This window comes from Runella sp. R5_40, assembly GCF_057652295.1.
The window spans coordinates 230,687-288,357 of sequence record NZ_JBYFCH010000001.1 but is presented as its reverse complement, the minus strand read 5'-3'; the positions used below and the strand labels follow the sequence as shown (position 1 = coordinate 288,357).

51 protein-coding genes (2 of these 51 running past the window's edge) are annotated in these 57,671 nt (G+C 45.9%); 21 read left to right on the top strand and 30 right to left on the bottom strand.

Annotated elements, in window-relative coordinates:
• Positions 1-252, top strand: the 3' portion of a protein-coding gene (locus AC23N5_RS01275) for an AAA family ATPase (protein ID WP_028524066.1). The gene continues 705 nt to the left of window position 1, outside the view; the window shows 252 of its 957 coding nt (coding positions 706-957); its start codon lies beyond the left edge, outside the window; it ends in the stop codon at positions 250-252.
• On the opposite strand, the gene AC23N5_RS01270 is transcribed toward AC23N5_RS01275, so the two are convergent.
• Both AC23N5_RS01270 and AC23N5_RS01265 read right to left on the bottom strand, forming a co-directional pair.
• Positions 221-1,120 (bottom strand): lysophospholipid acyltransferase family protein, encoded by a 900-nt coding sequence (locus AC23N5_RS01270; RefSeq protein WP_487754203.1) that lies wholly within the window; start codon positions 1,118-1,120, stop codon positions 221-223. The two genes, AC23N5_RS01275 and AC23N5_RS01270, sit on opposite strands and share 32 nt — an antisense overlap.
• Positions 1,121-1,186: 66 nt before the next feature.
• Complete coding sequence (locus AC23N5_RS01265; RefSeq protein WP_487754202.1) at positions 1,187-4,051, bottom strand: alpha/beta hydrolase family protein; 2,865 nt, start codon at positions 4,049-4,051, stop codon at positions 1,187-1,189.
• Between the two features lie 103 nt (positions 4,052-4,154).
• Here AC23N5_RS01265 and proC point away from each other — a divergent pair, with 103 nt between their 5' ends.
• Together proC and AC23N5_RS01255 are read left to right on the top strand one after the other, a co-directional pair.
• On the top strand, positions 4,155-4,958 hold the full coding sequence (proC, locus tag AC23N5_RS01260; RefSeq protein WP_028524069.1) for a pyrroline-5-carboxylate reductase: 804 nt from the start codon (positions 4,155-4,157) through the stop codon (positions 4,956-4,958).
• A 122-nt stretch (positions 4,959-5,080) separates the two neighbouring features.
• Positions 5,081-8,752: a DUF7948 domain-containing protein gene (locus AC23N5_RS01255; RefSeq protein ID WP_487754201.1), complete on the top strand. Its 3,672-nt coding sequence runs from the start codon at positions 5,081-5,083 to the stop codon at positions 8,750-8,752.
• 183 nt (positions 8,753-8,935) lie between these two features.
• Here the strand turns inward: AC23N5_RS01255 and AC23N5_RS01250 are convergent, their stop codons facing one another.
• The 7 genes from AC23N5_RS01250 to AC23N5_RS01220 all read right to left on the bottom strand — a co-directional run bounded on the left by AC23N5_RS01250 (position 8,936) and on the right by AC23N5_RS01220 (position 14,534).
• A complete protein-coding gene (locus AC23N5_RS01250; RefSeq protein ID WP_122932372.1) occupies positions 8,936-9,646 on the bottom strand; it encodes a zinc metallopeptidase in 711 nt (236 codons plus the stop codon).
• A 21-nt stretch (positions 9,647-9,667) separates the two neighbouring features.
• Positions 9,668-10,153 (bottom strand): D-glycero-beta-D-manno-heptose 1-phosphate adenylyltransferase, encoded by a 486-nt coding sequence (gene rfaE2 / locus AC23N5_RS01245; protein ID WP_028524072.1) that lies wholly within the window; start codon positions 10,151-10,153, stop codon positions 9,668-9,670.
• 108 nt (positions 10,154-10,261) lie between these two features.
• On the bottom strand, positions 10,262-11,269 hold the full coding sequence (locus AC23N5_RS01240; protein ID WP_487754200.1) for a lysylphosphatidylglycerol synthase transmembrane domain-containing protein: 1,008 nt from the start codon (positions 11,267-11,269) through the stop codon (positions 10,262-10,264).
• Between the two features lie 95 nt (positions 11,270-11,364).
• On the bottom strand, positions 11,365-11,712 hold the full coding sequence (gene panD, locus AC23N5_RS01235) for an aspartate 1-decarboxylase (RefSeq protein WP_122932370.1): 348 nt from the start codon (positions 11,710-11,712) through the stop codon (positions 11,365-11,367).
• 34 nt (positions 11,713-11,746) lie between these two features.
• Positions 11,747-12,589 carry a pantoate--beta-alanine ligase gene (gene panC / locus AC23N5_RS01230; RefSeq protein WP_487754199.1) on the bottom strand — a complete coding sequence of 281 codons (843 nt, stop codon included), beginning with the start codon at positions 12,587-12,589 and terminating at the stop codon, positions 11,747-11,749.
• A gap of 9 nt (positions 12,590-12,598) precedes the next feature.
• Positions 12,599-12,958 (bottom strand): DoxX family protein, encoded by a 360-nt coding sequence (locus AC23N5_RS01225; protein ID WP_487754198.1) that lies wholly within the window; start codon positions 12,956-12,958, stop codon positions 12,599-12,601.
• Positions 12,959-13,262: 304 nt separating this feature from the next.
• On the bottom strand, positions 13,263-14,534 hold the full coding sequence (locus AC23N5_RS01220) for a M14 family zinc carboxypeptidase (protein WP_487754197.1): 1,272 nt from the start codon (positions 14,532-14,534) through the stop codon (positions 13,263-13,265).
• A 96-nt stretch (positions 14,535-14,630) separates the two neighbouring features.
• Here AC23N5_RS01220 and AC23N5_RS01215 point away from each other — a divergent pair, with 96 nt between their 5' ends.
• Positions 14,631-16,019, top strand: a complete 1,389-nt coding sequence (locus tag AC23N5_RS01215) for a hypothetical protein (protein ID WP_487754196.1) — start codon at positions 14,631-14,633, stop codon at positions 16,017-16,019.
• A gap of 11 nt (positions 16,020-16,030) precedes the next feature.
• On the opposite strand, the gene AC23N5_RS01210 is transcribed toward AC23N5_RS01215, so the two are convergent.
• The 8 genes from AC23N5_RS01210 to AC23N5_RS01175 all read right to left on the bottom strand — a co-directional run bounded on the left by AC23N5_RS01210 (position 16,031) and on the right by AC23N5_RS01175 (position 23,973).
• Positions 16,031-17,323 carry a beta-barrel domain-containing protein gene (locus AC23N5_RS01210; RefSeq protein ID WP_487754195.1) on the bottom strand — a complete coding sequence of 431 codons (1,293 nt, stop codon included), beginning with the start codon at positions 17,321-17,323 and terminating at the stop codon, positions 16,031-16,033.
• Between the two features lie 4 nt (positions 17,324-17,327).
• Positions 17,328-19,559, bottom strand: a complete 2,232-nt coding sequence (locus AC23N5_RS01205; RefSeq protein WP_487754194.1) for a peptidase domain-containing ABC transporter — start codon at positions 19,557-19,559, stop codon at positions 17,328-17,330.
• A 31-nt stretch (positions 19,560-19,590) separates the two neighbouring features.
• On the bottom strand, positions 19,591-19,839 hold the full coding sequence (locus tag AC23N5_RS01200) for a hypothetical protein (protein ID WP_487754193.1): 249 nt from the start codon (positions 19,837-19,839) through the stop codon (positions 19,591-19,593).
• 71 nt (positions 19,840-19,910) lie between these two features.
• Complete coding sequence (locus tag AC23N5_RS01195) at positions 19,911-20,150, bottom strand: hypothetical protein (RefSeq protein WP_487754192.1); 240 nt, start codon at positions 20,148-20,150, stop codon at positions 19,911-19,913.
• The gene (locus tag AC23N5_RS01190; protein ID WP_487754191.1) at positions 20,134-20,331 is read right to left on the bottom strand and encodes a hypothetical protein; all 198 of its coding nucleotides are present in this window, start codon (positions 20,329-20,331) and stop codon (positions 20,134-20,136) included. The genes AC23N5_RS01195 and AC23N5_RS01190 overlap by 17 nt, the downstream gene beginning before the upstream one ends.
• 97 nt (positions 20,332-20,428) lie before the next feature.
• Positions 20,429-20,701, bottom strand: a complete 273-nt coding sequence (locus tag AC23N5_RS01185) for a hypothetical protein (RefSeq protein WP_487754190.1) — start codon at positions 20,699-20,701, stop codon at positions 20,429-20,431.
• A 585-nt stretch (positions 20,702-21,286) separates the two neighbouring features.
• Positions 21,287-23,149, bottom strand: a complete 1,863-nt coding sequence (locus tag AC23N5_RS01180) for a tetratricopeptide repeat-containing sensor histidine kinase (protein WP_487754189.1) — start codon at positions 23,147-23,149, stop codon at positions 21,287-21,289.
• A gap of 44 nt (positions 23,150-23,193) precedes the next feature.
• The gene (locus tag AC23N5_RS01175) at positions 23,194-23,973 is read right to left on the bottom strand and encodes a response regulator (protein WP_487754188.1); all 780 of its coding nucleotides are present in this window, start codon (positions 23,971-23,973) and stop codon (positions 23,194-23,196) included.
• Between the two features lie 464 nt (positions 23,974-24,437).
• On the opposite strand from AC23N5_RS01175, the gene AC23N5_RS01170 reads away from it, so the two are divergent.
• Positions 24,438-24,716, top strand: coding sequence for a hypothetical protein (locus AC23N5_RS01170; protein ID WP_487754187.1), 279 nt, complete (start codon positions 24,438-24,440; stop codon positions 24,714-24,716).
• Positions 24,717-24,784: 68 nt separating this feature from the next.
• Here the strand turns inward: AC23N5_RS01170 and AC23N5_RS01165 are convergent, their stop codons facing one another.
• Complete coding sequence (locus AC23N5_RS01165; protein ID WP_487754186.1) at positions 24,785-26,038, bottom strand: glutamate-5-semialdehyde dehydrogenase; 1,254 nt, start codon at positions 26,036-26,038, stop codon at positions 24,785-24,787.
• A gap of 40 nt (positions 26,039-26,078) precedes the next feature.
• Positions 26,079-28,514, bottom strand: coding sequence for a DUF5686 family protein (locus tag AC23N5_RS01160; protein WP_487754185.1), 2,436 nt, complete (start codon positions 28,512-28,514; stop codon positions 26,079-26,081).
• Positions 28,515-28,652: 138 nt separating this feature from the next.
• On the opposite strand from AC23N5_RS01160, the gene AC23N5_RS01155 reads away from it, so the two are divergent.
• From AC23N5_RS01155 to AC23N5_RS01110, 10 genes are all read left to right on the top strand, one after another.
• Positions 28,653-29,021, top strand: a complete 369-nt coding sequence (locus AC23N5_RS01155) for a BlaI/MecI/CopY family transcriptional regulator (RefSeq protein ID WP_028524084.1) — start codon at positions 28,653-28,655, stop codon at positions 29,019-29,021.
• Positions 29,018-31,108 carry a M56 family metallopeptidase gene (locus tag AC23N5_RS01150; protein WP_487754184.1) on the top strand — a complete coding sequence of 697 codons (2,091 nt, stop codon included), beginning with the start codon at positions 29,018-29,020 and terminating at the stop codon, positions 31,106-31,108. Before AC23N5_RS01155 ends, AC23N5_RS01150 begins: the two co-directional genes overlap by 4 nt.
• A 140-nt stretch (positions 31,109-31,248) precedes the next feature.
• Positions 31,249-31,764: a GtrA family protein gene (locus tag AC23N5_RS01145; RefSeq protein ID WP_310586977.1), complete on the top strand. Its 516-nt coding sequence runs from the start codon at positions 31,249-31,251 to the stop codon at positions 31,762-31,764.
• Positions 31,765-31,895: 131 nt separating this feature from the next.
• Positions 31,896-32,801: an ATP-binding cassette domain-containing protein gene (locus AC23N5_RS01140; protein WP_487754183.1), complete on the top strand. Its 906-nt coding sequence runs from the start codon at positions 31,896-31,898 to the stop codon at positions 32,799-32,801.
• Between the two features lie 13 nt (positions 32,802-32,814).
• Positions 32,815-33,594: an ABC transporter permease gene (locus AC23N5_RS01135; protein ID WP_487754182.1), complete on the top strand. Its 780-nt coding sequence runs from the start codon at positions 32,815-32,817 to the stop codon at positions 33,592-33,594.
• 31 nt (positions 33,595-33,625) lie between these two features.
• Positions 33,626-34,687 (top strand): sensor histidine kinase, encoded by a 1,062-nt coding sequence (locus AC23N5_RS01130; protein ID WP_487754181.1) that lies wholly within the window; start codon positions 33,626-33,628, stop codon positions 34,685-34,687.
• Entirely contained in the window at positions 34,677-35,366 is a 690-nt protein-coding gene (locus tag AC23N5_RS01125; RefSeq protein WP_487754180.1) for a LytR/AlgR family response regulator transcription factor, read from the top strand. The genes AC23N5_RS01130 and AC23N5_RS01125 overlap by 11 nt, the downstream gene beginning before the upstream one ends.
• Positions 35,367-35,613: 247 nt before the next feature.
• Complete coding sequence (locus AC23N5_RS01120) at positions 35,614-36,315, top strand: LytR/AlgR family response regulator transcription factor (RefSeq protein WP_487754179.1); 702 nt, start codon at positions 35,614-35,616, stop codon at positions 36,313-36,315.
• Between the two features lie 60 nt (positions 36,316-36,375).
• Positions 36,376-37,668 carry an MFS transporter gene (locus AC23N5_RS01115; protein ID WP_487754178.1) on the top strand — a complete coding sequence of 431 codons (1,293 nt, stop codon included), beginning with the start codon at positions 36,376-36,378 and terminating at the stop codon, positions 37,666-37,668.
• A gap of 4 nt (positions 37,669-37,672) precedes the next feature.
• A complete protein-coding gene (locus AC23N5_RS01110) occupies positions 37,673-38,887 on the top strand; it encodes an MFS transporter (RefSeq protein WP_487754177.1) in 1,215 nt (404 codons plus the stop codon).
• Positions 38,888-38,967: 80 nt separating this feature from the next.
• On the opposite strand, the gene AC23N5_RS01105 is transcribed toward AC23N5_RS01110, so the two are convergent.
• Genes AC23N5_RS01105 through AC23N5_RS01095 form a run of 3 tightly spaced genes read right to left on the bottom strand, consistent with a single transcriptional unit; the run spans position 38,968 to position 41,238 of the window.
• Positions 38,968-40,047 carry a hypothetical protein gene (locus AC23N5_RS01105; RefSeq protein WP_487754176.1) on the bottom strand — a complete coding sequence of 360 codons (1,080 nt, stop codon included), beginning with the start codon at positions 40,045-40,047 and terminating at the stop codon, positions 38,968-38,970.
• On the bottom strand, positions 40,025-40,621 hold the full coding sequence (locus AC23N5_RS01100; protein ID WP_487754175.1) for a hypothetical protein: 597 nt from the start codon (positions 40,619-40,621) through the stop codon (positions 40,025-40,027). The genes AC23N5_RS01105 and AC23N5_RS01100 overlap by 23 nt, the downstream gene beginning before the upstream one ends.
• A gap of 59 nt (positions 40,622-40,680) precedes the next feature.
• The gene (locus AC23N5_RS01095) at positions 40,681-41,238 is read right to left on the bottom strand and encodes an RNA polymerase sigma factor (RefSeq protein ID WP_183972142.1); all 558 of its coding nucleotides are present in this window, start codon (positions 41,236-41,238) and stop codon (positions 40,681-40,683) included.
• A 169-nt stretch (positions 41,239-41,407) separates the two neighbouring features.
• Between AC23N5_RS01095 and corA the strand changes: the two genes are divergently transcribed.
• The 4 genes from corA to AC23N5_RS01075 all read left to right on the top strand — a co-directional run bounded on the left by corA (position 41,408) and on the right by AC23N5_RS01075 (position 46,960).
• Positions 41,408-42,352, top strand: coding sequence for a magnesium/cobalt transporter CorA (gene corA / locus AC23N5_RS01090; RefSeq protein ID WP_122932346.1), 945 nt, complete (start codon positions 41,408-41,410; stop codon positions 42,350-42,352).
• A 153-nt stretch (positions 42,353-42,505) separates the two neighbouring features.
• The gene (locus AC23N5_RS01085) at positions 42,506-43,792 is read left to right on the top strand and encodes a sialidase family protein (protein WP_487754174.1); all 1,287 of its coding nucleotides are present in this window, start codon (positions 42,506-42,508) and stop codon (positions 43,790-43,792) included.
• Positions 43,789-44,289, top strand: coding sequence for a heme-binding domain-containing protein (locus AC23N5_RS01080; RefSeq protein ID WP_487754173.1), 501 nt, complete (start codon positions 43,789-43,791; stop codon positions 44,287-44,289). The genes AC23N5_RS01085 and AC23N5_RS01080 overlap by 4 nt, the downstream gene beginning before the upstream one ends.
• Before the next feature lie 211 nt (positions 44,290-44,500).
• Positions 44,501-46,960: a TonB-dependent receptor gene (locus tag AC23N5_RS01075; protein WP_487754172.1), complete on the top strand. Its 2,460-nt coding sequence runs from the start codon at positions 44,501-44,503 to the stop codon at positions 46,958-46,960.
• Positions 46,961-46,975: 15 nt separating this feature from the next.
• Here AC23N5_RS01075 and AC23N5_RS01070 read toward each other — a convergent pair whose 3' ends face one another.
• The 4 genes from AC23N5_RS01070 to tnpA form a co-directional block, all read right to left on the bottom strand.
• Entirely contained in the window at positions 46,976-48,577 is a 1,602-nt protein-coding gene (locus AC23N5_RS01070; RefSeq protein WP_487754171.1) for a sensor histidine kinase, read from the bottom strand.
• A 36-nt stretch (positions 48,578-48,613) separates the two neighbouring features.
• Positions 48,614-49,930 (bottom strand): S41 family peptidase, encoded by a 1,317-nt coding sequence (locus AC23N5_RS01065; protein ID WP_487754170.1) that lies wholly within the window; start codon positions 49,928-49,930, stop codon positions 48,614-48,616.
• 136 nt (positions 49,931-50,066) lie between these two features.
• Positions 50,067-50,888, bottom strand: a complete 822-nt coding sequence (locus AC23N5_RS01060; protein ID WP_183972136.1) for a helix-turn-helix domain-containing protein — start codon at positions 50,886-50,888, stop codon at positions 50,067-50,069.
• Between the two features lie 125 nt (positions 50,889-51,013).
• A complete protein-coding gene (tnpA, locus tag AC23N5_RS01055) occupies positions 51,014-51,412 on the bottom strand; it encodes an IS200/IS605 family transposase (protein WP_183980687.1) in 399 nt (132 codons plus the stop codon).
• A 57-nt stretch (positions 51,413-51,469) separates the two neighbouring features.
• On the opposite strand from tnpA, the gene AC23N5_RS01050 reads away from it, so the two are divergent.
• Positions 51,470-52,567, top strand: coding sequence for an RNA-guided endonuclease InsQ/TnpB family protein (locus AC23N5_RS01050; protein WP_487754169.1), 1,098 nt, complete (start codon positions 51,470-51,472; stop codon positions 52,565-52,567).
• 20 nt (positions 52,568-52,587) lie between these two features.
• Here the strand turns inward: AC23N5_RS01050 and AC23N5_RS01045 are convergent, their stop codons facing one another.
• Together AC23N5_RS01045 and AC23N5_RS01040 are read right to left on the bottom strand one after the other, a co-directional pair.
• Positions 52,588-53,868, bottom strand: a complete 1,281-nt coding sequence (locus tag AC23N5_RS01045) for a metallophosphoesterase (protein ID WP_487754168.1) — start codon at positions 53,866-53,868, stop codon at positions 52,588-52,590.
• 38 nt (positions 53,869-53,906) lie between these two features.
• Entirely contained in the window at positions 53,907-54,902 is a 996-nt protein-coding gene (locus tag AC23N5_RS01040; RefSeq protein ID WP_487754167.1) for an SDR family NAD(P)-dependent oxidoreductase, read from the bottom strand.
• A gap of 142 nt (positions 54,903-55,044) precedes the next feature.
• On the opposite strand from AC23N5_RS01040, the gene AC23N5_RS01035 reads away from it, so the two are divergent.
• Positions 55,045-55,473 (top strand): hypothetical protein, encoded by a 429-nt coding sequence (locus AC23N5_RS01035; protein ID WP_487754166.1) that lies wholly within the window; start codon positions 55,045-55,047, stop codon positions 55,471-55,473.
• A gap of 1 nt (position 55,474) precedes the next feature.
• Here AC23N5_RS01035 and AC23N5_RS01030 read toward each other — a convergent pair whose 3' ends face one another.
• Complete coding sequence (locus tag AC23N5_RS01030; protein ID WP_487754165.1) at positions 55,475-56,398, bottom strand: sugar phosphate isomerase/epimerase family protein; 924 nt, start codon at positions 56,396-56,398, stop codon at positions 55,475-55,477.
• 93 nt (positions 56,399-56,491) lie between these two features.
• Positions 56,492-57,671: the 3' portion of an amidophosphoribosyltransferase gene (locus tag AC23N5_RS01025; protein WP_183972131.1), read on the bottom strand. It continues 728 nt past the right edge of the window; only the last 1,180 of its 1,908 coding nucleotides appear in the window; the start codon falls outside the window, past its right edge — the gene reads right to left on this strand; its stop codon occupies positions 56,492-56,494.

Here is a 57,671-nt window from a genome sequence, read left to right as displayed (position 1 = left end):
TATGCCCTTCGCGAAGAAGCACGCTATATTCAGTTTGGGGTGTCGCCGCGTGGAACTATCAAACTCAACCTTGCCGCCAAAGCCTTGGCGTACATGGATGGCCGAGACTATGTGCTGCCCGAAGACATCAAAGAAGTAGCTCCCGATGTGTTCAACCACCGCATCATGCTCAACTACGAAGCCGAAGCCGATGGCATAACAACCCGTTTTGTGATTGATTCTATCCTTCGGAAAGTGGCGATTGGACGGTAGTTCGTTTGTGCTTCCATCGTTTGTGGCTCCAGAGCCAAGTCGCAGGTTCTTGGCGGATGTCGGCTTCGAGCCACTTCATCATTTTCTCGGTGATTTCTCCGTAGGCCGTTTCGCGGGGAGCGTCGGTGAGTAATTCAAAATTGGCGTAGTAATAACCGCGCTTTTGGGCGTGAATGTGCCCAAAAACAACGGGAAGGTCGTATTCCTTGGCGTATTTTTCGGTGCCAAACAGAATGGGGGTGTCTTGGTTTAAAAACTGCATCCAGTAGGCGCTCTCTGGATTGGACGGCGATTGGTCCATGGCAAAGGCCGCCGCCACGGGTTGCTCGACGACTTGCTCCCCAAACTGCGATTTGATTTCGTAAATCGATGCTAAGTTTAAACCCAATTTGCTACGGCTCTGCTTGATTTTTTCGTCAAAAAAACGATTGTTCAAAGGACGGTACAAGGCCATTACTTTGTGTTTTACGAGTGGGTCGATGCCCGTCACGAGCCATTCATAGTTGTGGCAGTGCCCCGCGGCTATGATAATGCTTTTACCTTGTTTTGCATAATGGTCGAGCAGGTCTAAGCCCGTAAACGAAACGCGCTGCATAAATTCAGCACGGGTCATACTAAATGCCTTAACCGTCTCGATGATAAGCGTACACAAATGCGTGTAAAAGTCGCGGGCAATTTGCTGTATTTCAGCTTCTGATTTTTCGGGGAAAGAGTTGCGGATGTTTTCCACAACTACTTGTTTGCGGTAACCCACTACGTTGAAAAAAAGCCAACTCAGGCCATCGGCAATGGCATACAAGACGCCAAACGGAAGGCGAGAGATGGGAATAAGTAGGAAGTAGTAGAAGAAAGCAGATAAATAATACATTCGATTGGCATCGTTAACCAGACCTAGACCTATAAGGTTTCAAAAACCTTATAGGTCTAATAATGTCTATTTTTGCGAGCCACTACCAAGCTGCGAAGCCTTCTGAGAAGAAACGGGGCTAAGTCCTTGACGAATTCCCTTTTCGACCATTGGCAGGCCCTCCGACATCCACTCGGGAGCAGGCGCATCTTTGAGGTAGTGGTCAAAATATTGGTACAAACGTACGGCAAAATCTTTCATATTTTGTCGTTTTGTTAATCCATGTTTTTCTCCGTTGTAATTAAGCATCCAAACGGGCTTGTTGAGGCGCTTGAGTGCCATGTAAAATTCGATTCCTTGGTACCAAGGCACAGCGCCGTCGTCGTCGTTGTGCATCATCAACACAGGCGTTTCGATTTTGGGGGCGTGGAAAAGCGGCGAGTTTTCGAGGTATTGCATGGGCTTTTCCCAAAGTGTCCCACCAATACGGCTTTGGGTACGCTCGTACTGCGCTTGGCGCGACATTCCTGAATCCCAGCGAATTCCGCCGTAAGCACTCGTCATGTTTGAGACAGGAGCGCCTGCTTCGGCTGCACGGAATAGGTTGGTTTGGGTCACAAGGTAAGCCGTTTGGTAGCCGCCCCAGCTGTGGCCTGAGATACCAATTTTGTCTTTATCCACAAACCCTTTGTCAATCATACTCAACACGCCTGGCACGATGCAATTGTACGCACTTTGACCAGGATAGCCGTCTTTGTAAACAATATCAGGAACAAAAACCACGTACCCATTGCTGGTAAAATACGAGAAGTTTATATACGAACGAATGGGGCGAGGAGCGTAGTGGGTATGGATATTTTCGGAATTTTTCTCGTAGAAATACGTCATCATTGGGTACTTCTTCGTCGGGTCGAAGTTCTCAGGTTTGTAGAGTAACCCTTGCAATGGTGTACCATCACCCGCACGCCAGTTGACGATTTCGACGCTTCCCCACCAGTAGTTGGCTTGCTGGGCGTTGGCTTCGGTAACGCGTTTTACGTTTTTGAAACTCAAATCGGTCGCGTACCAATCGGGATATTCTTTGAACGTTTCTTTGGTGAAAAGAACACGGTCGGCGTCTTTGGCCTTCAACACGGCCATTCCTACTTTAAAATCGCCTTCGTACAAACGCTGGATAGCACTGCCCGTCAGCTGACTGAAACCTTCTTGGCGGGTAGTTTCGTTGACGGTACGCAACAAAAGAGACTTACCAAGATCGATGTTTCGCTCTTCGGCATCCAAACGTACGTAGCGGTACTGGTTTTTGGCGGCGCGGCCATCGGTTAATTTTACGAGCGATGTAGGCTTTTTTGGATCAATTTGCCAAATGTCAAAACGGTCATATACCAACAAATACTGGTCGTTTTTAGTCCAGCCCGCTATGCCGTACGGATTGGGGAAATCGGGATGGTCATCTTCTTCGTCGGCGTATTTAACGGTTTTATTATTGGTCAACTGAATGGTTTGATTGGCCGTAATATCGTGCGCAAACCAAGCCGTATCAGGGTTGGAAAACCAGTACAAATACTTGCCTTCTGGCGAGGTACGCGCACTGCCTTCTATCTTTTCTTTGGCCATTTTTTTAGAACCGTCGCGTAGGCTGATGATATAGGCATCCTCTACGGGATTCCAGTCCCAGTGCTGGTGCGAGTAGCGGCGGTCGGATTTGCCAACGGCAAAATCAGCATTGCCTTCATTGACAAGTGTGACATCAGGAACTTCTAATGTACCCAACTGCGTCAATTTTAGGTCATTGAGGTGAGCAACGGCCAAATACGACTGCTTTTTGTCGCGTTCGAGGCTTACTTTTTGCTGGGTTTGAAGGCGTTCGTCTTGCCAATGCCATACTTCTACGTTGACAATTTCTTCAGCAAGCAAGGTGGTATCTTGTACGATGGGCTTGGGGTTGGTACCAAAAAACAACTTAGAACCATCTTTGGCAAAACGAGGGGTGTATTCGGCACTCACAAGCCATCCTTGCGCCGCAGGTTGGTTAACCTCATCGGCTAGGCGAGCGGCAGTAGCTTGGCCCGCTTTCCAGTAGAATAATTTGGGCAAACGAATTTGCGCTTTGCTGTTGGTGTCCAAATCGGCAATGAAAGCCAATTGTTCGCCATTTTCGTCAAAAGACAGCTTTTTGAATTTGTGCTTTGAATGCCCTTCATAAACCTGCTGAAGTTGGTTTGACGTGGGTTCAAAGACATAAACCCCCGCTTTGGTAGAATCGCTACCTGAAGTTGCAAATGCCAAGCGCTTACCGTTTTTGCTTACTTCATAATCGGTCACAAACCCGAATGCGCGTTCGGTACTGGTTTTGAGCATACGCGTCACCAAGCGGTAGCCGTTTTCATCCGATTCGCGTTTGGCGCGTCTTGTGGGGGCTTTTTTGGTGGTGTCAGGCTTTACTTTGGGACTTTCGCCTAAGTACGCGACCCATTCGCTGCCTTTTTCGGGTAATTTGAATGACTGAATGGCAGGAAATTTGCTCAGTTTTTTGGTCGAAAGCGCGTAGATGCCCAGCGAGTCTTTGGGCATTTCGTCCTTTTTCTTTTTGGCCCGCTTGGCCGCTTTGGTAGCGCTCAATTGGGGCTTGATTTTGAAAACGGCAAATTCAGAATCGTTGGAAAAACGCAACTCACCGCCTCGTGCCACCGAGTCGGTTTGGTTCGTGACAAAATTTTGAAAAACGACTTTCCCGTCGCCTTCTTGTGGGTTAAGCGCATAACCAAACCATTGCCCGTTGTTGCTGACGACGCGCTCAGGAATGTCTTTCCAAAAGTCGTACACATCGTGGGTAAGGGCTTTTTTGGCAATCGGCGCGGGGGGCGGCGTTGTTTTTTTGGGTTTCTTTTGGGCGAAAGCAGTGTAGCAGCCCAAGAAACATAATGAAGTGTAAAGGAGAAGTTTTTTCATGAAAATGAACGTATTTGGTCTTCAAAAATACACTAATGGAGCGTTTTATTGGTAAATTATCCTCAATTTTGCGACATAATCTCAAACTTCTTAGTCGAAACTGATGAAAATTGCCATTGTAGGTTGCGGAAACATGGGAATGGCCTTTGCCAAGTCGTTTTTGCAATATGATTTAGTAAAAAAAGAGAACCTTCTTTTGATTGAAAAAAGCGCCAATCGCGCCGAAAACCTGCGAACTGAAAACACGGGGGTGGTGATCGAAACCATCAGCGCGCACGTGGGTGAGTACGACGTCGTGATTTTGTCGGTGAAGCCGCAAGATTTCGGGATGGTGCAGGACGCCTTGCGGGAGGTACTTCAACCGCAGCAAGTGGTGTTGTCAATCATGGCGGGGATTCCGATTTCTACCATTCAAGAAACACTAAATCACCGTTTGGTCATCAGGGCCATGCCTAATACCCCTGCCATGTTGGGAATGGGTATCACGGGCTTTTCGGCGGCGAAAGAGTTGAGTTTTGCCCAATTGCTAAAAGTTGATAATCTCATCAATGCCACGGGTCGTTCGGTGTTTTTGGAAGACGAGTCGATGCTTGATGCCGTAACGGCCTTGAGCGGTAGCGGCCCTGCGTACTTCTATTATTTGGTCAAAGCGATGGTGGAAGCAGGCAAGCAAATGGGCTTTGAGGAGTCGATGGCAACTTTGTTGGTAAAGCAAACCATGTTGGGGTCTTTCCATCTGATCAACAACGCCGATAAAAGCCTCGATGACCTGATTAAGGCCGTTGCTTCCAAAGGAGGAACGACCGAAGCCGCCCTTCGCGAGTTTGAAGGTGGTGGCTTAGCCCAGACCCTCCAAACGGGAATTTTGGCCGCCGAACGCCGTGCCAAAGAACTCTCAAAAGGGTAATAGGAGAGGCTAAACGCTGATTTTTAAAGAAAATAACGAGGCTTTCCAACGTTCCAGCGTTTTGGAAAGTCTTGCCTTTATAGGTTGCATAATTTCAACGAATTGTTTTCGTTTGTTTTAGTATGAAGCATTTTGTACGCATTTTAGTTGTATTGTTTTTGGTGTGGGGAGAGGGGCGTGCGCAAACCCCCTCGGCGGTTCGTTTTGTGCGTAACCAAGGTCAATGGGACGCCGACGTACGTTATCGCGCCGATATTCCAGGAGGCTATTTGTTCCTGAAAGAAAAATCGCTGATGTACGTTTTTTTTGAGGGAAATCCTCTTCGTAGTGCTCATGCTACGGGAGAGCGCTTGTCTAACGCCCGCATAAGTCCGCTGGTAAACGGGCACGCGGTGGAAGTGATGTTTGAGGGGGCGTCGTCGGCCATCAAAGTAAAAGAAGACCATTCAAACGCCGCGAAGTTTAACTATTTCTTGGGCAATGACCCCAAAAAATGGGCGCAAGATGTGCCTTCGTTTGGCGAGATTGTCTATGAAGATGTCTATCCTGGCATCGACTTTAAAATGTACGCCTTTCGCCAAACGCTCAAGTACGAATTTTTGGTAGATCCTCAGGCCGATGTCTCTAAAATTAAGCTTCGTTACGAGGGTAGTAAGTCGTTGAAGTTGGAGGATAATCAACTGGCGGTTGAAACTTCCATCAATACATTTCGGGAATTAAAACCTTATACCTACCAAGAAATCAACAATCGTACCCGCGAAGTAGCAGCTCATTATCAGTTAGATGGAAATCAGTTGTCGTTTAATTTTCCCAAAGGATACGACCGCAGCCAAGCGCTGACGATTGACCCTGAGCTGGTGTTTTCGACTTTCTCGGGTTCGTTTGCCAACAACTTTGGACACGCTGCTACATACGACGAACAAGGGAACTTGTATTCGATTGGTACATTGCACACACCAGGCGCTTTTCCAATTACTGCGGGAGCTTTTCAGCGGCAAACGAGTTCAAGTGTGGACATAGGACTACTAAAATTTAGTCCCGATGGCACTCGTCTTCTCTACGGAACCTACATAGGAGGCTCAGGTACCGACGTCCCGCACAGTATGATTGTGAATAACAAAGGAGAACTGGTGATTTTTGGAACAACATCGTCGCAAAATTTTCCGCTGTCAGCTGGTGCATACCAAACCCGATTTGGGGGAGGAACACTCACTGTACCTGTTGGGGGGTTTGAATACACTATTGGTAGCGACATTTTTGTGATGAAACTGAGTGCCGATGGGTCAACGTTAGCGGCAAGTACGCTGGTGGGAGGCAACGGCAATGATGGAATTTGCCGCACTTTTGATTTTAACTTGATCAACTACAGCGATGAGTTCAGGGGGGAAGTAGTGGTAGATGACAAAGACAATGTCTATGTGGCTACTTCGACCAATTCGACCAATTTCCCGACGGTCAATCCCACCACGGTGCAGTACGGAGGGGGGCGCCAAGACGCGGTGGTGTTTAAGCTAAGTTCAGACCTCAGAACAATGCTCATGAGTACGTACTTGGGAGGAACAGCTGCAGACGGAGCATACGGCGTAAAATGGGCACCGTCGGGGGCTTTGTACGTCGCAGGGTTGACCCGAAGCTCAAATTTACCCGCTAAAACAACCGCATTTAAGAGCACCAAAAGCGGGGAAGAAGATGGTTTTGTGGCCAAATTTGTCAACGATAAATTGGAACAATTGACCTACCTCGGGACGGATAGCTCAGACGTGGCGTATTTGTTGGATGTGGATGCGGAAGAAAATGTCCACGTTTTTGGACTCACGCGTGGCCGTTATCCCACCACTACAGGAGTTTATAGCAACACCAACGCAGGGCAGTTTATTCATGCTTTAGATAAAACACTTTCGCGAACGATATTTTCAACCACCATTGGTTCATCAAGAGCAAGGCCAGATATTGCACCGACCGCTTTTTTGGTCAACGAATGTGGGAATATTTATTTGTCGGGTTGGGGAGGAGTCGTTAATTCACGAAATGGCTATAACCCCACCAGTAGTACCATTGGCTTGCCAACAACGCCCGATGCGTTTCGGACGACGACCACAGGAAGCAATTTTTACATTGCCATTTTAGAAAAAGGGGCAAAATCGCTGCTCTACGGTACATTTATTGGAAGTACTTCACCACCAAGTACCGACGGTGATCACGTGGACGGTGGAACGAGCCGTTTTGCCAAAAATGGTGTGATTTATCAAGCCACGTGTGTATGTCGCCAAGCCAATTTCCCTTCTACGCCCAACGTGTGGGCGGTGAACCGTAACAGTGGGGATTGTAACAACGCGGCATTCAAGTTTGACATCGACCGCCTCAAGGCCGATTTTGATGTCTATCAAGGGACAACCAAAAATGTATTGTCGGGTTGTGCGCCTATGACGTTGGATTTCTTAAACACGAGTGAAGGAGGAAAGACTTATACCTGGGATGTGCAAGGAAACAACATCTCGCGTGATCCGCTGAAAGCAACTTACACATTTAATCAACCAGGTGAATACCGTGTGACGCTGCGGGCATCTAATCCCTTGGTTTGCCGTGGACAAGATGTTGTGACAAAAATTATCAAAGTAGGCGTAAGCAAAGCGGCTGCCAGTGGAGATACCACCGTTTGTAGCAACGTAGGTGTGCCACTCAAAGCGACTGGCGGATTGAAATATTCGTGGACGCCTGCGGCGGGTTTGAGCAATCCAACTATTGCTAATCCCATCGCGAAGGTAAATGCCACGACCAATTTTATTTGCACCATTACGGATTCGGCTTGCGTCGTGACGCGCACTGTAACGGTTAAAATCAACAACGATAAGCCTGACTTTGCAGCATTTAAAGATACCACGATTTGCGTAGGACAAAGTGCGGTTTTGAGCGCGCAAGGTAGTGCCACTCGTTATCGTTGGACACCTTCCTTGACGTTGAGTGATTCGGTCGGAACGCGGGTAACGGCCAAACCGTTGGTGACAACCGTCTATACCGTGACGGGGCAATATGCCGATGGTTGTTTGCCACAAAAAACCATTACTGTTCGAATTGATAACAATAAGCCTGATTTTAGAGTAACACCTGACACGACAGTTTGTGTGGGGCAAACGGCCATGTTGTTAGCGCAAGGTGCAGGGACAATTCGCTGGAAAGCGTCACCAACTTTGTCGGATACCACAATCAAAAACCCCGTTGCGAACCCTTTGCAAACTACTACCTACACCGTGACGGCTGTTTATCCTGATGGCTGTAAACCAAGTAAAACAGTAACGGTAAACGTGGAAAGTGGCCCACAAAACACCAGTTTTGATGTCGTACCCACCTACGCTTGCGGCAAACCGACGATGGTGCAATACGTGAATAAAACAACGGGAGCATCGCGTTATGAGTGGGATTTTGGGAATGGAACGAAGTCGGGCGTGGCGGCACCTGGGGCGTTGGATTATACCCAAAACGGAACGTATCAAGTAACACTCAAAGCGTATTCGCCGCGCGGTTGTGCAAGCACCGTGACGCAGTCGGTGTCGGTGTTGAATTTGGATAGAATTCCGAACGTCATCACCCCCAACGGCGATGGTAAAAACGATACCTTCGTGGTAGGCGCTCCAAGTACCCGCATTGAGATTTTTAACCGTTGGGGAAAACGCGTTTTCGCCAGCGACAACTACGCTGATGATTGGGGCAAAGATGTTATAAACGGCACGTATTATTACCAGCTCACGCTGCCAGGGAATTCAATCTGTAAAGGCTGGATTCAAGTAATTGAATAGAGGTGAATGACGAATTGAGGAGTGACGAATTGAGGAGTGACGAATTGAGGAGTGACGAATGACGAATTTTGAATAACGATAGTGCAACAAAAAAGCGGCCGAAAGCCGCTTTTTTGTTTGTATGTGCGTGTTTGAGGTTGCTGTTTGTGTGTTTGAGGTTGCTCACAACCTCAACACGCACTTTTAGTCATCGCTACGACGACCGAGCAATAAACTTGCGTAATATAGTAAGTTAGCTAACGCTCCCAACGCAGCTACTACGTAGGTGAGGGCAGCCCATTGGAGTGCATCTTTGGCCATTCCGTATTCGTTACGATTGACAACGCCACGTTGTTCAACCCACGCCAAGGCACGGCGGCTTGCATCAAATTCGACAGGAAGGGTAATCATGGCAAACAAGGTTACCCCTAAGTTGGCGGCTACCAAAACAGTTAGAATGGTGGTGCTAACCAGACCTTGATTGTAGAAAATAAACCCGCCAATGAACATCATCGCCATGTTGAAAAAGTTTAGGATGTTGCTACACACCTGCACCACAGGTACCAATGCTGAACGCATCTTCAGGGGGCCATAAGCTACTTTATGTTGTACGGCGTGTCCGCATTCGTGGGCAGCCACGGCCGCCGCCGAAACACTGCGTCCGTGATACACATCGGCGCTTAGGTTAACGGTTTTATCCGCGGGATTATAGTGGTCAGTAAGCATTCCTTCTACTTGCGTGATGCGCACATCGTAGATGCCATTATCGCGCAGCATTTGTGAAGCGATTTCTGCACCACTCATGCCGTTCATTAATCCTACCTGTGAATATTCGGTAAATTTGCTTTTTAAGCGCCATTGGACAATCATACCAATGACCATAAAGACAATTCCAATGAGAATTAAACCACCCATGTTTGTTTAAATTTTGCGCTGTCAATAACTATTTTTAATCTTCTCGATAAGCGAAGTCGTCGAATAACCTTTCACTAACGGAATGGTTTTCACGGCTCCTCCTCTATTAACGACAAAATCCGCACCAACGATGTTATCTACTGAATAATCGTCGCCTTTGACCAAAATATCAGGACAAATTGTCTGAATTAGCTCCAACGGCGTAGGTTCTCCGAACAAAATGACAGCATCCACAAACCCCAATGAGGCCATCAAGCGGGCGCGGGCGTATTCGTTGACCACAGGGCGAAGCGGGCCTTTGATGCTGCTTACCGAGGCGTCGGTGTTGAGGCCAAGCACCATTCTATCGCCTAAGTTACGGGCTTTTTCGAGGTAGTCGATGTGGCCCAAGTGAACGATGTCGAAACATCCGTTGGTAAATACAATTTTTTGACCTTCTGCTTGCCAAGCGCGGGCGGCTTGCGCACCTTCTTCCCACGATAAAATTTTAGCGGCGGAGTTAAACATGAGATTGTTACGTAAAAATTACACAAAAGTTGAAATTGTAACCGAAGAATAAGTTATCCGTTATCAATCACGATTAACAGTTAACGGATAACAGTTATACACATAACGTTATCCCACTGCGGTTTTTGGGCTTTTTACGAGGGTGATGATAAACGAAATTCCGCCTAGAATTAGCATCAGAATCATTTGGGTACCGTGGATGTATGTCGCGAGGGCAAGGCCGTCTTCTTTCGATAATCCGTAAAGTACCAATGCGCTACTTACCAAAATATGATAGGGGCCAATGCCTCCTTGCACGGGTGCCGACATTCCCAAACCACTCATGATAAGAATGGTTAGTCCTGCCAGAAGGGTGAGGTTTGATGACTCAGGCAGTACAAAAAAACAAACGTACGAACTGAGCAAGTACATAGTCCAGATGAGAATGGTATGGAACAAAAACAACCACGGATTCCGTAGTTTTCGGACGCTCAACAAACCATCAATTAGCCCCAATACAAATCCTTCGATTTTGGCAAAAAGCGAATTTTGACGCAAACGCTCGGCATTTTTTCGGTAAAACCACCACGCGGCTCCTAAAAAGCCTATTCCTAGTACCGCCAAACTTCCCAAAAGGGCTATTCGATTGCTACCACTTCCTTGGCCTATCCCTAACTTTTCACCAAACAACTCCATGAAGAAATTGCTCAAACGCCCAAATTCGAGCACAAACGCAAGTCCAATCAAAAACAAAAGCGTTACAACGTCAAAAACGCGTTCGGCTACTACGGTACCAAAGCCTACGTTGACGGGTACTTTTTCGAGGCGATTGAGCGTACCGCAGCGGGTCACTTCACCCGCGCGTGGAATGAGCTGGTTGGCAAAATATCCCGTAAAAACGGCCACCGTCGAGTCGAAGGCAGATGGACGGTACCCCAGTGGTTCGAGGAGCATATTCCAACGGTAGGCACGGCTCCAAGCGGCAACGATGGTAAAAATGGTGACCAAAATGAGCCAGCTATGGTTGGCGTGTTGGAATTTTGCCCACATGGAAGCCAAGTCCATGTCTTTAAAAACGTACCACATCAACCCACCCGCTACGGCAAGCGAAAGGCAGTATTTGATAATATTTTTCATCTGTATGTTTTTTGTAGTCCATAGTCCACGGTCGATAGTCCATAGTAGATTCGTTATTTTCTATGGACTGTGGACTATTAACTATCGACCATTAACTATAAAACTCTGTTATTTTCGTCGGGGAAAACGATTTTTGGTTTGAAGGTTTTGGCTTCTTCTTCGGTCATCATTCCGTACGAAATGATAATGACCACGTCGCCCACTTGGGCTTTGCGGGCGGCGGCACCATTGAGGCAAATAATGCCCGTATTGCGCTCTCCTTTGATGACATACGTGATGAGCCGTTCGCCGTTGTTGTTGTTGACTACGTGTACTTGTTCATTTTCCAAGATACCCGCCGCTTCCATGAGGGCTTCGTCGATGGTGATGCTTCCTACGTAGTTGAGCTCGGCTTGCGTTACTTTAACGCGGTGGATTTTTGACTTAAAAAGGGTAACAAACATTGTTGTTTGGATTGTTTTCGCGGCAAATTTCAGTCTAAAAAACTATATTATCAATCAGACGAACCTTTCCAAGGTGGGCTGCAATACAGAGTGCAGTTTGTCCTTCAGGTTGTAGCTCAGTAACATCTTGCAGACTGAAAGCATTCACAATTTCAAAATATTCTAAACGAAAAGCGGGTTGTTGGGCAAAGTGTGCATCCATCCACGCTTTGACATCGGCGGGAGTTTGCCCAGACAATAGCTGTGATTTGGCGGCACTCAAGCCCGCAAAAATGTGCGGAGCAATGGCGCGCTCGTCGGGGTTGAGGTTACGATTGCGGGATGACATCGCTAGCCCGTCGGCTTCGCGGAGGGTAGGGCGGGGGTGAAGCTCAATTTGGAAGCCTAAATCAATCATCATTCGACGGACAACGGCCACTTGTTGCAAGTCTTTTTGGCCAAAATACGTACGGTCGGGCTGAACGATGTTGAATAATTTCGAGACAACGACGCCCACACCGTTGAAATGGCCAGGGCGAAATTTGCCCTCCATCACACGTTCCAAATCGCCAAAATCGAAGGTTAAAAGGGACTTTTCAGGGTACATTTCTTGAACGGACGGCGCAAAAACGGCGTCGCAACCAACGGTTTGGAGCAATTCACAGTCGGTTTCCAGCGTACGAGGATACCGAGCGAGGTCGTCGGGGTTGTTAAACTGAATCGGGTTGACAAAAATACTGCAAACCGTCAGGTCATTTTGGGCGTTGGATGCCTCGATGAGCGACAAATGTCCTTCGTGAAGCGCCCCCATCGTGGGTACAAATCCGACAGATTTGCCTTGGGCACGTTGCGTACGTAAGTAGGCCCGCAAATCGGCTATGGTGGGAAAAATGTGCATTTTAGGTTTCTATTTCTTATAAATAAACCAAGCCCAAGCAATCAAAACAAATTGAATGGGTAAACGTACCAAGGCGACTTGGTGGCTACCAATGGCAGGGTTTTCTTTGAAAACATCAATAACGTGCAAAGGCAAAAATACCAGCATCATGACTAAGATGCCAAGTGCGGCAAGTGAACGAAAACGCGGAATAAACGTGCCGATTCCTACGGCAATTTCTAACAGTCCTGCCAAGTAATTAATCGCTGCTTGGGGGAGAAAATCAGGAATGAACGGAAAAAACATCGCTGGCTTTAAAAAGTGACTAACGCCTGCAAAAATCATTACAGCTCCGAAGAGAAATGTTAAAACCAGCTTTGCTCTTTTCATTGACTTTTAAGTTTATTGTTAACTAAATACGTTCAATTCTTTCGCCCGCAGAAGCCCGCTGACTAATAAAAACGCAGATTTTCGCTGAAAAAGGATTTAATGAGGCTATTCATCTGCGGTTCTCTCTGTGCTAATCTGTGGGTAAAAACGTTGGACAAGTCTAACTAACGCTGTATTGTTTTGCCTATTTATTGCTCCAGAGGAGCCAAATCTTCGTAGAACGAAATACCAGATTCTCCAAAAGCCCCATCGGGGTGACATATTTCACTTTTTCTACAAATAATCTGGGTAGGCACGTAGAAAGTTAATTTTTTAAAAATCCGTTATCAACTTTCCAGTTTTTCTTGTCCGAACGCAATTCAAAATTGACGCGGTCGCCTAGTTTTAATACCACAGGTTTGCCGCTCTTGGGGTCGAGCAGTTGCGCTCCTTGGGCGTCGATTTCTTCAATGCCATAAAACACCGACAAATCACCAAAATCTTCGACACTACTGCGGTAGCTAAAGCCCGTCGCGTCGGCATTATTGGACTCGTTGCGGTTAATGGCTACATCAACGGTATAGCTGACGCCGTTGAGTTCCGTGCGGGCGTTGCGGATGATAAGGTCAAAGTGGTTTTTCTCGTTTTGCGGAATTTTTTCGTAGTCGTTCCGATTCTGACGCGTATAGGTTCCGTCGGCAATGGCTTCAAGCGCGGTCAAAATAGCGATGAAATTCATCTTGCGTAAATACTGCTTCTCGGGGTCGTTTTTGTAGCCGCCCGACTCGATGAGTACCAAACTCGTTCCCCATTTGGCGATGTTATCGCCGAAAGCCCTGGGTTCAAACTCGTCCGAATACCGAGCGATTTGATTGGGGATATATTTCTGTAAATCGCGGTTCATGCCCACAATGAGCTGCATGGCTCGCTCGCGGACGGAGTTGATGGTACGTTCTTCGTTGTAAGCCGTTGCCAAAAACGAAATCGCGGCTACTTCTTTGGTATTCCCTACACTGTACCGAGGGCTTTGGTCGTGGAGGTTGAAGCCCACCAACGGCTTGAGGGTTTGCTGAAGGTTTTTAAGCAGTTTCGACTCTGGGCATTGAAGACGCACCGCATCGCGGTTCATGTCGATTTCTTGAGCCGTGCGGCGCTGCCAACGTTCGACGCCGTCAGGGTTAAGCATTGGCACAAAATACAATGTACTTTTCTCCAAAAGCTTTTTACGAAGGTCATCAAAACCATCGCCGCTGGCATTCAGGAAGTTGAAAATATCGAGGAGAGCCATCGTTGCGGTAGCTTCGTCGCCGTGCATTTGCGACCAAAGAAGCACAGGAGGCGCGCCTTTTCCGTATTTGATTTGATAAATGCCACGTCCTTCAAACGATTTTCCTGCTTCGCTTACCGCAAAATTAGGGCTCGTTTTGAGGCGTTCGATAAGCGGCACCAAGTGGCGGTGCTTAAATTCGCGACGTACGTTTACGCTTTTTTCTCGAAATAAATCGTGCGCGTCGAAAAGGCGCTGGGCGAGGTTACTTTGGGCAATAATGGTTTCAGACATACAAAAAAAAGAAACCACCAATAACAGGTGTTTCATGATCTTAAAGGAGATATTGTGAAAACTCCGCGAAAGTTCAGAACTTTCGCGCAGGTTCGCAAGTACGAACGCTAAATCAGCCATCAGCCCATGAAAATGAAATTGTTAATCATCGCTCTGCTGTTGATAGGGCTTGAACTCCGAAGTCAACGCCCCACCAGCTTTCTTAACCTTAAATTTGAAACGCCCAACCTCAAATACACCCCTCTAATAGATTGGGAAAACTACCAATTTACCGCCCGCGATGTACCCATCGATAGCAACCATTTTTTGCGCGTAGGCGTACCCATCGAGCGCTCGCAAGTGGTGTATGTTCATTACATGGATACCACCAACCGCACGTACATCCACCGTTTTTTCTTGCCCAAAGGCGATACCCTCAAAGGGCAGGAAGTCCACGGAAAGTTTGAATTTGAAGGCAAAAACAAAGCCGCAATCATCAACCGCTTTTTGTACCAGCAGGGGGTATTTGGGGGGGATTCGTTGATGAAGCGGCCGTTGATGCAAAAAGTCTCTACCGACATTTATACCAAATTAATGCAAGATTTGGCCGAAGAAAGCTGGGAACGCTACAAGGCGACACAAGACACCTCCGACACGGGCCAAAATGCGTTTGTAAGAGCGGCGTTAGAAGCGCAGTATTACGAGCGTACTAAGTTTTTTGTCGCTACTAAAAACTGGACGGAGGCTATGTTTGAGGAGTACCGCAAAGGGAATGAACCCTCGTTTTTTTCGTCGGAGGTATATCATCCGCCGTTGCGTATTTTGCCCTTTGACGATGCGGTGTTGTCATTGGACTACCAAGGGTGTTTGTTAGAACATATTCAAAAAGACATTACACCTCTGCCAGATTTGTACGAGGTAATGACAGAATTTTACAATGTACTAGACCGTCAATTGTCTCATTTGCCAGTTACGCGTGAAACGCTCTTGACGTCGTTGTTGCTGTGGAAAAGAGATTATCCCCGCAAATACGAGATTATCACCCGCTTTGAACGGGATTTTCCAAATTCGAAGCGCCTCAAAGAGTTGAAATACGAGTTTTGGAAAAATCAGAAGCCTGTTTCTGGAATCTCCATGCCTTCGTTGCCGCTTTTGACGGTGGACAGCAACCAAGTTTTTTTACCGACCCTTGCCAAAACCACCCATTCGCTGCTGTTGATTTGGAATACGTGGGAAGATGGCTGCGAACTTGCGTTGACTACTTGGGCAACTTTGGCAGAAAAATACACGTCTCCTAGCCTCAGCTTTGCTACCGTAGGGGTTCGGAATCATTTTGATACTTGGAAAGAAGCGTTGAAGAAAAATGGGGCTACTCCAAAAACAGGAACTCATTGGTATGCCCGTCATGCGGAGACCGAACTACTGGAAGCAATGTTTGGGGCAAAACGCCCGCTGGTGGTAGTGATGGACGCCCAAGCCAATTACGTGGAGCATTTTTCGCCGTTTGAAAAGGAGCGACTGGATAAGTGGCTGAAACGGTAGAAAATGCATTTTTATCGGATTTCGCCCACTTTTCTTAATTGGAACAAAAACCGTTGCAACAGTCGAAGGTCTTCTGTAACGATTTCGGCATTTGCTACCATACCCGTACGGTAACGTAGTTTTTGATGATAAGTAGTTACCAAACCATTAGGTAGTGTTACTTTGGCAGGAAAAACGCCGTCTTGAAGTGGTACTTCTGAAATTTCGGTAATGATTCCTTTGACGTATCCAAATTGCTCAAAAGGATAGCCTGCAAATTTAATCAATACCGATTGCCCCACTTTTACTTTTCCCAAATTCTGCTGCGGAACGGTCAGCAGGCCAATATAATCAGAACCTGTGGGTACAACTGAAAACAATTCAGTTCGGTTAGGGATAAACTGGTTTTCTTCCAACAAAGTCGGGAAAGAAACTCGCCCAGCGATGGAGGTTGTCAGTACGTAGCGGCTTTTCCACTCTTCTACGGCACTGCGAAGCGTATTTAATCGCTGTAAAAAATTGGCGCGGTATTCGCGTACTTGTTGGGCCAGTATCAATAAGTCACCTTGTTTATTTCGTTGAGCGGTTTGGTTTTGTAGAATTATCGTTTCCGTTTGACGATAGGGGAGGGTTCGAGCCAGTAACTTGCTTTCTTCTCGTTTCAAGTCTAGAGGAGCGATGAGACGTTCTTCGGCTAGTTTCTTTTGGACGGCGTATTCTTCTTGTGCCAGCCGACTGTCTTTTTGCTGAAGAAGCTGTTGCTGCCGTAGGTTGTCGGTCATGGCCTTTAAGTCTTCTATTTCTTTTAAAAGAAGTTCTTTTTTCTGGCTATAAAAATGTCCTGTTAAATAGGCTTGTAATCCAATTAGTGATTCTTCAAATACCTGAAATTGAGGCTGTAACTCGCCCAGATGGCGATAGTCAGTCAGTCGATGATTGGCCAATGTTTCCAGTCTGTCTGCATTTACCTCCTGCCACGCCCGATTCAATTCGTTGGATAATCGCAAAACTTCATCGTGGTGAGCCGTACTCTCTAGGTAGCCCATGACTTGATTTGCCTGTACATTTTGTCCATTTTGTACAAACAAACGAACCAACCGACCTTCACTGCGGGTGACAATGCTTTTGGGGGCATTGACCGAGGTAAGGCGGAAGGGGGCTGAAACAACGTCAGGGTAACGAATGAGCCATGTACCTATAAAAAAAGCAATGACCAACAGAAAGATAACCGTGGTACCCCACCGAACCAGCGAATGTGGAATACGGGTGATAAGTTCTTCGACTTCTTCAGAACGAACCGACGAGTAAGACGAATGATTTGGCATAGGTTTAAGAATCTAACTCCAATTGATTTTTAACTAATTCCCAATAAGCCCCGTGCTGAGCAATCAATTGATTATGAGAGCCTACTTCTACGATTCGACCCGCATCGAGCACCACAATTTGATCCGCATTTTTGACGGTACTCAGGCGGTGAGCCACCACCACAACGGTTCGGCCTTTAAAGAAATCATTGAGTGCGTGCATGACGGCAGCTTCGTTGTTGGCATCTAGGGCGTTGGTAGCCTCGTCGAAAAACAAAAATTGGGGGTTTTTGTAAATCGCTCGGGCAATGAGTAATCGTTGTTTTTGGCCTTGACTGAGACCGTTTCCTTCTGCTCCGATTTTGGTATTGTAACCCAAAGGCAGCGCATCGACGAAGTCGATGATGTTGGCTGCTCGCATGGCATTTCGTAAACGATTTTGGTCAAAATGTTCTTCACCCAAAGCGATATTGGCAGCGATGGTATCCGAAAAAATAAAGCCTTCTTGCATTACTACGCCACAGTTGTTACGCCACATCCCATGGCTCAGGTCACGAAGCCGCGATTCGCCTACTTGGATTGTGCCTTCGGTAGGTTCGTAAAATTTTAAGAGAAGCTTTAAAAGGGTGGTTTTTCCGCTGCCGCTCATGCCCACAATGGCGGTGGTTTTGTTGGCAGGAATGGTTAAGTTAATACCGTTTAAGACTTTGCGGTCGGCCATGCCAGGGTAGGAAAACGAAAGATTTTGTAATGCTAACGTGCGCTGTTCGGGTAAGTAGTTCATTTTTGGTCGTTCAACGGGATCTTCATCTTCAAGGGTATGAATTTCATTGAGTCGCTCCAAGCTGATTTTGGCATCTTGCCAACTATGGGCAAAACCTACCAACTGCCCGATGGGACCACTCAATTGACCCGTAATAGACTGAATGGCGAGCATGGTTCCGAAGGTAAGTTCTCCGTCGATAACTGCTTTTGCACTCATAAATAAGATAACCAAGCTGATTCCCTGAAGAATCGTAAAAGTACCGGTTTGCTGAAACTGCCCTAGTGACAATGTACGAACCTGTAGGTGAAATATCCGAGCCTGTAATCGTTCCCAATCCCAACGAAAAAAGCGTTCGGCACCTGCCAGTTTAATATCCTGAACGCCCGAAATCATTTGGACAACTTTATTGTGGTCTTTAGAGGCTAACTCAAACGATTTAAAATCTATTTTCCGACGTTGACGCATAAAGAGAAAAACCCAGCCGATATAGAATAGATTGCCAATCATGAAAATGGCGAAGATGCTCAGATGATAATAAGCCAATACACAGCTCAGGAGTAACAAATCAACCAAAGAAAACAGGATTGTTAGAGCTTGACCTGTTAGCAGGCTTTCGATGCGTTGGTGATCGCCAATGCGTTGAAGAATATCCCCAAGCCGTTTTGTTTCAAAAAACGAGCTGGGCAACCGCATTAATTTATTCAGGAAATCTGAAAGAATGGATAGGTTCAATCGGGTGCTGACATGTAACATGATTCGGCCTCGAATGGCCTCAATGATTTGCCGACTGACAAGCAAAAAAGCCATGGCTGCCAATAGCGTATATACAAAAGGTAAATTTCCAGTATTGACCCCAATATCAACCAACGACTGGGTCAGCATAGGATAAATTAGCTGAATGCCGCTGCTTACTAAAAGCCCCAGTAGCACTTGCGCAATGAGCCGACGGTATTGGATCAAGTAGCTACCCAATTGTCGTAAACCCAATGCCCTCGTTTTCTCGTCTTCCTGCTGGTAAAAAGCAGGGGTAGGTTCGAGCAGTAGCACAATACCATTTGAGGTGTCATTGGGTGAATTAGTGGCCCAGTTTTGGCAAAACTCCTCGACTGAATAATCAACTAATCCCTTGGCAGGATCGGCTACCCTAACAGTTTGGCGTCGCTTTCCCCAAAGCCATGCAGGATGATTTGATTTCCTCGCCCCCTTGATTTCGTAAACAATTACAAAATGGTTTTGCTGCCAATGTACGATACAGGGAAGGGGTATTTCCTGCGCCAGTACCTCAAACGGAAGTTGCGTAGCCATGGTGCGAAAGCCAATATTTTCGGCGGCTTCGGCAATACCCAACATCGACACGCCGTCTCGGTTGATTTGAGACTTTTCTCGAAGCGTTTGCAGTGAAAACGAGCGACCATAATGCTTGGCAACCATGCGGAGGCAAGTTGGGCCGCAATCCATTTGATCAAGTTGACGATAAACAGAGAAGCTCATTTTGGGCAAGGATTAGTGCTAGTTTGGCAGATTAGTTGAATTTCTCTCCCACGTTGGTAAGACGAAAAAGTGCCGAAGGATTTCCGTCAAGAATGGTATCTGCCATTGGAAATGGAGTACCACAAATGGGGGACTTTTCCTTGGGTAAAAAGGGCCTGTCGGGAAGGTAAGACAACAAGTCTGATTTCCGAATAGATAGTATCGTTTCGGATCCCCTGCCTCCAACAATGGACTGTTGTTGGTTGGCCGAAAGTGCGAATTTATTAAATTTGGTTAACATATTTCTCGAAGTGAAAGCTATAAAAAGGCCAGAGCTTAATGCGTTGAACTCTGGCCGAAAATTGAAATCGTTTAGCGTTTGGTCATTGCGCCAGCCATACTAAATATTCCTGCTGCTATTTGCATCGAACCACTTATGAGTGCCACATTAAATTGGTTTTGGGCTGAATTTTTTTTGGCTTCAGCCTGTCTTTCGGCTTCAGCCTGTTTTGCTTGGTTTAGTAGATCATAGAAGTCTGAATCAGAAGCGCCACCTTGTATGGTTTGTTGCTGATTTTTTGAGATGGCGAATTTTTCAAATTGTGCTAACATGATTTGTGAGTGCTTTGGCTACCCGTGCTTCTCCTTGAAGTACTTCGTCCTTGGCTGATTGATGATTCAAAAGTAGTTTGTCAAACAAGGTCGTGCTGAGAATAGGGTGTGAATGCCTGTTGTGAAGCTGCGAAACCTGCCAATGTTGTAGGTGAATCAGCAAGTGCTGATACTTGCTCATCGTGTTTGTGAAGTGGTAGTACTATATGGGCAACAGTTAAAAAACAAAGTGCCCGGATGAATTCACCCAAGCACTTCGGCAAGCGATTTTGTCTGTATTATCTGATATTGTTAACGATGCTGCTCAGCACGTTACCCATTTGTTTTACTATTGCCGTCTGAGTTTGAATAGTAAGATTATAAGTATTCATCACATTCTGAACTTCCAGTAGTGCTGCCGACGAACTGTTTTGTTGCAATTCTAGGGTTGAATTCAGAAGGTTGGCTCCTGTTTTGGCAACGTTTAATGCTACGTTCGTAACACTGGCGCCACCTTGTACGGCTTTTTGCTGATTTTTTGAGATGGCGAATTTTTCAAATTGTGCTAACATGATTTGTGAGTGCTTTGGCTACCCGTGCTTCGCCTTGAAGTACATCGTCCTTGGCTGATTGACGATTCAAAGGTAGTTTGTCAACCAAGGTCGTGCTGAAAATAGGGTGTGGATGCCTGTTGTGATGCTGTGAAACCTGTCAATGTTGTAGGTGAATCGCTTTCCTTAACGCAAACAAGATAATTCTATCGTCAGTAGAAAAGGTAGATTATAAAAAATAGAATGGATTTCGCATACAAAACCATTTGAGTTTTACTCACACAAAATCAGAGTTTACATACAATTCTCTGTTTGCACTTTTTTATCGGCTTAATCTTGTATCGGATTTACGGGGCGGTGAATAAAACACGACAGCCTGCTAAGTTCTGAATACATTACCAACAATTGGTTTTTACTCAATTTTTTAAACGATAAGAATACAATGAAAAAGCAACTTACGTACGGAAATAAGGCAGAGGCAACTATTGGGTCGTTAAGCTGAAATAATTAAACAAATAACGGCAAAAAGGCGGTCTCTAAATTGGGGGCCGCCTTTTTGCCGATGCAAGCGAGCTCTCATTCAACTAATGCACAACGCTCTGTAGATTAGGCCATTGCTGGTTCCGGTTCGGGAGTAAGTATTGCTTTCTTTTCAGGAACCGGCAGAATCAGCAGAAAACGAGTGCCGTTCTCGCCACTTATTTCCAGACGTCCACCAGCCTGTTTGGTCAGAGAGGTAATCAGTCGCTTTCCAAACGAACGACTCGGTTTTTGCCACTGACTCACATCTATGCCGGGGCCATTGTCTGTAATTTCGAGGTATAGCTGATCTTCCTTCCACAGGCTGATGCTCAGGCTTGGCACATCAATCCCTTTATAGGCATGTTTGAAAGCATTGGTGGTCAATTCGTTTAAAATCAAGCCCAACGGAACGGCCAGTTCTACATCCAAATCAATGGGAGCAATAGTTAAGCGCAGGTCAAAGTTGTCTTGGTGGTTAAACGATTGCATCAATCCGCGTACCAACTCGTCGATATAGGTCTGCATATTCACCCGAGTGACGTTATCAGTTTGGTACAATTGCTGATGAATCAACGACATGGCTTCCACCCGCTGCTGCCCTTCTCGTACGGCTCGTACAGCGTTTTCGTCTTCCAGCCGGTTGGATTGCAGGTATAACAGACTGGACACAATGGCCAAGTTGTTTTTGACCCGGTGGTGCAATTCCCGCATGAGTTCTTTCAATTGGCTGGATTGTTTATTGATCCGTTCGTTAGCAAGAGAAAGTGTTTGGTTTGTTACTGTCAATTTACCATTAACCCGTCGGATAGTACGGTATTGTAAAAGCATGATGCCGAGCAGAAAGGTCAGCAGTATGGCACCACCCGTCAACCAGGCCAATTGCTGTTTTTGGCGGTGGTTATCTTCGTCAAGGCGTTCAATATGCAGCTGTTTCTCACGGGTTTGAAACCGGGTTTCTGTTTCGATCAATTGGCGGCTTTTTTCGGCATTCATAACACTGTCCCGATACACCATACTCAGCTTTTGATACTGAAATGCCTGCTGAAATTGACCGCGTTTTTCGTAAATGGCAGTAAGGGTTTCGTAAATGTTTTGGTAAAAAGGTGGTGACTTTGACTGAGAATTCGCCCATGTTAAGGCCATTCGGATATACTTCTCGGCTTCGTTGAGTTGATTTAACAGCAAAAGTGTATTCGGCAGGTTAATGTAAACCATACCTTCTAATTCTACATCCTGTTTTTCTTTTGCCGCTTTTAAACATTGCTGATAAATATCTGCCGATTGCCGATATTGTCCCGAATTTTTCAGAATGATTGCCCGATTAAATAACGACACAGTGTAAGAACCTTCTTCCTTGAGCGATTGGTAGATGCGAAGGGCTAACTCATTATAGTGAAGAGCTTGGTTATATTTCTTACGGATATCTTCAATGGAGGCCAAGTCATTATAAATGTTGGCAATTTCTAACTCAAGCTTTTGTTGTCGGGCGATGGTCAGTGCCTGTTCGCAATACTGCTGTGCTTTTTCTAACTCACGGAGACTAATGTACACGCCCTCAATTCGTTGCAGCGCTCTGAGCTGCCGCCGATACTCACCAACCGAACTGAAAATGGATTGTGCTTTTAAGTAATGTGATATGGCATTTGTCGGGCTATTCTGATTGCGTTCCATATTTCCCATCGCCATATACGTTCTGCCTATCAGAAGCTGGTTATTGAGCTGTTGAGCAATTTGCAGCATTCCATTGGTGGCTAGGGCTGCTTCGGGATACTTACTTTGATTTAAAGCATTGACACTATAGTCGTAAAGCCGTTCAAAACGGGTAGAATCCGATAAGCTTGTAATCTGCTGTTGGAATACAGGAAAAGAAAGGAGTGTGTCGGGCTGGCTCATAAGTTTGTGGGTAAACAAACACAAACAGAGCGCCATTAATAAAGAGCGTTTCATAATATGAGCCTTATTTTTTGTACCAAGAATCAATAGTTGAAAGGTCAACGGGCTTGAAAGTGACGCATAAAATCTTCCTTGTACTGTTGTCCGAAAGGAATGGTCATTGTATCAATAAAAATCTCTCGCTCGTTGAATCCTTTCAATTGGTTTACATTAACTGCATACGAACGATGAACCCGTACCAATGAAGAATAATCGAGGCGTTCAAGCAAACTGCTCAGTGAAAGTCGAAGGGTGTATTTATGGCCTTTGGTTTGGATGGTCGTATAGGTATTGTCGGCCTCCAGCAACAGAATGTCATTCAGAGAAATTCCGACAAACTGATAATTATGTTTGATAAAGACTTGGTCACCACTGCGTAAAATAGATTCACGACTGGATGCTTCCTTTTCTGGTGTACCAGTTTTAGTGTCCTTCCCAGCCGCCGACGGCAACCGATTCGTGACATAATTATGAATTGCGAGGTCAACCGAGATTTGCAAATTATCGGGTCGAACAGGCTTGGCAAGGTAAGCAGCAGGGAAAGTTGCTTTGGCTCGTTCAATCGTTTCTTTGTCGGTTTGCGAGGTCAGATAAATAACAGGAACTGGTTTGAATTCTAAGATATGTCGGATGGTGTCTATTCCGTCCCAATCTCCTTTTAGGTTAATATCACATAAAATCAAGTCAACACGATTTTGTCGATAGAGCGATAATGCCTCGGGGCCGTTATCGGCAACACCTGCTATCTCATACCCCTGTGCTTCTAAAAGATCACTGACATACATCACCAAAATAGCTTCATCTTCAATAATTAAAATTTGAATTTTTTGATCAGACATAGTGAAGATAGGGGTTAATGAGCATACCACCAAATGTACAAAAAAAGCATATAGTTATGCTTGTTATCAGTATTTTTACCACGGATTTTAACTTGAATAATGCAGAAAAACGTTTTATAGCCAGAATCCGTCTTAAATACATGGGTGTATGGTGCTGAAATGGCACATGATATGGATATTTTACATGAATCAGGGAATTTTGGGAGTAATTTGCGACGGGAAATGGATTTGTATAATAATGAGTAATACAATTGATAATGGCAAAGGAAGGCGAAAAGCTTTATCAAATGATGGTTCAACTCTAAATTTTACATTTCCGACTGATGGTTCTAATAGATGTTGGTAGATTTTTTTTTGGGGTAGTTGTTCTACTTGCTTCTTTCACAGCTAGTTGTGTTTCCACTACGACTGATGTTTATCTTATTGAAAATGCAAGCGAAAAACGAAACTTTACTCCTTTTGTAATGAGTCCTCGTTCATCATTTTACTGCCTGCACGTAAAAGGGGAAATAAATGGCGCGGCCGAATTGCATTTTTTGTTACCCAATCATGATTTTAGTAAAGGGCCGACTTGCTCTGATTATCATCTAAAATTGGATTCTGGCAAAGTAGATAAATATTTGCAAGGGGATTATTTTGGAGGATTTGAGCGACCCAATATCTTTTATCTACCTTGCAACGTCACAAAAGGGCATTTGACCATTGATGTTGCGTTTAATAAAGATTTGAGAAACGTCAAGTAATTAACCTTCCCGAAAGTTCTAAAACTTTCGGGAAGGTAGTTCTAAACCTTCGGGAAGGTGTAGATTTATTACCAACGAACTTGTCCATCACCCACCACTACCCACTTCTCCGTCACGAGTTTTTCGAGGGCAAAGGGCCCACGGGCGTGGAGTTTTTGGGTGGAAATACCAATTTCAGCCCCCAGACCAAACACACCTCCGTCGGTAAAACGCGTGGAGGCATTGGCATAGACCGCCGCCGCATCCACTTCGGCCAAGAAGCGGTCGATGAGGGATTGATTTTGGGAAACAATAGCTTCGGAGTGGCGCGACGAATAATTCTGAATGTGAGAAAGCGCTTCGTCGAGGCCGTCAACTACTTTTACGGCTAGTTTATAATCCAAAAACTCGCGCCCAAAATCTTGGGGTTGAGCGTGTTGAAGTTTTGGGTAAGAGATGCCTTCAAAAATTGGATACGATTCTTCATCGGCATACACTTCGACGTTCCACTTGATAAAATCGTCGTTGAGCATGGGCAAAAACTCAGCCGCAATGGCACGGTCAACAATCACGCAGTCCATGGAGTTGCAGACCGAAGGCCGCGAAACGCGCGCATTGACCACGATGTCACGAGCTTTGGTCAAATCGGCAGTAGCCTCAATATAGCCATGACAAACCCCCGCACCTGTTTCGATGGTAGGAATCAAGGAGTTTTTCCGTACAAACTGAATCAACGACTCCGAACCGCGCGGAATGATAATATCGACATAGCGGGTAGCCGTGAGCAATTCGGTCACAAACTGACGGTCGGTAGGAAGCAACATCACGGCGTTGGTATCCACTCCTGCTTCTTGCAGCGCTTGATGAATCAACCCTACCAAACAGCGGTTAGAAAAATCGGCTTCTTTGCCGCCCTTCAGCACACAGGCATTGCCCGAACGCAAACACAACGAGGCCACGTCCACCGTCACGTTGGGGCGTGATTCGTAGATGGCACCGACAACGCCAAGGGGAACCGCAATTTTTTTCAATGTAAGCCCTTGTTCAATCTCTCGTTCCAACAACACCTGCCCCGACGGGTCGGGCAACAGCGCTACGTCGCGAAGGCTGTCGGCTAGTCCCTGAATCCGTTTTTCGTTTAAAAACAAACGGTCTTTTTTGGGGTCGCCATCGGGCATTCGCTCCATGTCTTTCTGGTTTTCGGCCATAATCAGCGCTTGGTGCGCTAGCAGCAAATCGGCGAGGCGATTGAGCAAGGCCGTTTTTTGCTCGCTAGTCAAGCGACGCACTTGCGCAGCGGCTTGTTGCGTGGCTTGAAGTTGGGGTACGATGGTAGTTGTCATAATGAATAAATTGAGCCGCAAAGATAGCAACTTTGAGGGGTTATCGGCTCAAATTTATGCCCAACCAATACGCTTTTGCGTTGTTTTGCCAAAGTCCTGTGGGCGCAGGTGCGTACTGATACGCTACTCCCATGCCCGTACCTAGAAAAATGCTTCGAATCGGGATTCGCAAAAGGTCGCGCACTTCTAAGCCTGCTTCGGCGTGGAAAGGGTTGGATTGATAGTTCCACGAAAACGAATGTTTTTCGGGCGTGCGCAGTCCCCCGACCAATACATTGTTATAGACCAGTAATCGAGGTTGGCTGTATTTATTTTTGAGGCGAAGCAAAGTGCGACTAAAATCGTGGCTGTAATACAAGGCCGCGTATCGGTCGGCAATAAACGCATAAGAAGGCAAGGTGCGGAAAGTGGCCAGCGGAAAACTCGACGCATTGAGCCCCGAAATGTTGATGAGTTCCGTACTTCCCAGCGACCCGAACAAGTAGGAGTAGGGCAGGTTACCACTCGTGTAGCCACCCGCCAGTTTTACGTTACTAAACCCAAGGCGTTTGGTTCTGAATTGAAAATAAAGCTGCATTGCTAATCGCCAATAGTCAAACTGACTTCCCAAGGCGGGCAGCCCTTTGGAAACCTGAACGTTGATAATGGGAAAATAACGATTTACTACCGACTCCATACGCCCCGTGCGATAGACGGCTTCTCGAAAAGCAAAACGCCAGTCGAGGGTAAGTTCGGTGATTTCAAATGTGTTGTTGTCCTGATAAAAATACCGATAACTGGGTGTCCGCTGTTCGTGGTGGAGGTCTAACCGAAACCAATTCCACGAAAAAGGCTTAAAATGCAGCGATACACCGTACCGTTGGTAGTAGTCGGCCTGAAAGGGAATAGAGTCTTTTTGGGAGAAAAAAGGAAGCGACGGTTTGGAGTCGATGAGGTAGTTAGGCCCTAAAAATTCGGTCGTGCCTGGCTGGACAAGGTCGCGTTGGTGATACACACTAAGTCGATTGTAGCGGTCGCGGGTGATGTGCCAACTCGCCAATACTTTGTATTTCCAACGGTGGTCTCTCAATCCGTAGCCAGCATATCCGTATAGCCGAAACCGCGGGCGGTTGCCTTGGTTATTTTGAAGGCCCACCCCAAGCCGTATCAACTCGGCTGAATTACCCATCAATAAATCACTCGGCTGAAACTCAATGGGGCCTATCTCAAATACGTTGGACAGAAGGCTGCCTAAAATATGCCCATATGTGGAGTCGAGGCGGCTTGCCAGCCCATTGGGTTTTTTGAAATTGAAATACATTTTTCGTTCCCAGTCGGCCAGCGTATCGGGGCGGAGGGCTTTAAACGTCTCGTACGTATGGCGCGTGGCGGAAGGACGCATGGCGCGTTGGACTTCGTCAAACAGCTGGTCGTCAAGCGGAATGTTCAGTGCTACGTCGTGGAGTTGCGTCGTAAATTTCACCTGAAAAGCACCCGTGTACCCGCTGGAGGAATACCCCGCCAAAAGCCGCGTGGTAGCGGTTTGGGGAAACCAACGTCCCGAAATCCGCTGGTAGCGTTGTTGAATCCGAAAACCAAAATTTTGTAACGTATCAACGGGCGCGACGTTGATGTATTCAAGGGCATAGCCGTCGGTGTTGATGTGCATCACGCCTTTTAGGGCATCAAAATTGGTTTTGGGGTAGGGTCGAAAACTAATGATAAACGTGCTGTCGCGTTCGTGAAAGAGGGTGTCTTCGAGTGTAAAATCGTACTGGAAGAATGTTTTGGAATTGAGCGGATTGACATAAAATCGTTTGAGGAGGGGAAAGTTGTAGAGTTCGGAATAGAAATCAATTTTGTGCAAATCGAGCGGAAGGTAGTTGAGCATCTGACTGTACACCTGCGCGATGTTATTGACCGACGCCACGACTGTCTCCTTGTTTTTATTGGGCTTTTTGTGAATCAATTCACTGATGTTTTCTACGATGTAGATGGGCGCCGTTATTTTTTTAGAACCAATAACTTTCTTGGTCGAATCTTTCAACACTCGATTGAGGCTATCGACCACGACCAAGATTTTGGTGTAAGCACTTGCCTTGTAAGTATCGAGTTGGTTAGGGTCGTTTTGGGGACGGTTGGCCAACACGTTTCGAATAATGGCCCACGCGGGATTTTCGCCAGGACGCACACGTACTTCGGCCAACTCGTTGACTTTTTGACGGAGTTTGATGGTAACGGTTGTGCCTTTGGGTGTAACTAGTACCGTTTCGTAGCCAACCATGCTCACCAGTAGCGTGTCCGACGATGATTTGAGTCGCAGCGAAAACCGACCTTCCATGTCGGTGAGGGTTCCTGAAGTTTGGCCTTTGAGCCGTACACTGGCCTGAGGTAGCGGCACGTTGTCTTTGGCGTCAATGACGATGCCTTTGACTCGGATTTCTTGAGCAATTACAATTTGGCATACCAAGAGATAAAGTAAAAGCTGTTTTATCATGGCCAAAAGAGAATTTTCTACTAAACGATACAAGGTGAAATAGATTTTAATCGTGTCCTACGAAATATTTCGTATAAAAAATTTGGTAATACGAAACGCTTCGTATATGTTTGCTACGAAATTATTCGTACTTAGACCATGAAACCAACAGACTCCGAACTCGAAATCTTACAAGTGCTTTGGCAAGAAGGCCCTTGTACGGTACGGCAGGTCAACGAGCGTTTGACCGAAAATCGCGACGTGGGTTACACCACCACCCTCAAACTAATGCAAATCATGTACGAGAAAGGGCTACTGACGCGGGTAGAAGACGCCCGTTCGCACGTATATGAAGCCAACGTGAGCGAAGAAGAAACCCAAGCCACGCTGCTTGAGCGATTTGTGGGTACGGCCTTTCGGGGGTCGGCCAGCAAGCTGGTCATGCAAGCCCTTGGTTCGCACAAAACTACCCCTGCTGAACTGGATGAAATTCGTAAACTCTTAGACCAAATCGAACAACAGCCATGAAAACGACGACTTTTTTCTCCGAACCCATCACCTCGGCTTTGGGATGGACATTGCTTCACTCTCTTTGGCAAGGGGGAGTGGTAGTACTCCTTGCCTCAGTTGCGTTGTTTGCCTTGCGTAAGCGCTCAAGCGTGGTGAAGTATTGGGTAGGTATCAGCGGCTTGGTCGCCCAAGTTGTTGCTTCGGTGGCGACCTTTGTGCTTTATTATCAGCCAGTAAGCGCCGTTGCCACGTCTTCATTGACAACGCTTCAAACGCAACGTTACTGGGCCTCGGGCATGACTTACGCCAAAGTGGCGTTGCCTTGGTACAAAGAAGTGCTCCTGTTTCTCCAACTCCATTTGGATACCATTGTGCTATTTTGGGGCATTGGGGCTTCGGTACTATTGGTACGTTTGGTGGGAAGTTGGGTGTATGTGCAACAACTCAAAGCCGAAGGCATTCAACTGACGGAGCCTAGTGTACAGTCGTTGTTCCGTCGGGTGTTGGGGACATTGCGCATTCGTCAAAACGTGCATTTGTTTGAGTCCGTGCGCGTCAATACGCCCATGGTGATTGGGTTTGTAAAGCCTGTGGTGCTTTTGCCCGTTGGCTTGGTTACGGGGTTGAGCCCCAAGCAAATTGAGGCAGTTTTGGCCCACGAACTAGCCCACGTGAAGCGTTACGATTATTTGGTGAACCTACTCCAATCGTTGGTTGAAGTGGTTTATTTCTTTCATCCAGCCTTATGGTGGTTGTCGGGGCGCGTCCGTCAAGAGCGGGAACACTGCTGCGACGACATTGCCGTTGCCGTTTGTGGCGACAAAATGGCCATGGCCAAAGCCTTGGCCGAAGTAGCCGCTTACCGTTCCACCCCCGCGTTAGCGATGGCTTTTGCCAATAAAAAAGGAGCCATGCTACACCGCGTCAAAAGAGTATTGGGCGTGACTGAAAAGCCGCAGCAACGGTTGAACGCGAGTGGTTTGTTGTTGGTATTACTCTTGGTAGTAGGCGTTTCTGTGTATGCTTTTCAGCCGCAGGATAAGCCCAAAAAAGACGCCAAACTTAGAAACACCAGCCATACCTTGAAAGACATGCAATTTGTGATGGATGAACAGGGTAAGTTGACCAAAGTAAAATGGAAAAATCGTTTTTTGTCGTCAAAGCAAGTGGCGGAGTTACAGCATCTAAAGGAGCAGTTGGCAGAGGGAACGGTAACGCTTAGCGATATTAAACAAGCTGATTTTAGGGCTATATTGTCTCGGATTACGGAAGTTGAAGATGGGTTGTCAACAGGTTTGTCTGCTTTGGGCAACATTTCGCTGGATAACATAGAGCTCATGGACGCAGTAGAAGATGTGATTGAGCCTGTTGAGGAATTGTCAGAAGTTGAACTAGCCGACTCCATTCTAGTCAACGGAAAATGGGTAGAGGTAGGTAGTACATTTGAAGCTAAAATAGACGAGGCAAAAATGGCCTATTACCACCGCCAAATCGACAGCCTTCACCGATTGATGGAGCCTCAGATGCACAAAATGAACGAGCTGCGCCTAAAAATGGAGCAGTACGAATTTCAGGTAAACGAAGTGGAGCGCAAGCGGGAAGTACTCGAATGGAAAAAGAACAAAGCGTCCAACGAGCGCAGTCAAATTTTGGACAAACGCAGTCAGTTGCTTCACCAAGAAAATGCGGCCAAAAAGCTATCAGACGACCAGATTGAAAAGGCATTGGTGCAGTACGAAGAGCAGGTGAAACAATTTGAAAGTCAGATGCAGCAGTTTAATAAGCAGATGGCCGAATTGTCGGAACAAGAAAAGGCCGCCCGCAAGCCCATCGAGGAATTGGAAGAGCAACAACGTAAGTTGGAAGCGATAAACGAGAAGTTTTCGCAGGAAATGGAACGCTACTCAGATGAGTTGAATAATTTATTCCCGCCTCCGCCACCCCCGCCACCAGCCGAGTTTCGTGCGAAAGGGGCCCGCACTCTTCGTGCACCACGTGCCGTTCATACGCCCGCATCTGCGGTGAAGGCCGTGGCTCCCATTGCTCCCAAAGGTGCAGGAACACCGCCGCCACCACCTCCGCCACCCGCCAAAAAGAAGAAGTAATTGGCCTTAAAAATACCCTTGAAAGCGCTCGGTTTGCTACCGAGCGCTTTCTTTGTAAGAGGCCATTTGATAAAAACCCTAGTTTATTTTTGGGCGGCTGTCAAAAATGCGTTTATTTTGTCCACTTACTATGCACACTTGTGAAGAAGAAAACTACTCTATTTAACATAAAAGACCTCGTCGTATATTTTTTGATTGCAGGTACTGGGGCCGTTGTTCAGCTTGCTTCTGGGAGTTTTTTCCGTAACTACGTCGATTTTTACACTTCGGTTTCGTTGGGTTATATCGTATCGTTTTTTGTTGGTTTTGTGTTAACAAAACTTTTTGCCTTTGATGCCCGAAATACCAACCAAACCCGCCGTGAGATGGTCAAATTTGGCATCGTAGCGTGTTTGTCTTTTGGAATTACCGTTGGTTTGTCAGCTTTATCGTTGGAGCTTTTTCATGCATCAAGTCCTACGGATTTTATCTACCAAATCCCGTTTGATTTTATTCCCGCTAAGTCAAGAGAAATCAACGTGACCGAAGCTACTTCTACTTTGGTAGGAATGGGCTTTAGTTTTGTGAGCAACTTCATTTTGCACAAAACCTTTACTTTTCGCAGTACAGGTTTCTACGACCGCGCCAAGGCAGCGTTGAACTTAGGTAAAAACTAAGCTACGGCACTGACCCCGTTATTTCCCCCATTCGCGTACAAATTGGGCTGATTCACGTAATAGAATTGATGGAAAGCACTTGAACTTCGATTTTTGACATCGAAATTCAAAATGTTTATCTATCAACAGCCATGTATTGTATCGAAACCAGCGAGTTGTCGTACCAGTATTCCCGACAGGGCAACGAGCTTCATCGTGTCAACCTTCGGGTGAAAGAAGGGAGTATCTACGGATTTTTAGGTCCCAACGGCGCGGGAAAAACCACTACGCTCAAGCTCATTTTGGGCCTATTAAAAAAACAACAAGGGCAGATTAAGGTCTTTGGGGAGGAGTTTGCGTCCCATCGACTGTCTGTTTTGTCCAAAATCGGCTCGTTGATTGAGTCGCCTTCCCTCTATAGCCAACTCACGGCTACGGAAAACCTCAGCGTTTGGCAAAAACTCTATGGTTGCCCCAAAACGCGTATTCAGGAAGTATTGGAGTTGGTAGGATTGGGGCAAACGGGCACCAAAAAAGCAGGACAGTTTTCGCTCGGGATGAAACAGCGGCTGGGCATTGCCACGGCCTTGTTGCACAGTCCGTCGGTGTTGGTGCTCGACGAACCTACCAATGGCTTAGACCCGAGCGGAATGGTGGAAATGCGGGAGTTGCTCAAACGCCTCAACAAAGAACACGGAATTACGATTTTGATTTCGAGCCACTTGCTGTCCGAAATTGAAAAATTGGTGACGGAAGTTGGCATCATTAACCAAGGCAAAATGCTGTTTGAGGGGTCGTTGGGTGAATTGATGCAGCGGCAACGGAGTGCGGGAGGAATACGGCTCAATACCAGCAATAACGCAGCGGCCGTTGAGCGTCTGATAGCCCAAGGGCTGGACGCAAGGCAGGAGCAGGACAAAATCGTGCTGCCGTTGTTGGCGCGTTCGGAAATTGCCCAACTGAACCGCGAATTGGTACAGCATCAGCTCGATGTTTACGAAATCAGTACCGTCGAAAGCGATTTAGAAAGCATTTTTATGACCTTAACTCACTCCTAATCTTCCCCAAAACATGACAACGTTTGTAGCTAGTTATCAGAGCGAATGGCTCAAAACCAAGCGAAGTTTGGCGGCTTGGTTGGTGGTTCTCGGTGGTTTTTTTATTCCGTTTATTCTCTTTTGGGCGCGGGTTTTGTACCCCGACAAACTCCGCAAAGAGGTTGTTTCCCCGACTTATTGGGAAGGGATTTTGGGGCAAAGTTGGCAGTTTATGGCTATTTTTATGCTGCCAATGGGACTTGTACTGGCCACGAGCTTGCTTACCCAAATGGAGTTTCGCAACAATACGTGGAAGCAACTCCACACGACTCCACAAAGCTATACCACTATTTTTGTGGCAAAGCTGAGCGTTTTGCTAACCATGCTTTTTCAATTTTTTGTGTTATTCAACCTTGGCATGTATTTGTCGGGCATACTTCCGCCCTTGGTGCGGGGGATTTCGCTGCCCAAACAAGCGTTTCCGTGGGAAGTGTATCTAAAAACAAGCAGTCATTTTTGGGTAAATTGTTTGCCTATTGTGGGCTTTCAATACCTAGTTAGTCTTCAGTTTCGTAATTTTTTGGTGCCGCTCGGAGCGGGTATTGGGCTGCTGTTGGCGTCGTTGATAGGGCTGGAGTGGGAGCACGGGCATTGGCTGCCGTATAGTTATTGTCCGTATTATTTTTTCAGTCTTCGCGGGGCAAAACTGGGCACGTTGGCGGTCGATGTTTTTTTCAAATGGGCATTGGGGTATTTCGTTGGATTTACGCTTTTGAGTTACTTCTTTTACGTCCTAAAAAAGGACAAAAGCTAAAGATATATTTTTTAAAACCGATGCACAACACATGAAGCGAGGCGTAGTGATTTCATTGCATTTTGGGTACTGGGTGCTGTACTTTTTATTGCTGTCGCTGATACTGGTGTGTCTTCAATTGGGCTCGCCCATCAAGGGGCAGCCTTTTTTTTACCAGTGGCGGTTTCACGTTTTCTTCAGCACTTTTGCCATTTTTCCCGCGCTATTGGGGTTTTATACTTTCTATTTTCTGCTGTTCGACCTTTTTTTGATGCGTCGAAAAATCGTGTTGTTGTTTGTGGTAGGCTTACTCACCGCTATGGGCTGCGGGTTTATCAGTGAGGTGGTTATGTCGGTGTTGTACACGTTTAAAGTGGGGCCAGGAGTGTTTCATGAGGGAGCGAAAACCACGTTAGCGTTGTTGGTGGTCATTACCATTATCGCGGTGCTCAACGGAGCGGTGGCGTTGATTATGCGGGGGTTTATGCGCTGGTACTCCGAAATCAAACTGAAAGAGGCGCTGATGCAAAAGAATTTTGAAATGGAACTGGCGTTGGTCAAATCACAAATTAGCCCGCATTTTTTGTTCAATACCCTCAACAACATCGACGTACTTATTGCCAAAAATGCCTCGCAGGCATCGGCTTATCTTAATCAACTGTCTGACATCATGCGGTTTATGCTGTACGAAACCAAATCGGAAGAGATACCGTTGAGCCGAGAGCTGAGCTATTTGGAAAAATACGTTGCCCTGCAAAAAATCAGAACATCCAACCCTGATTTTGCTCGTTTTCGAGTAGAAGGAGCGGTAGGCGAGGCCACCATTGCCCCGATGGTGTTGATTCCTTTTGTGGAAAATGCCTTTAAACACGCCGATGCACGAAAGCAAGGCAATGTCATCGACGTTTCGGTGGAGGTGTCGCCCGAAGCCATTGTGTTTGACTGTGTTAACAAACGTCGATTACAGCCTAGTACGACCGAATACGGCGGTTTGGGCAACGAACTTATCAAAAGACGGTTATCTTTGCTGTACCCCGACCGCCACCAATTAGACATTGTCAGTTCTGAAGAAGATTATCGGGTAAGGTTACGAATCAGTCGCCATGAAGCATAGCTGTATTATTGTCGAAGACGAGCCTCTGGCGCTCGAACGTGCCCAAAGCTACGTACAAAAATTGCCTTTCCTAAGCCTAAAAGCAACGTTTGAGAGCGCGTTGGAGGCATTGAGTTTTTTGAAAAATAACCCGATTGATATTGTCTTTTTGGATATTCATTTGGGCGATTTTTCAGGTATTCAGCTCCTAGAAAGTGTGTCATTGAAAGGGCAAGTTATTCTGACGACGGCCTACCATGAGTATGCACTCAAAGGATTTGACCTCAAAATCGCCGACTATTTACTCAAACCTTACACCTTTGAGCGTTTTGTTCAGGCCGTTGACCGAGCGCAAAGTTTATTGCCCAAATCCGAGCCTCAAAATTCGAGGCCGTTTATTTTTGTCAAAACCGAATACCGCCTCGAAAAGCTCATGCTGGACGAAATCCTGTTTATCGAAGGCATGGGCAATTACCGAAGGATTCATACGGCCACCCAGAAAATCATGACGTTGCAGACCTTCGCTGAGTTTGAACAAGAGCTGCCACCGAGCCTTTTGTGTCGGGTGCATAAGTCGTACATGGTAGCGATTGCGAAGATTGATTCGATTGAAAAAGACCGTATTCGGCTGGGTGAAGCGGTCATTCCGATTTCGGATAGCTACCGACAAACGTTTTTTTCGCTCATCGGGCAAAGCTGAGTTTATCCCATTTGTAAGGAGGTTCGTCCCATATTTTTAGAACATCCGCGTAAAAAGCTGATTTTTGCGTCAAAAGTTGGGGTTGTGAGCAACCCCAGCCACTGTGAGTCAGGTTGCTCACAACCTGACCGACGGCTAAGAAATACAAAAGTTGTGCGTATGCTTGTTGGTTGTGAGCAACCCCAACCACTGTGAGTCAGGTTGCTCACAACCTGACCGAAGACCGAGTCACTCAAATTCAAAACCCATGATTGCCATTGCCATCGACGACGAGCCCAAAGCGCTAGACATAGTGCGCGTTTTTGCCCAAAAAGTGCCCTATTTGGAGCTACAAGCTACTTTTCAGGATGCGTTTGAGGCGTTGGATTTTCTGCAAAAACAATCGGTGGACTTGATTTTCTTGGACATAAAAATGCCCGATATTTCGGGGTTGGAGTTTTTGCGAGCTCTTCCGAGCCCACCGCTTGTGATTTTTACTACTGCTTACGCCGAACATGCTGTCCAGAGCTACGACTTTGATGCAGTTGATTATCTGTTGAAACCCTTTGCGTTGAGCCGTTTTTTGAAGGCGTGCAACAGAGCTCACGAAACGCTAAAAATGCGCGAATTGGCCTCGGAAGAAGCCAAAGTCCGCCCAGTGACGGTCGCGCCCACCGAGAGCATTTTTGTGAAAAATGGCTACGAGCAAGTGCGGGTGATGCTCGACGATATTTTGTATTTGGAAGCGGGTGGCAACTACGTTGTTTTTGTTACTAAAACCCAAAAAATTGCTTCTCGCATGACGATGAGCGAGGCAGAAGGCTTACTTCCAGGCGAGCAGTTTGTGCGGATTCATCGGTCGTATATTGTGGCAAAAAGTAAAGTTGAGCGGTTTGACCGTTATGAAGTGAGTGTGGCAGGACAATTATTGCCCATTGGGGCTAATTATAACACCGCAAAATTGGCATAAGAAGTTTTGGGAGCATATTTTTGCTATTATTGCAGAAAAACCATAACCTACATCCACTCAATGCCTAAATCTTCTAACCAAAATACCCTTTTTGGGCTTCCTGTTATTGTGGCCGCACTAGGCTACTTCGTTGATATTTACGATTTACTATTATTTGGAATTGTACGCGTACCTAGCCTCAAAGATTTGGGTTTGAGTGAGCAAGACGTGTCGGCGGTGGGGGCTTCCATCATCAACTGGCAAATGGGAGGTTTGTTGCTTGGCGGAATCATTTGGGGGGTATTGGGCGACAAACGCGGCCGCCTTTCGGTGTTGTTTGGTTCCATCATCACTTACTCCATTGCCAACGTACTTTGTGGATTTATCCAAGATACCTCGTTTTTGCCAGCTACTGAGTTGTATAAATACTTACGCTTTATTGCGGGGATTGGATTGGCGGGAGAATTGGGAGCAGGCATCACCCTCGTGTCCGAAATTTTACCCAAAGAACTTCGTGCCATCGGAACATCGTTGGTGGCTGGAATTGGCCTGTTAGGCGCGGTAGTGGCCTATTTTACGGTCGAGATATTTGGCGACTGGCGCATTGCTTATTTTGTGGGTGGTGGGCTAGGATTTGGCCTTCTTTTACTTCGCGTGGGCGTCATTGAATCAGGGATGTTTACCGAAGTCTCCAGCCAAAAACACGTCGCCAAAGGCGATTTTCTTTCGTTTTTTACCAACTGGGAACGCTTTGTACGCTACATGAAATGTATCGGAATCGGTCTTCCAACGTGGTTTGTGATTGGTATTTTGGCAACTTTCAGCAACGAATTTGGCAAAGCCTTGGGCATCACCGAACCCATCAAACCAGGGTTGGCCATTATGTGGTGCTACGTGGGCTTGGCAGGCGGCGACTTAGCCAGCGGATTTATTAGCCACTACTTCCACTCGCGCAAAAAAGCTGTGGCAGTGCTGATGGCGTTTTCGGGCGTATTTAGCATTGTGTATTTGTTTGCGGGCGTACAATCTTCGACCATGCTTTATACCCTTTGTTTGTTGATGGGCTTCGGGATTGGCTACTGGGCCATGTTTGTGACCATCGGTGCCGAGCAATTTGGTACAAACCTTCGGGCTACGGCTGCGACAACCGTTCCCAACATGGTACGCGGAATGGTGATTTTGATGACGACGCTCTTTGCGGGTTTCAAAACAGGCTCGTTGGACGTCTTTGGTTGGTTTTCGCTCACTGTTCCTCAGTTGGGCGTTATCGGAGCGGGTACGTTGGTAGGGATTTTGAGCTACGCTCTAGGGTTTTACTCGACCCTCACCGTTCCCGAAACCCACGGCAAAGACCTTGACTTTGTAGAAATCTAAGAGGATGAAATACCGTGCTCTTTTTGCCTTGCCCGTCATTGTGTCGGCGCTTGGTTTTTTTGTGGACGTGTACGATCTGCTTATTTTCAGCATTGTACGCGTTCCAAGTCTTCAATCGCTGGGCTATTCGGAAGCCGAAGTTTCTAAAATTGGAACGTTTATCTTCAACTGTCAGCAAGCGGGTTTGTTGGTAGGCGGAATAGTATGGGGAATTTGGGGCGATAAACGCGGTCGCTTATCGGTGTTGTTTGGGTCTATCATTACCTATTCGTTGGCCAACATTGCCTGTGGTTTTGTCGAAGACCCCAACCTGTACGCCTTACTGCGCTTTGTGGCGGGGGTAGGGTTGTCGGGAGAAATTGGCGCAGCCATGACCCTCGTAACCGAAATCGTCCCCAAAGAGATTCGCAGCCTTGGGCCGACGTTGGTGGCTGGGATTGGGTATTTGGGGGCGGGTGCTGCCTACCTGACCCAAGAATGGTTTACGTGGCGAACGGCCTACATGGTGGGCGGAGGCATGGGCTTGTTGCTGCTGCTCTTGCGAATTAGTGTGTTTGAGTCGGGACTGTTTTTGCAACTGAAAGAAACGAAGGTTTCCCGAGGTAATTATTTGTACTTTTTTAGCAGCTGGCCGAGGCTGGTCAAGTATTTTCGTTGCGTGCTCATCGGCGTCCCGACTTGGTTTGTGGTGGGAATATTGGGGACGTTTGGCAATGAGTTTGGGAAAGCGCTGGGCATCGACGAAGGGATTTCGCCTGGCAAGTGTGTGATGTTTATTTACTTTGGCCTAACCGCAGGCGACTTCTTTAGCGGGCCGCTGAGTCATTGGCTACAATCTCGACGAAAAGCCATCCTATTTTTGCTTTTCATTGGAGTTATTTTTGTCGGAATTTACCTCTTCGGAGGTGTTAAGTCGGCCAATATGCTCTATGTAGTGTGCTTTTTGACGGGAGTTTGCACGGGCTACATTGGCCTGTACCTGATGATGGTGGCCGAACTCTACGGCACCAATCTCCGTGCTACGGCGACCACTTCGGTGCCGAGCGTGGTGCGAGGAATGGCTATCCCGATGACGTTGGCTTTTCAAGGGTTAAAACCTTCGTTTGGAGCGCTGGGTGGCGCGGCGTTATTGGGAGTATTGTGCTATGGTTTAGCCCTATTAGCCATCTATAAAACCGACGAAACCTTTGGACGCAACTTGGATTTTGTGGAAGAGTAAGGGGATGAAAGGCAATTATACTCAAAATAAACCCCCGTGCTTGTCAAGCGCGGGGGTTTGTATTTTGAGACAGTTTACGATTATCGAAGGCTCACTTCACCGTATTTTGAGACAATTTTCACTCTAGTGCCTTTGCCCGTTCCAATTTTACCGACGTATTGTTTGGTCATTTTTGGGCCGCGGTGTTCGTTGTCTTTGCGTTCGTCGTCGTTTTGAGTGAATGATACTTTGCGGTCGTTGGGGTATTTGAACCCGCCGTAGCTCACCGTGACGTCGAAGTTGCATTCGTTGTTTTCCATTGGAATCACTACCGACGAATAATTGGCCAAAATATCAACATTATCAGCCGATTGCGTCAGTTGGTCGATGCGGAAGCCGCCCGAGAAACTGAGCTTAATTTTGCTCGAACCTTTGAGCGTACCGATACGTCCACCCGAGTAGCTAATTTGGCCATCGAGGGTTTCTACTTCGCCGATTTTCATTTTGCCAAACTTGTTGTTGAGCGTGATATTTTCGGCTTTTTCGAGTTCGAGGGTCGAATACGAAATATCGAGGTTGCCGTTGGTGATTTGCTGAATTTCCGCTTTACCGTACGATACGTCAATGTCATTTTTGCTACCTACCAAATCGTTAGCCATAAAAGTGCCGTACTTCGAAACAACGACCAACGGCGCTTTGAACGTGGGAATGTTGGTATTTCCAAAACGATTTTTAACCGTCAAAGGCGTGTTTTTCGGCATTGACACGTTATAGTCGATTTGCACAAAATTCTTTTCGTTGTTGTTATTTTTCCAGCTCCAACCGTTTGAGTTGTTCGATTTGTTGATAATCGTACGAACATTGATTTGGTTGCCTTCCCGTTTGTCTTCAATCACTACGCCGTCGAGGTATTCTTGGGCGCGGTCATCGCTGCTTGAGTTAGCCACAATGTGAATGTCAATCCGTATTTCGTTTTTGTCCCAAAGGTTCACTTTTACCTGCCCAAACTGATTGTCGAGCAATAAGTTGTCTTTAGACGAAGTATCGTAAATCTTAATCACCGATTTTTTCTTTTCGATGGTGCCCCATTCGTGAGCCGTTGCTCCAAAGGCCGAAAACAGACAGAAAGCTACCAAAAAGGTATTTACTAACTGCCAATTACATGATTTTATCGTTTGCATGGTTGTTCTTGTTTTTGATGCGCTGGATAATGTCCAACTGTTGGTTTAATAAATCAATCTGCCACTGTAGGTTCTGAATCATGGCCTGAATCACCACTTCTTGGTTGGGGTTCTTCGGAAGGTCGGATTTCAGGTTTTGGTATGAGCGCTCAAGCTGATCCAGTTCTACGGCAAATTCTTTATACAAATTAGGGTTACTTTCAGTCATTTGGCGAAGCTCATCCCGTTTGGTATCGATCAATTGGGTATATTGACTGACTTGTTTGGCAAACGTTGGATTGCTAAGGGCTACTTCGGGAGCTTCTGTAATACCGTAATTTTGATTAACACGGTATCCAACCCACCCAAGGCCAATTACCAAAGCAATGGAGGCCGCAATGCGCCAGTTGAGGTTTCGCCAAGCCTGTTTAAACGGACTAGGCGCACTCACGGCAGGGGTAACTTCTGGGACAACTTTGGGCGCTTCTTCGGCGGGTAGTTGTTGGTTCAACCGATTCCAAAGGTCGTCGGAAGGTTCATATACATCAAACGCCTCTCGGTTGTCTCTTACGAATCGTTGCAATTTGTCTTTCATCTTCTTTGGTATTTATCGCGGCTCTCTTTTCTCTAAAACGGTGTGTTTTTTTAAGAAACTCAAAGAGGGCGTAACATTTCTAATAATTTTTTCTTTCCCCGCATGTACTGCGTACGCGAGGTACTTTCGCTGATACCGAGGATTTCACCGATTTCTTCGTGGTCGTATCCCTCAAACAAATAGAGTGACAAAACGACACGGTAACCTTCGGGGAGCTGCTCAATGCACTTACGAACCCGTTCTACATCCATCTGAATTCCTTCTTCGTCGAACGGAACATCGTCGGCTATGTCTTGGTCGTCGCTGCCGTAGCCCTCAATATCAACCAGTTGCATTTTACGTTGTCGGAGGTGATTGATGGCTTTGTTGACCACAATCTGCTTCAGCCACGCCCCAAACGTGGACTGCCCTTTGAACGTATGTAAGTGGCAAAACGCATCCAAAAATGCCTCTTGCAGTACGTCTTCGGCCTCTCCTATGTGATTGACCACCCGCATACAGACGTTAAACATGGACTTTGAATACAACTTATAGAGTTCGTACTGCGCTTTGCGCTCGCCCTGTCTGCATCTTTCTACGAGTTCGACGTGTTTGTCTATGTATAGTTTAGATTCCAATTGGCTGTAATTTCGTAGTAATGACAAATCTGATTTAAAAGATGTTGCATCTCGTTGGAAAAAAAATCTTGCATTTGAGCAATTTCATCAAAACCTATGAAGTTTGCAAGTGTAAACCTTATAGGTTTCATCAACCAAATCACTAACTTTGGCGCAAATGCAGTGAGGTATGGTACGTATTTTTTATCGTGAAGGAAAGCACATCAAACGCGAAAACGACGTTCGCGAAATTGGACACATCAAGCAAATTTTGTGGATAGACTTGCAGTCACCCACGCAAGAAGAAGAAGAATGGGTCGAAACCAAGTGCGATATTAGTTTCCAGACACCCCAAGAAATTGTGGAAATTGAGAGCAGTTCGCGGTATTTTGAACAAAACGATACCATCAATGCTAACTCTAATTTTTTGAAAATCAATGCAGATGGCTACGCGATTTACCCCGTTTCGCTCCTGATTCGGGAAGGCGTGCTGTTTACCTATCGTGATGGCGACTCAAAAACATTTGCCGATACGGTTCGGAAAATGAAAGTGAGTCAAGAGACTTTTCAAAACGGGGTTGATATTCTTCTTCTTTTGCTCGAAACCCGCATCGAAAGCGACGCCGACGTGCTCGAAGGGCTCTCGCGTGACATCAGTACCATTAGCAAAGACCTCAATCGGGAACAAAAAGCAAAGCAAGAAATTCTGCTGAAAATCAATATGATGCAAGAAAATACCATGCTCTTGCGCGAAACTATTATTGATAAACAACGGGTTTTGTCGGGCATTCTACGAAGCCAATTTTTTCCCGATGATAGAAAAGAACGCTTACGCATTGTGTTGAAAGACATTAGCTCGCTTTTGGAATACAGTACCTTCAATTTTGAGCGATTGGAGTATCTGCAAAATACCTTTATGGGTCTTATTAATCTTGAACAAAACCAGATTATCAAGATTTTTACGGTCTTTACCATCATTTTTATGCCTCCTACGTTGATTGCGGGTATTTTTGGAATGAATTACACCATTTTGCCAAGCAGCACGCATCCCTTTGGATTTTGGTTCTCGTTATTGCTCATGATTTTTTCAATGGCCGCCATGTGGTTTTTCTTCAAACGCAAACACTGGATATAGAGTAAAAAGGAGGAGTTGTCTAGCAAAGTTGGTAAGCCATCTATCAAAATCAATAATTGGTATAGTTCTTTTTTGAATCATTCAGAAAAGGAATACTTTCGTTTCAGTGATTGTTAGCTACTTACTCTTTTTTTAATCAAACCTTTTAGTCCAATGATGAATGTAAGCGCATTTCTTCCGCTCGTGTTGGTAGGTGTATTGGGAAGTTTTTTCCCAACAGCCACGCCGACGCCCTCCGAAATGGTTATTTGTCACGGTGAAAGTACGCCCGAATTTACAACTTGGGTTCCTACCAATACCAACTTTGCTGTTTCCCCCATCGACCTTGACCCCACAAAAACGTACTCAATGCCTCTGTTGGCCGAAACGACCAAAGGAGAATTGATGCTATCGTGGACCGAAAAAGAGGCTTCAGGAATGACCTCTTTCTGCGTAGCGTTTTCAAAAGATAAAGGCAAAACGTTTGCCGAAAAGAAGACCATTTTTAGCGGTAACGGCATTGGCAATAGCCGCATGATGCGGGCGAAAGTGCTTTCTAAAAAGGATGGTAGTTTTGTGGCCGTGTTTTCAAATCGCGGAGAAGCTGGTGCCGCACCCGCTTCAGGACGCGGAGGAGGCCGTTCTTCTAACATTGTGTATTGTGTTTCCAAAGACGGAGGGGCTACGTGGACAGCGCCGCAGTCGGTGGATTCTGACCCTAAACAGGGAATTGTGCGTGGTTTCTTTGATGCGGTGGTTTTGCCAAACGATGAAATCGCCGTGGCGTATTTGAAAGACGTGGCCAATAGCACCAAACACGAAGAACGGGATTTGCGCATGGTCGTCTCAAAAGGTGGTGTAATGCAGCCCGAACGTTTATTAGATGCGGTGGTGTGCGATTGCTGCCCCATCAATTTGTCGGTGGATGCTAGCGGAGCACTGACGGTTGTGTATCGCGACAACAACGACGATATTCGCGATATGGCACGTTTGATTTCGACAGATAACGCGGCCACGTTTTCAAAGTCGGCGATTGTATATAACGACAACTGGAAAATCATGGGCTGCCCTCACAGTGGCGCTATTTCTACCCAATACGGTAAAAGCGAGCTTTTGGCGTGGTTTTCGGGCTCAGACCAAGAAAAAGGCATTCGCCTGACAACCAGAGAGGGTAAAAAATTCTTTGTCTTGACCGAGGCTTCCGCAAAAAATCCCGCCTTGACCAGCAATGGAAATGCAGCGGTGATGCTGTGGGAACAAAGTAAAGGTGAAGGTACGCCAACTCAAATAGCCTATCGTAAAATTGCGGAAGGGCAAGTGTCGGAAACTACGTGGATAGCAGACGCCACCAATGCGACCAATTCAACTGGGATTGTTCTTGGAAACCAATTGGTTGTGGCTTACGAAGCAAAGCAAGCTGACGGCAAAAACAGTTTAAAATTTAGCTACGTATCACTATGAAAAACAAAATTTTGATTGGTTTGGGAGCGGTTTTGATTCTCATCCAATTTATCCGACCTGAGAAAAATCTTTCTGACGACCGTACCTACGACGTTTCGACCAAATATGCCGTTCCTACGGACGTAAAAAGCCTGCTGAAAGTAGCGTGCGACGATTGTCACAGCAATAAAACGGAATATCCGTGGTATTCAAACATTCAGCCTGTCGCTTGGTTTTTGGACCACCACGTCACCGACGGAAAGCGGCATCTCAATTTTTCAAACTTTACGTCGCGCTCGGTGGCGTACCAAAACCATAAGTTTGAAGAAACCATCGAGATGATTAAAGAAGGAGAAATGCCGCTGGAGTCTTACACTTATTTTGGATTGCATTCGGGAGCTAAATTGACCGAAGCGCAAAAACAAACGCTTATCAACTGGGCGCAAACCAACATGGACTCGCTCAAAGCGCAGTACCCTGCCGATAGCCTCGTGTTGCGCCGCCCGCAAGGAAAATAGTGAGCGGCTCACCGTGCCGAGGGTTGCTTACGTGTGGAGGGGTGCTCACACCCCGACGCTGACGTGAAGAGGGTTGCTCACACCCCGACGCTAACATGTAGAAGGTTGCTCACAACCCAACGATAGCTAAAAAGCTTACAAAGCCTCGAAAATATGACTTTTCGGGGCTTTTGTATGAGTACAAAACCTTTGACCCTTTCTTTAGTACAGTATGATGAAAACGATTATCTCCACCCCCTTTTTTACAAAATTTGTTGTTTTAGTGAGCCTTTCGTTGTTAGGCTTTACTTCATTACAAGCCCAGAATGCCCAGAAATTGGCGAAAGTCAAGGGAATCGTGACGGACGCACAAACCAACGCACCGTTGTCGTATGCGACCATTAGAATCCTAAAAAGTACGGACAGTACGCTTATTTCGGGGGCTATTACCGACGATAAAGGCCAACTGACTGTGGATGTTCCCTATGGACAATTCTATGCGGTGGTCGAGTTTATTGGCTACAAGCCGTTTAAAACCAGCACATTTACGCTTTCCAAAGAACGGTCTGCACACGACTTAGGAACGCTGAAAATAGCCGCTTCGGCCCGAACGTTGGACGAGGTGGTGGTACAAGCCGAAAAGAGCTCGATGGAATTGGCGTTGGACAAAAAGATATTCAACGTTGGTAAAGACCTAGCCAACGCGGGCGGGACTGCCATTGATATTTTGAGCAACGTACCCTCAGTATCGGTGGATACGGAAGGTAACGTAAAGCTACGCGGAAGCGATGGTGTACGGATTTTGATTGATGGAAAACCCTCAGGATTAGTGAGTTTTAAGGGCGGAGCAGGTTTGCAGCAATTGCAAGGAAATCAGATTGAACGGATTGAAATTATTACCAACCCCTCGGCACGGTATGAGGCCGAAGGCTTGTCGGGGATTATCAATATTGTCCTCAAAAAAGAGCGTAAACAAGGTATCAATGGCTCCTTTGAAGTGGTGACGGGTTTCCGACCTAACTACGGGGTAGCGGCCAATATTAATTACCGCAAAAACAAGCTTAATTTATTCCTCAACTACGGCATTGCGTACCGTGTGCCGATTTCGGCAGGACGGTTGTACCAAGAGGTGTATGGCAAGGATACCACGGCGATTTTGCAACAAAACACCAGCGGACAGGTAAAAACCATTGCCAATACCATCCGTGGAGGATTGGATTATTTTTTCAACGAAAAGAATATTCTGACGGCTTCGTACCAATTCCGTCGGACGGACGTGCTGCGGATTACCGACAATACGTACAAAGATTACATCAATTCGTTGTCGAACCTACGTACCATCACCGACCGCCAACAGCGTGAAACCGAAGCCGAGCCTTATTCAGAGTATTCGGTGTCGTACAAAAAAACGTATAATCGTAAAAATCAGGAGTTGATTGCGGATGTGCGCTACTTGACGTACTGGGAGCGTTCCGACCAAACTTATACCCAAAACAGCAGATTTCCCGACGGAACGCCGAATACCAAAGGTTCGTTGCTTCAAAAGTCGCTGAACGATGAGTACGAAAATCAACTCATTGCGACCTTGGACTACGTGCAGCCCATCGGGAAAGATGGCAAATTTGAAACAGGGATTCGTTCTAGTTTTCGCGATATGGTCAACGACTACATCGTGACCCAGCAAAACGCCCAAGGCGGTTTTGACGCTTTGCCAGGCTTGGATAACTATTTCATTTACAAAGAAAATATCCACGGAGTTTACGGGATTTTGGGAAATAAAACCAAGAAATTTAGCTACCAAGCGGGTTTGCGGGCTGAGATTACGGACGTCACCACCATTCTCCGCGAGACGAATCAAACCAATCCTCGTAAGTACAGCAACTTATTTCCAAGTGCACACTTTACTTACAACCTCAATCCTGACAACGCCTTTCAGGTGAGCTATAGCCGTCGGGTGCGGCGGCCAACTTACAACGATTTGAGCCCGTACGTGACTTTGTCAGACCAACGTAACTTTTTCTCAGGAAATCCTGATTTGAATCCTGAATTTACCAATTCGTTTGATTTAGGACACATTTATTATTTTGAAAAAGGATCGTTTACGTCGTCGGTCTATTACCGTCATACCAACGGGAAAGTACTCCGTATTCGTCGGGTGGACGCGCAGGGAGTTTCAAATACGCGTCCCGAAAACTTGGCCACAGAAGATGCGTACGGGGCTGAATTTACGAGCAATTACACGCCGTTTAAGTGGTGGAAATTAGACCTCAACTTTAACTTTTTCCGCGCCATTACCAACGGCCAAAACCTCGACGCGACCTTCAAAGCCGATACTTACAGCTGGTTTGCCCGCCAAACGTCACGTTTTACGCTTGCTAAAGGTACCGATTTGCAAGTGCGGGCCAATTATGAAGCGCCTCAACAACTTCCGCAGGGAAGTCGTAAGTCGCGTACATTTGTTGACTTGGCGTTTAGCAAAGAAATTCTCAAAGGCAAAGGCACGCTTACTTGCAACGTCATCGATGTGTTTAACTCGCGCTACATGCGTACGATTACCGAAGGCTTAAACTTCTACTCAGAAGGAACGTTTGGGATGCGCGCTCGCCAAATCAACCTGACCGTTATGTACCGCCTCAACCAAGCCGCAGGTGCTAAAAAACAAAAAAGCTTGATTAGCGGAGAGGAAGGGTAGAAGGGGCGAAGGAAATTACGCCAAAAAAGAAAAAAGACCTGCGACGCGTGATGCCTTTTTGGTACGTATTTTTTTGGAATTAATGGCAATCTCTAAGCTGACCGAAAATTCCTTTTCCGTCTGGTGAATCAGTAAATGATGGCGATTGGGGTAAAGAAGCTCCAAGCGTTTGCGGACATTGACGAGCCCGATGCCCGAGGAGTATTTCTCAGGGTCTTGGTCGTTGCGCGGATGTAGGCTGTTGTTGACCGTAAAGTGGAGCTTTTCGGTATCGCAGTGGAGTTTTACAAAAATCCACGAATGATTGCGCAAACTTACGCCGTGTTTGAAGGCATTTTCCACAAAAGGAATGAGCATCATGGGCGCTACTGAGCGCAAACAAAGCGAGTCATCAAGCTCAATTTTTAACTCAAATTTATCGGATTCGCTGATGCGAAGGCGCTGTAAATCAACGTAGTTTCGCAAATATTGTACCTCTTGCCGAATGTCGATTTGGTCTTGGTTGTTTTCGTGCATCATAAACCGCATCATGTCAGACAGCTGCTGGATTCCCTGCGATGTGCGTTCGGCATTTTCTTCAATAGACGTGGCGTAAAGGGTATTCATGGCGTTAAATAAAAAGTGTGGGTTGATTTGCGCCCGTAACGCCGACAATTCTGCTTGGTTGCGATTGAGGCTGGTTTCCAATGGTTTTACCATCAACTGCCGCATAATGGTGACCACAATCGCCCCAATCCAAGCAACAAGACTTAACATAAAAACGCCCTCTACTTGCACAGGAAACACCACGTAAGGGTTGTAGATTTTGAATAAAGTATGGACAAGATTTCCAATAAAACTTACGACCAAACTGGCTCCAAACAGAAGTAATACTTTTTGGATTGCCGCTCGACTCTCGGGGTAGCGGTAAAAACGAAAACCTCTCCAACGGATAAAATGATGGTGGTACAAATAGGCGTGCAAAAACGACCCAAGCACCCACATAAAACCTGGAATAATAAACATATCGTTGGTCAAAATCTGAAAACTGGCAAAAGCCACAAATCCAACCAATGCCAGAATGCTTCCTTCTTTTATGATTTGATACGTGAGCGCATTTTCTTCCTCGGGTTGATGTTGCAACACCCACTGGTATAGCTGCGAAAGGACGGTGTAGATAGACGTAGAAAGGAAAAGTCCACTCGAAATCATGGCCACGTTGCGCAGACGAAACAGGTTGTAGAGTTTGGCCCCGATGATGTTGTAGTTTTTATCGTGACGAAATACCAATTCATCGTGCAAAAACAAGTAACTCCAAACCCCAGCCAGCAATAAAAAGCCTGCGGCAGTACAAGCCAAGAGCGCTTTAAGTTGTTCGTCTCGTTGCCATAGCCTGACGACGTACTGAGATTGGATAAACCAACAACTCCAGACTCCTAAACCAATATTCAGAAAGGGTAAGAAGCCGTTAGTCCACCAGTTATAACTCAAAAAAATGCGGTGTTCTTCGTCGGCGTTAATAATACGCAAGACGTTGATATACTGGCTGTAATCGGTAGAAACAGCAATAAGTAAATAAATAGCCGTTAAAAGGCTGATTCCCCAAAGCTCAAAAGTGCGAAAACGTTCGATGGTCATAGCGATGATTGGTTAAGAAAAATGGCTGTTAATTGGTTACGGTTTTTTGTCTATTTTTTCGGCCCACCCATCACTCCAGCTTAGATTGATGGATTGGAATTGCCCTCCCGACTCATTCATAAATTCTACCTGATAATCTTCGCCTACCTGAAATAATGTTAGCGAAATGGGAGTCATTTGAAAGGGTGTTTTATTGCTTTGATTTACATCCCTAAAGTAGAGATTAGCACCTTGTTTCGTAATTTCAAATTCGGCAAAACGCCCCGTAAACCTAGCAAGTTTGGCACTGTCCAGAACTATTGTAGCAGTTTTGGATTGATTGTAGTTGATAAGCCATTGTATCTTGCTTTTCTCATTTTCGTTGGCATTTTTTAGTTTGTTCTCCAACAGTTTGTTGTGGGCAAAAAGTAACGCATTCTTAGCCTCTGTACGTATTTCTGGAATAACCCCTGTGCCTTCCCAATCGGTATGCGTTTTTTCATTCTCACTTCGTAAATAAGGGATAAACCCTACCAACCCATTTCCTAAACTAAAACTTCGGGTTAGGTGAGCACCACCACTTGTAGGTTCTCCTACCACAACGGCATTGTGCTGGTTTTGTAAGATGTAAGCGAAGCCTTCTGCCGCAGAAAACGTTCTTTTACTTGTTAGGACGTAAACAGGTATATCAAGGAAAAAATCCGCAGGCGCAACAAAGTTTTCTGTCCAAGTGTTTGTTAGGCGATTGAAACTTCTGCCTGTTTTTGTTTTTTCTTTAAAAAAATACTCCAACAAATTGTTCGATTTTCCACTTCCTCCACGATTATTACGCAAATCAATAATTAAAGCATCGGTATGCGAAAGAAACTGGATTGCACTCCGAATGGTCCTTTGGGCTTCTTCGCTTGGTAAAGCGAAGTTTGTAAACTCGATATAGCCGATGTTTGATGGTAAAATTTCAAGTTTTCTAAAGAAAAAATTTTGTGATTTTTCGTTAGAAATATCTAGTTCAGTGATTTCTTTTTTGCCCTCTTGTGAATTGTTAAAATGGATAATATCTTGTTCCAATTTTATGTCGTACACTATGCGTAAATGCTTGTCATTTTGGATAGAATGGATGTCTTCGGTAAGGTTATCCGCCAACTCTTTAAGAGACGTCAGTTGACTATATTTTCCCAATTTATATTGGCTGGTTAGAAAATTGGTAATCAGTAACGCCTTATCAGGGTAAACGTACTTTTCTTGAATAGCCGTACGGATACTTTGAAGGGATGTCTGAATGACTAAACTGTCGAGTTGCTTCCCTTTTTCTTGGGCAAATAAGGTTTTCCCAAGTAGCGATAGAATTAATAAAGTCAAGATTTGGTGATTCATTTGACGGGGCATTGGTTTACTTTGCTTGATACGCCATAAAAAAGCTAATCAAAAGTAGAATCAGTAGCCACGCCTATGTAAAATCTGTGACGAATCCAGTCAAATTTGGGGCAGAAAGGGCAGAATAGATTGTTATCTATACGTGAAAAGATTTTGAAAATACGTCCGTCGGTGTGTAGCCAAAGTGTTTTTTAAAGGCAAACGAAAAATGCGAGAGGTTTTCAAACCCCGTTTCGTAACAGGCTTCAAGCGGCTTTAGTTTTCGTTCGGCAATTTGAAAATGGGCCAATTCTAGTCGTTTTTGCGTGAGCCATTTTTGGGGAGTAGTGTTGAACGCTCGCTTAAAATCGCGTTTGAAAGTCGTTAAACTTCTGCCTGTGAGGTAGCCAAATTTCTCAATTGGCATGTTGAACATGTAGTTTTTTTCCATAAAACCAATCAAATCGACTTTATACGGGTCGTCAAAATTGGCGAGTATGCTATCTACTTCTGGGTCAAGGGTTCTTAAAATACTGATGGCTTCGGTTAGTTTCAACGACGCCAGATAGTCGGGAAAGGGCTCTTTCATCTCAAAGTAAGGAATCAATGACGCCAGGCAGCTTTCCAACAAAGGATGATGCGTAAAACTGCGAATTTTGGGTACGGCCGTTATTTTGGCTTTTACGTCAATGTGTTTGTAAAAATCCCTTAGAATTTGAGTAGTCAAAAGCATCACGACTGTTTTGTGGGGCAAGCCGTCTTTGGGGTAGTTGATAATGGTGGCGGGTTTATTTCTCGGAATGAGAAAAATATCTCCCGTTTGAAAGCGGTGAGTGGCTTCGGCCTGCACAATCTTGGTTTCTCCCGAAATAAACCACACCAGCATGTGTTGGTCAAAGACAATTTCAGACTTAAAAAATTTGTCCTCGTAACACGAGAGTTTTATTTCGGGAGTTAAATGTTTCGATACGTGTTCCATTGCTCAACTGTTTTATGCGCTTACGAAATAGAAGCGTAAAGCCCCGACCCTTTAGGGCGGGGATATAAGCGACAACTTGCCAAAGGAAGTTTAGCCTGTGTGCAAGCCTATACGCCGCATTTAGGCTATCTTGTTTTTTGGTCTTCAATGTATTTTTTGATAATGTCTTCCGAAATATGTCCGATACTTTCCACATAGTAGGAACGCGTCCAAAGTGTAGGCAATCGAGATTTCAGCCATTGAAATTCATTTCTTAACACGAAAGATGTGTAACCTTTGAGTTGGCTGATTATAAAAACAGGAGAATCATTTGGGGTGGTTTTGATGAAAATATGTACATGGTCAGGCATAATTTCCATTTTCTCAATGGCCCATCCATGTTCGGTTGCTTTTTCAATAAGCAATTCTTTCAATCGAATATCAACGCCATTGATTAAAACTTTTCTTCGGTATTTAGGGCACCAAATGAAATGATAGGCGCAATTATAAGTAGCATGAGAACTTTTAGCCCAGCGAGTATCCATAAAATATTTAGTTAGATATATGACACAAAAATATTACTTTTTAAGTATATTTGTGTCATGGAAGTCACGCAAACCTATAAATACAAGTTAAAACTAACCAAAGGGCAGGTAAATCTGCTTAATAATTGGATAGGTACTTGCAGGTATGTCTATAACTTAGCCCTTGATACTAAAATCCAATCCTACCAAAAAGGTGTTAATGTTTCAAAATACGATTTGATGAAGCAATTAACCGACTTGAAAGATGTAGAATGGATTAAATCTGTACCTTCTCAAAGTTTGCAAAATGTTGTTGAAAGGCTTGATTTTGCCTACCAAAAGTTTTTTTCGGGTGGCGGCTTCCCAAAATGGGCGAAAAAGGGCGAATACAGTTCAATACTTTTAAAGTCAGTAAAGGCAACGGATACAGGTTTTATACTGCCAAAAATAGGAGAAGTACGCATATTCAAAGACCGTATGCCGAAGGGAAAACTGAAAACGGCAACAATAACAAAGGAAGGTAATGGCTTTTTCGTCTGTGTAACCTTTGGAAGTCAATCAAAAAATCTCTACCCTATCGACGAGAAACAAGTTGTAGGCTTAGATATGGGTATCACCTATTTTCTGACCGATTCCAATGGTTGTTTTGTTGAAAATCCAAAGCACACTAAAAAGTACGAGAAACAATTGAGGGTAAAAAATCGCGCCTTGGCAAGAAAGAAAAAAGGGAGTAGTGGGTTCAGAAAAACAAAAGCAGAACTCAAGAAGCTGCATTCAAAAATTGCCGATGTTCGCAAAGACTTTTTGCACAAAATCAGTTTTCAGTACGTCAGAGATAATTCTTTGATTGTGTGTGAAGATTTGAAGGTTAGCAACATGATTAAATTCGGGAGTCTTTCAAAGCATATTGCAGACGTTAGTTGGTCAATATTTTTTGACCAACTACGCTACAAAAGCAAGCAATACGAAAAGACGTTTGTACAGGTGAACCCTAAATACACTTCTCAAAAGTGTAATTCTTGCGGTCATACTGCAAAAGAAAACCGACTGAATCAGGCTAATTTTCATTGTGTCAGTTGCGGACACCAACAAAACGCAGACTATAATGCCGCTAAAAACATATTAGGCGAGGGCATCGCCTTGAACCGTCAACGTGAGGCGTTAGCCTGTGCGTAGGTTTTAGAACCTCATTCCCTTTAGGGATGAGAGTATGTCAGTAATTCAAAGAGTGTGATTTCGGGAGGCATCCCGACTCGCCCAGGAAAGCCTAAATACCCAAATCCACGATTGACATACAACTGCTGATTGCCCTTTTGGTATAAACCTCCCCACTGTTTGTATTGCCACTGGGCGGGCGAATAGGTCTTATCGCCAATCGTTACACCCAATTGCAGCCCATGCGTATGGCCGCTAAACATGACATCAATATCGGGGTATTGGGTATTTACTTCCATGTCCCAGTGGGTAGGGTCGTGGCTCAGTAAGAGCTTGACCGCAGCCTCTTCTGTGCCTACAATTGCGCGTTGTAAGTTACCATTATTTGGGAAAATTGACTCGTTGGCCGAAATGTTTTCTACCCCAATGATGGCTAACTTTTCACTCCCTAGCTGGATGATTCGACGGTCGTCTGTTAGCAAGTCGTAGCCAAGTACTTTATGAGCTTTCTTGACGTCGTCTAGGTTTTGTTTTTTGGCTTGAGGGCTTGGCCAGCCAGCATAAGCTCCGTAGTCATGGTTGCCAAGCGTGCTATAAACACCCAGCGGGGCTTTTATTTTATCAAAGAGATGTACATAATCGTTTACTTCCGTGGCGCGGTCGTTTACCAAATCCCCCGTAAAAAACACCATATCGGGCTTTTCTTTGAGCAGTAGCTCTATGCCTCCTTTTACAGCGATTTTGTTAAAAAAAGACCCTGAATGAATGTCTGAGATTTGCCCTATCGTCATGCCTTCAAACGACCGAGGCAGGTTTTTGATGGCTAATTTTACCCGACGAACACGGTAGTCGTGCGCCCCTGACAAAATACCCCACGTCAGGGCTGCGGCAGGAACGGAGGCCGCGACCAAGGCTGTCTTCATCAAAAACTCCGAACGAGTGATTGTGTCAGGACTTTCGGAGAGGGCCTGTGGCAGTTCATTGTTTGGGAAGAACTGCCCTTTTACCCAAGTAAAAAAACGAGCAGCATCTCCTAAAAAAATGAGGGCAACGGATAGCAGTTTGGAACCATAAACGGCAAACAAACTGAATAAAATCGCGGTTCGCAAGCGGCGTCCCAAGGCGTCGGGAGGGGCAAAATTATAGAGCCATAAACCGAAAATAATGATTGCAGTAAGGCTCCAAAAAGCCCATTTAACAAACTGCTGTACTTGGGCGGTGTTGTGTTGAAAAACTATTTTTACGGCTTGCCATACGTACCAATCAATGAGTAGTAATAGGCAGCTGAGAATAGGGATAACGATGTATTTGCTGGCAGTCATGGTTCAAAATCAAGGGGTTGAATGGCCGTATTTGTCGATTAAGTCAGTTGAAATTTAATGCCTGTTAACGTCTCGCTTAACTCCCAAAGGCGTTTGGCATTGGCCTCGTCTAATGAGTAATGCTGAACGCCGCTGGGCATGGATGCATCATGGGATACATGGGCAATGTCTGCATCTTCGCAATACACGCCACCAATATCGTTGAGCATCGGACTGGTAGCGCACCAAACCGTGGTGGCGGCTCCTTGGGGAATCGTTTTTAGTGAGGCGATTATTTCGGGAAATAGATTTCCGTCTGCATCGCAAAAACCCATTTGTTGAAACAACTCTATGGGGGCTTCTCTGCCCAATTCTGTGCCATGGATAGAGCCTGGGTGGAGAGAGTATGCGCGTACCTTAGACGATTTGCCACGATGATCTAACTCAAGGGCAAAAAGATTGCTGGCCGTTTTGGATTGACCATAGCCTTGGAGGGTTTCATAATCTCGGTGGAGAAAATTGGGGTCGTCAAAATGAAAAGGGGCAAAGCGATGTCCGTCAGACGATACGTTGATGACCCTTGCTCCACGGGCAGCTACCAGCGCAGGCCACAGCCTTGCCGTAAGCTGAAACTGCGCCAGATAATTGGTCGCTAGTTGAGATTCAACTCCTCGACTGTCTCTGCGAAGTGGAACCCACATAATGCCTGCATTGTGGATAAGGAAATGAAGGGGGCGACCCGACGCGACGAATTTTTTGGCAAAGGCATCAATGGACTCAGGGTTTATCAAATCCATGGTTTCTAATTCGACACGCGGGATGCCTGCTAAATTTCGTTTTGCCTTTGTTACGTCTCTTGCGGGTACGATAACGGTGGCACCTGCGGCAGCGAGTGTTCTGACTGTTTCTAAGCCGATGCCCGTATTTCCTCCTGTCACTATGGCAATTTTTCCCGTAAGGTCAATCCCTTTGATGACGTCATTGGTTGTAGATGCGGCGTCAAATCCTGAACCTATCGGTTTCTGTAACGCTCCTTGATAATTGTTGTGTCCCATTTTTTTGTTGTTTTTGTTGGGACAAAGGTAGAGCAGTGATTTTTGGGAGACTTTGTTTAAAAGACCGAATATGCTTTGTTTAAAAGGCCGTTCCAACGAAAACGTTCTCTAAAACGTCCTACAATAAAAGAGACGAAGCCCGATGAAACCAGTTATTTTTTTGCTGTTGATTGTTGTGTTAGGAAGCTGTAAGCCAAAAACAGTTGTTCCCGAAACCATTGCGCCCTTGGTAGGCAAGTGGCGTTTGGAGGCGTATGAATCGACCGTCAATGGGAAGAAAGAATGGACGTTGACCAGTATCAACTCCTCAACGGTGAATTATATTCTTATTCGCGAAGATGGTGTACTGCTAACGGGCAATGGACAGGAATTGTGTTGCGCTCCTGCGGCATTGACCGTCAATGGAAAACGTTTTGAAATTATTCCCAAAAGCGCGATACCCAACAACCCAATGTGTGCGCTAGTAGATTGCATTGGTTGCGCTACTTGGGACATCGAGTGGTCGGAAGATACATTTATTCTCAATCTTTGTGTTAGTTCCAACCGCAGCAGGTACGTGCGGGAGGATTAGCCTAGGCCAGTGGGATTCCTGTTTCTTTGGCTATTTTCATGACAAACAACCGCGCTTCATCGTATTCTTCGGGCGTGCGTAGGTGTTCTAGCATGAGCGGAACAGCGCGCGGAAGCGCTGTGACGTTTCGCAGGTAAGTCACGTAGTCCATGCCACCGCGCCCAGGCATGGTTTCGGCAAAATGCACATCTTTTCCTACTACATCTTTGGCATGGCAAGACACGATCCATTTTCCCAGTTTTTTGAAGGTATCGTTGATCAATGCTTTATTTTGATAAAACCGTTCGGGAGAGTTGATGATGTTGGCGATGTCGATATGCGCCGCGAAAGCAGGTCGGTCAATGGCTTTGATGAATTTTAAGCAGGAATCAGCATCGTTGGGCAAGCTCCATCCCATCATTTCGAGGGCAAATTTTGCTTTTTTGGGCTTAACGGCGTCAATGACAGCACGGCAATTTTCGACCGTTGCTTCAAAATATTCTTTGGTAAGGTTGCGGGCGTCGGGGCCGTCCCATTGTTTGGGATTGTACGAACCTCCGATGTCGATGCAGGTCAACGCGCCAATTTCTTCGGCCAAAGCGAGGCGTTCGGTTACGTATTCCCTATTTTTTCTGCGTTTTTCGGCATCTTGGTCGAGCATGTTGACCCATGCCCCTACTTCGGCAATGAGGACATTCTGTTCAGCAAATGCTTTCCGTAAAGCCGCGATTCGGGCGCTATCTTTTAATTCTACTTTGGGAACATAGGCCGCACTATATCCCAACCGCCGATGTTCTTTGGCCAATTCGACGGGGTTTTCGCTTTTCAAAAAAATAGGGCCACCAAGGTACAACGGCCGTGCGGCTACCCGAAAGGAAGGCAGCAAAGCCATGCTGGCCAAACCACCAGCTGACTGTAAAAATCGGCGACGTGAAAGCAAAGACATACATCAAGAAGGCGGCCGAGACCCTAAACTACTATAAAAAAATCCCCCATTCGCCGTGGCGAACAGGGGAGGGTATGGTTGGTCCAAAGTAGGTTAGTAAGCTCTAACTACGCCGCGTCCTTCGTAGAAATTGACGTAGGCTTTGTTCACAACGCGGTTTCCGCCAGGGGTTGGATAATTTCCTGTGAAATACCAGTCACCGCTGTGGTTGGGGCAGGCTTTGTGCAGGTTTTCTACCGTTTGGAAAATAACCGACAATTCGGCCTTGAGGTCTTTAGGGCGAACAATCTCGGCTACTTTGCGTGACACTTCTTCGGCCGTAAATGGCTCAAAAAGTGCTTTGACGTAGTTTTGCTGTGAAGCATTGCCCGTTTCAAGTGCGGCTACACATTGGGCATATACTTCTTCGCGAAGGTTATCAAGGCCGCGTTCTTTGAGCAATTGCAAAGCGGCACGGAACGCCACAAAATCTTTCACCTTCGACATGTCGATACCGTAGCAGTCGGGGTAGCGGATTTGCGGCGCCGATGATACGATGACAATTTTCTTAGGGCCAAGGCGGTCGAGCAAACGCAAAATACTCTTTTCGAGGGTAGTTCCCCGCACGATAGAATCATCCACGACCACAATTGTATCGACGCCTTTTTTCACGACTTCGTAGGTCATGTCGTACACGTGCGATACCATCTCATCGCGGGCTTCGTCGCTGGTAATGAACGTTCGTTGTTTAACGTCTTTCGATACCAACTTCTCAATGCGCGGGCGGAAGGAAAGTATTTTGTCTAATTCTTCTGGAGAGAGATTGCCATCGGCAACGGCTTTTTTGCGTTGTTTGGCTAAATAATCTTCCAACCCTTCAATCAATCCAAAAAAGGCGGTTTCGGCCGTGTTCGGAATGTAAGAGAAGACGGTATTTTCGAGGTCGTAATCGACTTCTTGCAAAATCTGCGGAATCAGAAGCTGACCAAGTTGTTTACGTTCGTGGTAAATACCTGGATCAGAAGCTCTAGAAAAATAAATCCGCTCAAAACTACAAGAACGTTTTTCGAGCGGCTTTAAAATTTGGTGCTGATCGTACTCGCCATACTTGTCGATAATGAGCGCATGACCAGGCTTTATTTCTTGAATATCGGCGTAGTTGGCGTTGAAAGCGGCCTTGATGGCAGGTTTTTCGGAAGCAACTACCACGACTTCGTCGTCGGCATAATAATACGCAGGGCGGATACCCGATGGGTCACGAACCACAAACGCTTGTCCCGAGCCTGTCATGCCA

What these genes read in the sequence shown, in the direction of transcription:
- AC23N5_RS01270 (WP_487754203.1), bottom strand. Translation starts at nt 1,120, where the DNA reads ATGTATTATTTATCTGCTTTCTTCTACTACTTCCTACTTATTCCCATC.
- AC23N5_RS01265 (WP_487754202.1), bottom strand. Translation starts at nt 4,051, where the DNA reads ATGAAAAAACTTCTCCTTTACACTTCATTATGTTTCTTGGGCTGCTAC.
- proC (WP_028524069.1), top strand. Translation starts at nt 4,155, where the DNA reads ATGAAAATTGCCATTGTAGGTTGCGGAAACATGGGAATGGCCTTTGCC.
- AC23N5_RS01255 (WP_487754201.1), top strand. Translation starts at nt 5,081, where the DNA reads ATGAAGCATTTTGTACGCATTTTAGTTGTATTGTTTTTGGTGTGGGGA.
- AC23N5_RS01250 (WP_122932372.1), bottom strand. Translation starts at nt 9,646, where the DNA reads ATGGGTGGTTTAATTCTCATTGGAATTGTCTTTATGGTCATTGGTATG.
- rfaE2 (WP_028524072.1), bottom strand. Translation starts at nt 10,153, where the DNA reads ATGTTTAACTCCGCCGCTAAAATTTTATCGTGGGAAGAAGGTGCGCAA.
- AC23N5_RS01240 (WP_487754200.1), bottom strand. Translation starts at nt 11,269, where the DNA reads ATGAAAAATATTATCAAATACTGCCTTTCGCTTGCCGTAGCGGGTGGG.
- panD (WP_122932370.1), bottom strand. Translation starts at nt 11,712, where the DNA reads ATGTTTGTTACCCTTTTTAAGTCAAAAATCCACCGCGTTAAAGTAACG.
- panC (WP_487754199.1), bottom strand. Translation starts at nt 12,589, where the DNA reads ATGCACATTTTTCCCACCATAGCCGATTTGCGGGCCTACTTACGTACG.
- AC23N5_RS01225 (WP_487754198.1), bottom strand. Translation starts at nt 12,958, where the DNA reads ATGAAAAGAGCAAAGCTGGTTTTAACATTTCTCTTCGGAGCTGTAATG.
- AC23N5_RS01220 (WP_487754197.1), bottom strand. Translation starts at nt 14,534, where the DNA reads ATGAAACACCTGTTATTGGTGGTTTCTTTTTTTTGTATGTCTGAAACC.
- AC23N5_RS01215 (WP_487754196.1), top strand. Translation starts at nt 14,631, where the DNA reads ATGAAATTGTTAATCATCGCTCTGCTGTTGATAGGGCTTGAACTCCGA.
- AC23N5_RS01210 (WP_487754195.1), bottom strand. Translation starts at nt 17,323, where the DNA reads ATGCCAAATCATTCGTCTTACTCGTCGGTTCGTTCTGAAGAAGTCGAA.
- AC23N5_RS01205 (WP_487754194.1), bottom strand. Translation starts at nt 19,559, where the DNA reads ATGAGCTTCTCTGTTTATCGTCAACTTGATCAAATGGATTGCGGCCCA.
- AC23N5_RS01200 (WP_487754193.1), bottom strand. Translation starts at nt 19,839, where the DNA reads ATGTTAACCAAATTTAATAAATTCGCACTTTCGGCCAACCAACAACAG.
- AC23N5_RS01195 (WP_487754192.1), bottom strand. Translation starts at nt 20,150, where the DNA reads ATGTTAGCACAATTTGAAAAATTCGCCATCTCAAAAAATCAGCAACAA.
- AC23N5_RS01190 (WP_487754191.1), bottom strand. Translation starts at nt 20,331, where the DNA reads ATGAGCAAGTATCAGCACTTGCTGATTCACCTACAACATTGGCAGGTT.
- AC23N5_RS01185 (WP_487754190.1), bottom strand. Translation starts at nt 20,701, where the DNA reads ATGTTAGCACAATTTGAAAAATTCGCCATCTCAAAAAATCAGCAAAAA.
- AC23N5_RS01180 (WP_487754189.1), bottom strand. Translation starts at nt 23,149, where the DNA reads ATGAAACGCTCTTTATTAATGGCGCTCTGTTTGTGTTTGTTTACCCAC.
- AC23N5_RS01175 (WP_487754188.1), bottom strand. Translation starts at nt 23,973, where the DNA reads ATGTCTGATCAAAAAATTCAAATTTTAATTATTGAAGATGAAGCTATT.
- AC23N5_RS01170 (WP_487754187.1), top strand. Translation starts at nt 24,438, where the DNA reads ATGAGTCCTCGTTCATCATTTTACTGCCTGCACGTAAAAGGGGAAATA.
- AC23N5_RS01165 (WP_487754186.1), bottom strand. Translation starts at nt 26,038, where the DNA reads ATGACAACTACCATCGTACCCCAACTTCAAGCCACGCAACAAGCCGCT.
- AC23N5_RS01160 (WP_487754185.1), bottom strand. Translation starts at nt 28,514, where the DNA reads ATGATAAAACAGCTTTTACTTTATCTCTTGGTATGCCAAATTGTAATT.
- AC23N5_RS01155 (WP_028524084.1), top strand. Translation starts at nt 28,653, where the DNA reads ATGAAACCAACAGACTCCGAACTCGAAATCTTACAAGTGCTTTGGCAA.
- AC23N5_RS01150 (WP_487754184.1), top strand. Translation starts at nt 29,018, where the DNA reads ATGAAAACGACGACTTTTTTCTCCGAACCCATCACCTCGGCTTTGGGA.
- AC23N5_RS01140 (WP_487754183.1), top strand. Translation starts at nt 31,896, where the DNA reads ATGTATTGTATCGAAACCAGCGAGTTGTCGTACCAGTATTCCCGACAG.
- AC23N5_RS01135 (WP_487754182.1), top strand. Translation starts at nt 32,815, where the DNA reads ATGACAACGTTTGTAGCTAGTTATCAGAGCGAATGGCTCAAAACCAAG.
- AC23N5_RS01130 (WP_487754181.1), top strand. Translation starts at nt 33,626, where the DNA reads ATGAAGCGAGGCGTAGTGATTTCATTGCATTTTGGGTACTGGGTGCTG.
- AC23N5_RS01125 (WP_487754180.1), top strand. Translation starts at nt 34,677, where the DNA reads ATGAAGCATAGCTGTATTATTGTCGAAGACGAGCCTCTGGCGCTCGAA.
- AC23N5_RS01120 (WP_487754179.1), top strand. Translation starts at nt 35,614, where the DNA reads ATGATTGCCATTGCCATCGACGACGAGCCCAAAGCGCTAGACATAGTG.
- AC23N5_RS01115 (WP_487754178.1), top strand. Translation starts at nt 36,376, where the DNA reads ATGCCTAAATCTTCTAACCAAAATACCCTTTTTGGGCTTCCTGTTATT.
- AC23N5_RS01110 (WP_487754177.1), top strand. Translation starts at nt 37,673, where the DNA reads ATGAAATACCGTGCTCTTTTTGCCTTGCCCGTCATTGTGTCGGCGCTT.
- AC23N5_RS01105 (WP_487754176.1), bottom strand. Translation starts at nt 40,047, where the DNA reads ATGCAAACGATAAAATCATGTAATTGGCAGTTAGTAAATACCTTTTTG.
- AC23N5_RS01100 (WP_487754175.1), bottom strand. Translation starts at nt 40,621, where the DNA reads ATGAAAGACAAATTGCAACGATTCGTAAGAGACAACCGAGAGGCGTTT.
- corA (WP_122932346.1), top strand. Translation starts at nt 41,408, where the DNA reads ATGGTACGTATTTTTTATCGTGAAGGAAAGCACATCAAACGCGAAAAC.
- AC23N5_RS01085 (WP_487754174.1), top strand. Translation starts at nt 42,506, where the DNA reads ATGATGAATGTAAGCGCATTTCTTCCGCTCGTGTTGGTAGGTGTATTG.
- AC23N5_RS01080 (WP_487754173.1), top strand. Translation starts at nt 43,789, where the DNA reads ATGAAAAACAAAATTTTGATTGGTTTGGGAGCGGTTTTGATTCTCATC.
- AC23N5_RS01075 (WP_487754172.1), top strand. Translation starts at nt 44,501, where the DNA reads ATGATGAAAACGATTATCTCCACCCCCTTTTTTACAAAATTTGTTGTT.
- AC23N5_RS01070 (WP_487754171.1), bottom strand. Translation starts at nt 48,577, where the DNA reads ATGACCATCGAACGTTTTCGCACTTTTGAGCTTTGGGGAATCAGCCTT.
- AC23N5_RS01065 (WP_487754170.1), bottom strand. Translation starts at nt 49,930, where the DNA reads ATGAATCACCAAATCTTGACTTTATTAATTCTATCGCTACTTGGGAAA.
- AC23N5_RS01060 (WP_183972136.1), bottom strand. Translation starts at nt 50,888, where the DNA reads ATGGAACACGTATCGAAACATTTAACTCCCGAAATAAAACTCTCGTGT.
- tnpA (WP_183980687.1), bottom strand. Translation starts at nt 51,412, where the DNA reads ATGGATACTCGCTGGGCTAAAAGTTCTCATGCTACTTATAATTGCGCC.
- AC23N5_RS01050 (WP_487754169.1), top strand. Translation starts at nt 51,470, where the DNA reads ATGGAAGTCACGCAAACCTATAAATACAAGTTAAAACTAACCAAAGGG.
- AC23N5_RS01045 (WP_487754168.1), bottom strand. Translation starts at nt 53,868, where the DNA reads ATGACTGCCAGCAAATACATCGTTATCCCTATTCTCAGCTGCCTATTA.
- AC23N5_RS01040 (WP_487754167.1), bottom strand. Translation starts at nt 54,902, where the DNA reads ATGGGACACAACAATTATCAAGGAGCGTTACAGAAACCGATAGGTTCA.
- AC23N5_RS01035 (WP_487754166.1), top strand. Translation starts at nt 55,045, where the DNA reads ATGAAACCAGTTATTTTTTTGCTGTTGATTGTTGTGTTAGGAAGCTGT.
- AC23N5_RS01030 (WP_487754165.1), bottom strand. Translation starts at nt 56,398, where the DNA reads ATGTCTTTGCTTTCACGTCGCCGATTTTTACAGTCAGCTGGTGGTTTG.